Origin of the sequence: Acinetobacter sp. V110_1, from assembly GCF_031798975.1 — a bacterium.
Classification (GTDB): Bacteria; Pseudomonadota; Gammaproteobacteria; order Pseudomonadales; family Moraxellaceae; genus Acinetobacter; species Acinetobacter nosocomialis_A.
Genome location: NZ_JAVQNN010000023.1, coordinates 1 through 57,671 on the forward strand (window position 1 = coordinate 1; position 57,671 = coordinate 57,671).

At 40.9% G+C, this 57,671-nt stretch carries 46 protein-coding genes; 19 read left to right on the top strand and 27 right to left on the bottom strand.

Annotated elements, in window-relative coordinates; genetic code table 11:
* Positions 1-284: 284 nt before the first annotated feature.
* From rimP to RMA95_RS09355, 4 genes are read left to right on the top strand one after another with little or no spacing between them, the layout of a single operon-like run.
* Complete coding sequence (rimP, locus tag RMA95_RS09340) at positions 285-809, top strand: ribosome maturation factor RimP (protein ID WP_151283486.1); 525 nt, start codon at positions 285-287, stop codon at positions 807-809.
* 37 nt (positions 810-846) lie between these two features.
* Positions 847-2,331: a transcription termination factor NusA gene (gene nusA / locus RMA95_RS09345; RefSeq protein ID WP_002156952.1), complete on the top strand. Its 1,485-nt coding sequence runs from the start codon at positions 847-849 to the stop codon at positions 2,329-2,331.
* 10 nt (positions 2,332-2,341) lie between these two features.
* Positions 2,342-5,041, top strand: a complete 2,700-nt coding sequence (gene infB / locus RMA95_RS09350) for a translation initiation factor IF-2 (protein WP_311070247.1) — start codon at positions 2,342-2,344, stop codon at positions 5,039-5,041.
* A complete protein-coding gene (locus RMA95_RS09355) occupies positions 5,041-5,442 on the top strand; it encodes a ribosome-binding factor A (protein WP_002157043.1) in 402 nt (133 codons plus the stop codon). The genes infB and RMA95_RS09355 overlap by 1 nt, the downstream gene beginning before the upstream one ends.
* Before the next feature lie 56 nt (positions 5,443-5,498).
* Here RMA95_RS09355 and RMA95_RS09360 read toward each other — a convergent pair whose 3' ends face one another.
* The 15 genes from RMA95_RS09360 to RMA95_RS09430 all read right to left on the bottom strand — a co-directional run bounded on the left by RMA95_RS09360 (position 5,499) and on the right by RMA95_RS09430 (position 21,886).
* Positions 5,499-5,903 carry a Na+/H+ antiporter subunit G gene (locus tag RMA95_RS09360; RefSeq protein ID WP_311070248.1) on the bottom strand — a complete coding sequence of 135 codons (405 nt, stop codon included), beginning with the start codon at positions 5,901-5,903 and terminating at the stop codon, positions 5,499-5,501.
* Between the two features lie 12 nt (positions 5,904-5,915).
* Positions 5,916-6,191, bottom strand: a complete 276-nt coding sequence (locus tag RMA95_RS09365; protein ID WP_311070249.1) for a monovalent cation/H+ antiporter subunit F — start codon at positions 6,189-6,191, stop codon at positions 5,916-5,918.
* A complete protein-coding gene (locus tag RMA95_RS09370; RefSeq protein ID WP_311070250.1) occupies positions 6,188-6,715 on the bottom strand; it encodes a Na+/H+ antiporter subunit E in 528 nt (175 codons plus the stop codon). Before RMA95_RS09370 ends, RMA95_RS09365 begins: the two co-directional genes overlap by 4 nt.
* Positions 6,716-6,717: 2 nt before the next feature.
* Positions 6,718-8,529, bottom strand: coding sequence for a monovalent cation/H+ antiporter subunit D (locus RMA95_RS09375; RefSeq protein ID WP_311070251.1), 1,812 nt, complete (start codon positions 8,527-8,529; stop codon positions 6,718-6,720).
* Positions 8,529-8,897 carry a Na+/H+ antiporter subunit C gene (locus tag RMA95_RS09380; protein WP_000624229.1) on the bottom strand — a complete coding sequence of 123 codons (369 nt, stop codon included), beginning with the start codon at positions 8,895-8,897 and terminating at the stop codon, positions 8,529-8,531. Before RMA95_RS09380 ends, RMA95_RS09375 begins: the two co-directional genes overlap by 1 nt.
* Complete coding sequence (locus RMA95_RS09385; protein ID WP_311070252.1) at positions 8,894-11,743, bottom strand: monovalent cation/H+ antiporter subunit A; 2,850 nt, start codon at positions 11,741-11,743, stop codon at positions 8,894-8,896. The genes RMA95_RS09380 and RMA95_RS09385 overlap by 4 nt, the downstream gene beginning before the upstream one ends.
* A 314-nt stretch (positions 11,744-12,057) precedes the next feature.
* Positions 12,058-13,440 carry an AAA family ATPase gene (locus RMA95_RS09390; protein ID WP_311070253.1) on the bottom strand — a complete coding sequence of 461 codons (1,383 nt, stop codon included), beginning with the start codon at positions 13,438-13,440 and terminating at the stop codon, positions 12,058-12,060.
* A 23-nt stretch (positions 13,441-13,463) separates the two neighbouring features.
* Positions 13,464-14,966, bottom strand: coding sequence for a UvrD-helicase domain-containing protein (locus tag RMA95_RS09395; RefSeq protein WP_311070254.1), 1,503 nt, complete (start codon positions 14,964-14,966; stop codon positions 13,464-13,466).
* Positions 14,967-14,975: 9 nt separating this feature from the next.
* Complete coding sequence (gene hisIE, locus RMA95_RS09400) at positions 14,976-15,749, bottom strand: bifunctional phosphoribosyl-AMP cyclohydrolase/phosphoribosyl-ATP diphosphatase HisIE (protein ID WP_311070255.1); 774 nt, start codon at positions 15,747-15,749, stop codon at positions 14,976-14,978.
* Between the two features lie 173 nt (positions 15,750-15,922).
* Positions 15,923-16,309 (bottom strand): VOC family protein, encoded by a 387-nt coding sequence (locus RMA95_RS09405; RefSeq protein WP_311070256.1) that lies wholly within the window; start codon positions 16,307-16,309, stop codon positions 15,923-15,925.
* Between the two features lie 26 nt (positions 16,310-16,335).
* Positions 16,336-17,649 carry an NAD(P)/FAD-dependent oxidoreductase gene (locus RMA95_RS09410; RefSeq protein WP_311070257.1) on the bottom strand — a complete coding sequence of 438 codons (1,314 nt, stop codon included), beginning with the start codon at positions 17,647-17,649 and terminating at the stop codon, positions 16,336-16,338.
* A 121-nt stretch (positions 17,650-17,770) separates the two neighbouring features.
* A complete protein-coding gene (locus RMA95_RS09415; RefSeq protein ID WP_311070258.1) occupies positions 17,771-19,390 on the bottom strand; it encodes an AarF/UbiB family protein in 1,620 nt (539 codons plus the stop codon).
* Between the two features lie 12 nt (positions 19,391-19,402).
* Positions 19,403-20,071: a hypothetical protein gene (locus RMA95_RS09420; protein WP_311070259.1), complete on the bottom strand. Its 669-nt coding sequence runs from the start codon at positions 20,069-20,071 to the stop codon at positions 19,403-19,405.
* 11 nt (positions 20,072-20,082) lie between these two features.
* Positions 20,083-21,030 carry a bifunctional demethylmenaquinone methyltransferase/2-methoxy-6-polyprenyl-1,4-benzoquinol methylase UbiE gene (ubiE, locus tag RMA95_RS09425; protein ID WP_263612816.1) on the bottom strand — a complete coding sequence of 316 codons (948 nt, stop codon included), beginning with the start codon at positions 21,028-21,030 and terminating at the stop codon, positions 20,083-20,085.
* Positions 21,031-21,178: 148 nt separating this feature from the next.
* The gene (locus tag RMA95_RS09430; RefSeq protein WP_311070260.1) at positions 21,179-21,886 is read right to left on the bottom strand and encodes an FFLEELY motif protein; all 708 of its coding nucleotides are present in this window, start codon (positions 21,884-21,886) and stop codon (positions 21,179-21,181) included.
* A 209-nt stretch (positions 21,887-22,095) separates the two neighbouring features.
* On the opposite strand from RMA95_RS09430, the gene RMA95_RS09435 reads away from it, so the two are divergent.
* Complete coding sequence (locus tag RMA95_RS09435) at positions 22,096-23,514, top strand: phosphate--AMP phosphotransferase (protein ID WP_311070261.1); 1,419 nt, start codon at positions 22,096-22,098, stop codon at positions 23,512-23,514.
* Between the two features lie 22 nt (positions 23,515-23,536).
* Here RMA95_RS09435 and RMA95_RS09440 read toward each other — a convergent pair whose 3' ends face one another.
* Positions 23,537-24,043, bottom strand: coding sequence for a hypothetical protein (locus RMA95_RS09440; RefSeq protein WP_311070262.1), 507 nt, complete (start codon positions 24,041-24,043; stop codon positions 23,537-23,539).
* A 170-nt stretch (positions 24,044-24,213) separates the two neighbouring features.
* Here RMA95_RS09440 and RMA95_RS09445 point away from each other — a divergent pair, with 170 nt between their 5' ends.
* The 3 genes from RMA95_RS09445 to recD all read left to right on the top strand — a co-directional run bounded on the left by RMA95_RS09445 (position 24,214) and on the right by recD (position 33,411).
* Positions 24,214-27,849 carry an exodeoxyribonuclease V subunit gamma gene (locus tag RMA95_RS09445; RefSeq protein WP_311070263.1) on the top strand — a complete coding sequence of 1,212 codons (3,636 nt, stop codon included), beginning with the start codon at positions 24,214-24,216 and terminating at the stop codon, positions 27,847-27,849.
* Between the two features lie 3 nt (positions 27,850-27,852).
* Positions 27,853-31,551, top strand: coding sequence for a UvrD-helicase domain-containing protein (locus RMA95_RS09450; protein ID WP_311070264.1), 3,699 nt, complete (start codon positions 27,853-27,855; stop codon positions 31,549-31,551).
* 108 nt (positions 31,552-31,659) lie between these two features.
* Positions 31,660-33,411 (top strand): exodeoxyribonuclease V subunit alpha, encoded by a 1,752-nt coding sequence (recD, locus tag RMA95_RS09455; RefSeq protein ID WP_311070265.1) that lies wholly within the window; start codon positions 31,660-31,662, stop codon positions 33,409-33,411.
* Positions 33,412-34,128: 717 nt separating this feature from the next.
* Here the strand turns inward: recD and RMA95_RS09460 are convergent.
* A complete protein-coding gene (locus RMA95_RS09460; protein ID WP_311070286.1) occupies positions 34,129-35,427 on the bottom strand; it encodes a serine hydrolase domain-containing protein in 1,299 nt (432 codons plus the stop codon).
* A 212-nt stretch (positions 35,428-35,639) separates the two neighbouring features.
* Here RMA95_RS09460 and rpsO point away from each other — a divergent pair, with 212 nt between their 5' ends.
* The 3 genes from rpsO (at position 35,640) to RMA95_RS09475 (ending at position 39,550) form a co-directional block, all read left to right on the top strand.
* Positions 35,640-35,909 (top strand): 30S ribosomal protein S15, encoded by a 270-nt coding sequence (gene rpsO / locus RMA95_RS09465; protein WP_001229357.1) that lies wholly within the window; start codon positions 35,640-35,642, stop codon positions 35,907-35,909.
* 257 nt (positions 35,910-36,166) lie between these two features.
* Positions 36,167-38,254, top strand: a complete 2,088-nt coding sequence (gene pnp, locus RMA95_RS09470; RefSeq protein WP_288422346.1) for a polyribonucleotide nucleotidyltransferase — start codon at positions 36,167-36,169, stop codon at positions 38,252-38,254.
* Between the two features lie 84 nt (positions 38,255-38,338).
* Positions 38,339-39,550 (top strand): magnesium transporter CorA family protein, encoded by a 1,212-nt coding sequence (locus RMA95_RS09475; protein WP_311070266.1) that lies wholly within the window; start codon positions 38,339-38,341, stop codon positions 39,548-39,550.
* Positions 39,551-39,780: 230 nt separating this feature from the next.
* On the opposite strand, the gene RMA95_RS09480 is transcribed toward RMA95_RS09475, so the two are convergent.
* From RMA95_RS09480 to RMA95_RS09505, 6 genes are all read right to left on the bottom strand, one after another.
* Positions 39,781-40,110: a chaperone modulator CbpM gene (locus tag RMA95_RS09480; protein WP_209045781.1), complete on the bottom strand. Its 330-nt coding sequence runs from the start codon at positions 40,108-40,110 to the stop codon at positions 39,781-39,783.
* A gap of 11 nt (positions 40,111-40,121) precedes the next feature.
* Positions 40,122-41,084, bottom strand: a complete 963-nt coding sequence (locus RMA95_RS09485; protein WP_311070267.1) for a DnaJ C-terminal domain-containing protein — start codon at positions 41,082-41,084, stop codon at positions 40,122-40,124.
* Positions 41,085-41,234: 150 nt separating this feature from the next.
* Entirely contained in the window at positions 41,235-41,846 is a 612-nt protein-coding gene (locus RMA95_RS09490; RefSeq protein ID WP_311070268.1) for a LysE family translocator, read from the bottom strand.
* 136 nt (positions 41,847-41,982) lie between these two features.
* Entirely contained in the window at positions 41,983-42,858 is an 876-nt protein-coding gene (locus tag RMA95_RS09495; protein WP_004710781.1) for an Hsp33 family molecular chaperone HslO, read from the bottom strand.
* A gap of 165 nt (positions 42,859-43,023) precedes the next feature.
* Positions 43,024-44,865 carry a monovalent cation:proton antiporter-2 (CPA2) family protein gene (locus tag RMA95_RS09500; RefSeq protein WP_311070269.1) on the bottom strand — a complete coding sequence of 614 codons (1,842 nt, stop codon included), beginning with the start codon at positions 44,863-44,865 and terminating at the stop codon, positions 43,024-43,026.
* A 75-nt stretch (positions 44,866-44,940) separates the two neighbouring features.
* A complete protein-coding gene (locus RMA95_RS09505; RefSeq protein ID WP_311070270.1) occupies positions 44,941-47,169 on the bottom strand; it encodes a primosomal protein N' in 2,229 nt (742 codons plus the stop codon).
* 148 nt (positions 47,170-47,317) lie between these two features.
* Between RMA95_RS09505 and gspF the strand changes: the two genes are divergently transcribed.
* From gspF to RMA95_RS09520, 3 genes are all read left to right on the top strand, one after another.
* Complete coding sequence (gene gspF / locus RMA95_RS09510) at positions 47,318-48,523, top strand: type II secretion system inner membrane protein GspF (RefSeq protein WP_002157042.1); 1,206 nt, start codon at positions 47,318-47,320, stop codon at positions 48,521-48,523.
* A 23-nt stretch (positions 48,524-48,546) separates the two neighbouring features.
* Positions 48,547-49,128, top strand: a complete 582-nt coding sequence (gspG, locus tag RMA95_RS09515; RefSeq protein WP_311070271.1) for a type II secretion system major pseudopilin GspG — start codon at positions 48,547-48,549, stop codon at positions 49,126-49,128.
* Positions 49,129-49,395: 267 nt separating this feature from the next.
* Positions 49,396-49,740: a hypothetical protein gene (locus RMA95_RS09520; protein WP_311070272.1), complete on the top strand. Its 345-nt coding sequence runs from the start codon at positions 49,396-49,398 to the stop codon at positions 49,738-49,740.
* A 63-nt stretch (positions 49,741-49,803) separates the two neighbouring features.
* Here the strand turns inward: RMA95_RS09520 and RMA95_RS09525 are convergent, their stop codons facing one another.
* On the bottom strand, positions 49,804-50,064 hold the full coding sequence (locus RMA95_RS09525) for a DUF2798 domain-containing protein (protein WP_032047914.1): 261 nt from the start codon (positions 50,062-50,064) through the stop codon (positions 49,804-49,806).
* Positions 50,065-50,295: 231 nt separating this feature from the next.
* On the opposite strand from RMA95_RS09525, the gene RMA95_RS09530 reads away from it, so the two are divergent.
* Positions 50,296-50,634, top strand: coding sequence for a tRNA-binding protein (locus RMA95_RS09530; protein ID WP_311070273.1), 339 nt, complete (start codon positions 50,296-50,298; stop codon positions 50,632-50,634).
* A gap of 1 nt (position 50,635) precedes the next feature.
* On the opposite strand, the gene lnt is transcribed toward RMA95_RS09530, so the two are convergent.
* Positions 50,636-52,195 (bottom strand): apolipoprotein N-acyltransferase, encoded by a 1,560-nt coding sequence (gene lnt, locus RMA95_RS09535; RefSeq protein ID WP_311070274.1) that lies wholly within the window; start codon positions 52,193-52,195, stop codon positions 50,636-50,638.
* Positions 52,192-53,031, bottom strand: a complete 840-nt coding sequence (locus RMA95_RS09540; RefSeq protein ID WP_004698992.1) for an HlyC/CorC family transporter — start codon at positions 53,029-53,031, stop codon at positions 52,192-52,194. Before RMA95_RS09540 ends, lnt begins: the two co-directional genes overlap by 4 nt.
* 184 nt (positions 53,032-53,215) lie before the next feature.
* Here RMA95_RS09540 and tusA point away from each other — a divergent pair, with 184 nt between their 5' ends.
* A complete protein-coding gene (tusA, locus tag RMA95_RS09545) occupies positions 53,216-53,473 on the top strand; it encodes a sulfurtransferase TusA (protein ID WP_002053527.1) in 258 nt (85 codons plus the stop codon).
* A gap of 84 nt (positions 53,474-53,557) precedes the next feature.
* Positions 53,558-54,085, top strand: a complete 528-nt coding sequence (locus RMA95_RS09550; RefSeq protein WP_311070275.1) for a hypothetical protein — start codon at positions 53,558-53,560, stop codon at positions 54,083-54,085.
* A 42-nt stretch (positions 54,086-54,127) separates the two neighbouring features.
* Here RMA95_RS09550 and RMA95_RS09555 read toward each other — a convergent pair whose 3' ends face one another.
* Positions 54,128-55,840 (bottom strand): electron transfer flavoprotein-ubiquinone oxidoreductase, encoded by a 1,713-nt coding sequence (locus RMA95_RS09555; protein WP_004698986.1) that lies wholly within the window; start codon positions 55,838-55,840, stop codon positions 54,128-54,130.
* 184 nt (positions 55,841-56,024) lie between these two features.
* Between RMA95_RS09555 and RMA95_RS09560 the strand changes: the two genes are divergently transcribed.
* Positions 56,025-56,636, top strand: coding sequence for a DUF1285 domain-containing protein (locus tag RMA95_RS09560; RefSeq protein ID WP_004883477.1), 612 nt, complete (start codon positions 56,025-56,027; stop codon positions 56,634-56,636).
* Between the two features lie 48 nt (positions 56,637-56,684).
* On the top strand, positions 56,685-57,551 hold the full coding sequence (gene murI, locus RMA95_RS09565) for a glutamate racemase (protein ID WP_174735293.1): 867 nt from the start codon (positions 56,685-56,687) through the stop codon (positions 57,549-57,551).
* Positions 57,552-57,671 lie beyond the last annotated feature (120 nt).

Here is a 57,671-nt window from a genome sequence, read left to right on the forward strand (position 1 = left end):
GGAGCAGTCTGGTAGCTCGTCGGGCTCATAACCCGAAGGTCGTTGGTTCAAATCCAGCTCCCGCTACCAAGTTTCTTAAAAGAGGCTCACAGACAGGTGGGCCTTTTTGCACAGTGGACTATTGTTTTCTGTGCTACATAGGGGCGATTAACGCCCTTTTTTATTGGTTATCGTATCGCTATCGTGTAGTGTCGACATCAATTGGTCAAATAGTCATGCTTCACTATAGTAGGTCTGTGTCGGTTAAAACAACCGATTGAATCGCACGAGAATGACGAGAGTAAATGAAATTATCAAATAAATCCCAAGCATTGTATGACATGATTGCTCCAGCAGTGCAGGCATGTGGTGTTGACCTGTGGGGAATTGAATTCCTTCCACAAGGTAAACGTTCATTATTGCGTATTTATATCGATAGACCGGTTGATGAAAATGCTGAACCAGTGATTAATGAAGATGGTGAAGTAGAACAAGGTCGTGGTATTGGCGTACAAGATTGTGTACGAGTTACACAACAAGTCGGCGCGATGTTGGATGTTCATGATCCGATTTCAGGTGAGTATTCTTTAGAAGTTTCTTCACCAGGTTGGGATCGCCCATTTTTTCAACTCGAACAATTGCAAAGTTACATTGGACAACAAGTTGCTTTGCGTTTAATTGCAGCAGTAGAAAATCGCCGTAAATTTCAAGCAAAACTCCTTGCTGTAGACCTTGAAAATGAAGAGATTCAGGTTGAGGTTGAAGGAAAGCATGTGCTTGATATCGACAGCAACAATATCGATAAAGCAAACTTGATCTATCAAGATTAAATTTATTTAAATTATATAAGAAATCGGTAGGTGACTTATGGGCCGCGAAATTCTTACCGTTGTAGAAACGGTTAGTAATGAAAAAGGTGTTAGTCGTGAAGCGATCTTCGAGGCTTTAGAACAAGCTTTAGTTGCTGCAACGAAAAAAAGATTTTACGAAGGTACGCATGCTGAAGAAGCTCAGCTTCGTGTAGAGATTGATCGTAAAACTGGTGATTACCGTACGTTCCGTCAATGGACTGTAGTGGCAGATGAAGATCATGAAATGCCAGCTTGCCAAGATGCGATTTCTGACGTTGATCCATCTAAATGGTCAATTGGTGACGTGCGTGAACTCGAAGTAGAATCTATTGAGTTCGGTCGTATTGCTGCACAAATTGCAAAACAAGTTATCGTACAAAAAATCCGTGAAGCTGAGCGTGCTTTAGTTGCTGATGCATACGAATCTAAAGTGGGTGAGTTGATCTACGGTGAAGTGAAAAAACAAACCAAAGATGGCTTCATCATTGACTTGGGTGATAATGCAGAAGCTTACCTTGCTCGCGAAGAAATGATTCCTAAAGAAATCCTTCGTCCAAAGCAACGTGTAAACGCTATCTTATATAATGTTAACCGTGAAGGTCGTGGCGCTCAGTTGTTGTTATCACGCGCTAAGCCTGAAATGTTAATTGCTTTGATGAAAAAAGAAATTCCTGAAATTTCTGAAGAAATTATTGAAATTAAAGCAGCAGCACGCCAACCGGGTGTTCGTGCTAAAATTGCAGTGAAAACAAATGATCACCGTATTGATCCTGTAGGTGCATGTATTGGTATGCGTGGTACGCGTATTCAAGCCGTACAGCAAGAGTTAAACGGTGAACGTATTGATGTAGTGGTCTGGTCTGATGATCCAGCTCAATACATTGCTAGCGCATTAGAACCAGCTGATGTTTCAGGCATCGTGCTTGATGAAGATGCAAGAAGTGCCGATATTATTTTTGCAACCAGCGATCAATTAGCTCGTGCGATTGGCTCACAAGGTCAAAACGTTCGTTTAGCTTCTGATTTAACTGGCTACAAACTCGACATGATGCTTGAAGAAGAGTATCGTGCTCGTCAGCAAAATGAAGCTCAGCAATATCTCGACATGTTTGTATCACGTTTAGATATTGAAGAAGATTTAGCAATGGCATTGGTAGAAATGGGCTTCACTTCTTTAGAAGAGATTGCTTATGTTCCTGCTGAAACTTTTGACGAAATTGAGCTTGATGCTGAATTGGTTGAGTTATTGCAAAGTCGTGCAAAAGAAGCAGCTCTTACTGATGCTTTGAAACAGCAAGAAAATATTCAAGAACCGAGCGCAGACCTTCTCACAATGGAAGGCATGACTTCTGAGATCGCTTACTCGCTTGCCGCTCGCGGTATTATTACCGTTGATGATTTGGCAGATCAGGCTACTGACGATATCTCTGATATCGAAGGTCTTGATCATGAAAAAGCTGGTCAATTGATCATGAAAGCTCGCGAATCATGGTTTAACTAGGAGATGAAATATGACGGACAAGTCGATTAAAGAGTTAGCTCTCAGTGTAGGACGTCCTGTTGAGAAGCTCCTAGAACAGGCTCGCGAAGCAGGTTTGCCTCAACGTACAGCAGACGACATTATTACCACTGAACAACAGGATACTTTGGTCAATCATTTGAAAAAAGTACATGGTCAGGAAAGTGGTAACACAGGAAAAATTGCGTTGAAACGTAAAACAACCAGTACCGCTAAAGTTGCAAGTACTTCAGGTAAAGCAAAAACAATTAACGTAGAAGTACGTAAAAAACAGGTTTTTGCTAAACCAAATCCAGAACAAATTGCAGCAGAAGCTAAAGCGCGTGCAGAAGCAGAAGCTAAAACACGTGCAGATCAACAAGCACGTGATACTGCAGAGCAAAAAGCGCGTCTTCAAACAGAGCAAAAAGCAAAAGCAACTTTAGATGCGATGCGTGCTGCTCACCAACAAGATAGCGCTGCACAGTCAGCTCCTAAAGCTGCTGTTGTAGTGAAAAAACGTGGTGGTGGTACAGTAAAACCTGCACCAAAACCAGCAGAAACATTAGAGCAAAAGAAAGCGCGTGAAGCTCAAACAGCTCAGTTAAAAGCAACTGAAGAAGCTGCACGTCGTAAAGCGGCTGAAGAAGCTCAGCAACGTACGCTTGAACAAATGCGCAAAATGGCATCTAAATATTCAAATGACGATGCTACTACCACAATTCGTGTAATTGATGATTCTCCACTTGCTTCAGGTCTTGTTGGCCAAGCTTATGAAGATTCATTCAAGCAAGAAGACCGTGAAATTAAACGCGGTGGCGCAACTACTAACCCGCGTGCTGGTAAGAAAGGCGGCCGTCGTGGTCAAGAAGAGCAAAGCTTCGTTAACCATAACAAACGTGGTTTAAAATCAAGCCAAGCAAATAAGCATGGATTTGAAAAGCCAGTTAAAAAGCAAGTCTATGATGTAGAAATCGGTTCAAGTATTGTTGTTGCCGATCTTGCTCAAAAAATGGCGATTAAAGTACGTGAAGTTATCAAAACACTTATGAAAATGGGTGAGTTGGTTAACCAGGATCAAGCTATTGACCAAGATACAGCTGCACTTGTTGTAGAAGAAATGGGACACAATCCTGTTCTAGTTTCTGATACACAAGCGGAAGATAACTTGCTTGAAGCGGCTGAAGAAGCACGTGGTGAGCAAACAACTCGTCCACCAGTTGTTACTATCATGGGTCACGTTGACCATGGTAAAACATCATTGCTTGACCGTATCCGTCGTTCGAAAGTGGCGGCTGGTGAAGCAGGCGGTATTACACAGCATATTGGTGCGTATCACGTTGAAACAGACAAAGGAATTATTACATTCCTTGATACACCGGGACATGCTGCGTTTACTTCAATGCGTGCACGTGGTGCTAAAGCAACAGATATCGTGGTATTAGTTGTTGCGGCAGATGATGGTGTAATGCCACAAACTGCAGAAGCAATTGACCATGCTCGTGCAGCAGGTACTCCAATTATTGTTGCAATCAACAAAATGGATAAAGAATCTGCTGATCCAGACCGTGTGTTAAATGAATTAACAACGAAACAAATCGTTCCAGAAGAATGGGGTGGTGATGTTCCGATTGCTAAAGTTTCTGCACATACTGGACAAGGTATTGATGAACTCCTTGATTTAATTCTTATTCAATCAGAATTGATGGAATTAAAAGCATCTGCTGAAGGTGCTGCGCAAGGTGTTGTTATTGAAGCGCGTGTTGATAAAGGCCGTGGTGCAGTAACTTCTATTCTTGTTCAAAACGGTACATTAAATATTGGTGACCTGGTTCTTGCAGGTTCATCTTATGGTCGTGTCCGTGCAATGTCTGATGAAAACGGTAAGCCGATTAAATCAGCAGGACCATCTATTCCAGTAGAAATTCTGGGTCTTCCAGATGCTCCAATGGCAGGTGATGAAGTTCTTGTTGTAAATGACGAGAAGAAAGCACGTGAAGTTGCCGATGCTCGTGCTGACCGTGAGCGTCAAAAACGTATTGAACGTCAAAGCGCGATGCGCCTTGAAAATATCATGTCGTCAATGGGCAAAAAAGATGTTCCTACAGTGAACGTTGTTTTAAGAACAGACGTACGTGGTACTTTAGAAGCATTGAATGCTGCTTTATATGAACTCTCTACTGATGAAGTAAAAGTTCGTGTAATTAGTTCGGGTGTTGGTGCGATTACAGAGTCTGATGTGATTCTTGCTGAATCTTCAGAAGCTGTATTGTTAGGCTTCAACGTTCGTGCTGATACAGCTGCTCGTCAGAGAAGTGACCAAGACGGTATCGACATTCGTTACTACAGCATCATCTATGAATTGATTGATGATGTGAAAGATGCCATGAGCGGTAAACTTGCTCCTGAACACCGTGAAACAATCTTGGGTGTTGCTGAAGTACGTGAAGTATTCCACTCAAGTAAGTTTGGTGCAGCAGCAGGCTGTATGGTACTTGAAGGTACATTACATCGTAATAAACCGATTCGCGTATTACGTGATGACGTGGTTGTGTTCCAAGGTGAGCTTGAATCATTACGCCGCTATAAAGATGTGGTTGAAGAAGTTCGTGCCGGTATGGAATGTGGTCTTGCGGTGAAAGGTTATAAAGACATCAAAGTACAAGATAAGATCGAAGTATATGATGTTCAATTGATTAAACGGAGTCTTTAATGGCGGGTAGCCAACGCTTAAAGCGAATGGCGGATTCAGTACAGCGTGAGCTGTCTGATCTAATCCGTCAGGAGTTAAAAGATCCGCGTCTGGGTGGTCTAGTGACCATCTCAGCCGTGAAAGTCAGTGCTGATATGGGATATGCTGAAGTTTACGTTACCGTTATGGGGCGTGAGCTCGGTGACGAACAAAGTGAAGCAGCGAATAAAGAAACTTTAGATGTATTGAATAAAGCTTCTGGTTTCTTGCGTCATGAGCTCAGTCGTCGTATTAAAACCCGTATTACACCTCGCTTACGTTTCCATTACGATAAGACGAATGCATATGGTAACTATATGTTTGGTCTTATTGAAAAAGCGGTACAAGATTTACCGGAACGTAAGTCAGATGACGAAGAGTAATTCCTACTCAAAATAAAAAAGCCACCTTTGGGTGGCTTTTTTATTTGTTCAAATTTTTATTCCTTAGGAGGTTCCATTGGAGGTTTGTTTTGTGAAAAGCGCTGTCCGATTTTATAACGATCCCATGGTAATGGACGTTCAATAGCTTCAGGGACTTCACCACTCAGCGAGCGTAAACGTAAATGTAGCGCTGCTTGAGCAATTAAATTGGCTGAAACAGGAGCTGTAATAAAAGCCAAAAGCGTGATCAATAGTTCGGCAAAACCAAAGCGACCTTGGAAAGCAAAAAAGATCATAGATGCAATCAAAAAACTGCCTAATCCTAACGTACTCGATTTTGTGGGTGCATGTAAGCGCATGAATAAATCAGGCAAGCGCACCATACCAATCGAGCCGACTAACATAAAGAAAGCACCAAAAACCAGAAAGACCGAAACAATAATTTCCATTACGAACTGCATTTTGATCTCTCCTTAATCGATTACATGACCGGTTGTGAAGTAACGTGCTAAGGCTGCTGTAGATACGAAACCTAGCATTGCAACCAGTAAGGCTCCTTCAAATAAAGAGGTCATCATCCAATAAATGCCTAAAACAACAATGAGACAAGTTGCATTTAGAAAAAGAGTATCGAGAGCTAAAAGGCGATCTACAATTGATGGTCCCATCACCATCCGAAAAAGACACAGCAGCATAGAGATCGTGATGGCAATCAAGCTAATGCCAAGCGCATAAGGTAGGATGGTCATGTGTTGTCCTCCGATTTGCTTTTCACATCAAAAATTTCCATGAGTGGAGCCTCATAGCGTTGTTTGATGTCTTGCACATCACTTTCAGTATTTTCTGTACTGAGCGAGTGTACCAAAATGTCACCACGCTCTTGATCAATACCAGCAGAGACTGTACCTGGTGTTGTGGTAATAATCATTGCCAGTAAAGAATTTACTTGCTCATGTTCTGTTTCTAAAGGCACACGGTACCATTTGGGATGCAATTTTTTGGGTGACCCTAACACCAGCTTAGCAACGCGAAAATTGGAAACAATAATATCCCACAGTACAACAAAACATAGTTTTACTGCTGGTTGCCAATGAATGTGCGGTGTTCTAGTAATAAAAGGTCGAACCAATCGAGGAATCACAAGCCCCAAAATTACAGCCATAAGTAGGTCGCTCGCATCAAGACTATGCGAGAGCATTAACCAAAAGATAATAATTAAAAAAGAAACAAATGGATGTGGAAACCAGCGGTCAAGCAATTTAGATAGCTGCATTGTTATGGCTCCATAGGTTTCAGTTGACTTTCATCAGCAATGGTTGGTGTTTGCAATTTTTCTTGCTGCTGAATTTGGCGATGTTTATATTCAGAAATATGTACACCGTTGAATGTGTCTTTAGAAATAATGTCCGGAACGAGGTAGGCATTATGATCTTCAACTTCTCCACCGTATTTTGTTTCAGGTAAATAAGTTGAGTCATAAGGCTGGACACTAATGACTTCACCATTTTGATCAGTCTTAAGAATAGATTGCTGATATAAGGCATGATTTTGAATTTGCTGAGCAGTACTTGTGGTGTAGTGCAACACAGGTGAAGCAAACACGACATAAGCCACTAAACCTGCAAGCAAAATATAAATCACTGAATCATTACGTGGCGGTGCTCGTTCAGGTAAAGCACGATAAATAATATACGCAGGATTGATTGGGTCTTCCTCTGGTGGTGAAGCACGCCAGAATAAAATAAATCCGACTCGTGTTAACGCAATAATGCTTAATAGACTGACCACAAGCACAATACCAATGACCCAGCCTTGATATGCAGTTTCAACAGTCGCTTGTAAAATAAATACTTTACCAAAGAAGCCACTAAAAGGTGGTAAACCTGCGAGCATCATTGCAATTAAGAAATAAGTCAGCATCGCTGCTTTTTCTTGCTTAATTCTTGGCGCAATTTTTAAATGGTCTTTAAAGTCACCACGCTGTGACGTCATCCAGCCACAGAACAAGTAAAATGCTGCACCAATCAGTGTACTGTGAACTAAATAGAATAGTGCTCCTGACCACGCTTGTGTATTTGACATAGCAATGGCAGTCAATAATGTGCCAATCGAAGACAGCACCATAAAACCAACAAAACGTCTAAGGCGATCTGCACCGATTGCTCCAATCACACCGTATAGAGACGTAATTAAGCCAATTGGAAGTAACCAACTTTTAAAGATTTCTTGGCTAAGTACATCGTTAAATACCGTTCCATTGACACGCAAAATGGCATAGATGCCTACTTTGGTCATAATGGTAAAAATCGCTGCGACAGGTGTACTTGCAACGGCATAAGTTTTTGGTAGCCAAAAACCAACTGGTAGCATGGCCGCTTTAATACCAAACACGACAAATAAGAGTAAGGCGCCAGCGACTGCTAATTTGTGTTGATCTGCATCTAAAGTTGGTAAAAGGCGTGAAACGTCAGTCATATTTAGACTGCCTACACTGCCATAAATCATACCAAGGCCAATTAAGAATAGAGCAGAGGCTAAAAGGTTGATAATGACATAGTGTACGCCAAGCTGAAAACGCGGTTTGCCTTGTCCATGTAGCAATAAGACATACGACGCCATGAGCAAGATTTCAAAGAAAACAAATAGGTTAAATAAGTCACCTGTCAGAAATGCTCCGCATAATCCCATTAAAAGAAAATGGAATATGGCGTGGAAATAGCGACCTCTGGTATCCCAGTTTTCACTGGCATACCATAAAACTGGAACTGCTAATGCATAGGTTAAAACCAGCATAAATGCAGAAAGTCGGTCGAGTACCAGCACAATACCAAACGGTGCTGACCACTCACTTAACTGGTAAACCGTGATTTGACCAGTATTTGCAACGATTAGATAACTAATCGCAGTGACTAAACCAGCAATTGCTGAGACGAGGCTAATGCCACGACGCCAAGGTTGTCGCCAATCTTCTTTTAATGCACCAGCGCCAGGGTTACCTAAAAGCAATAAGATAAAACCAGTGAATGCCGGGATGAGGATACTGAAAATTGGTGTATTAGCTTGCCAAAAAGATAAAAAATCAAACATCACGGCTCATCCTCACGTGGGTCGTATGTTGGAGAAATATCTTCTTTAGCATCAACGTGGTCACTACCTGATTCATAACGGCTGCGTAAAGCCAGTTGTACAATAAACGCTGTGGTCGCAAAACCGATAACGATTGCAGTTAAAACAAGAGCTTGTGGAAGCGGGTCTGTAATATTAGTGGTTTCAGTCAAGATTGCTGGTGAGCTCACTTGCAAGCGGCCCATCGCAAACAAAAATAGGTTAACTGCATAACCGAGTACGGCTAATCCCAATACCACAGGGAAGGTACGTGCACGTAAAATGAGATAGATGCCTGTCGCAACAAGTAGCCCAATGGCAGAGGCCAGTAAGAATTCTAAACTGATCATGATGATTTCTCCCCATGAGGTACAGGACCAGACATACTCGAATGGCGAGAGTCCCCTAATACAGAAATGAGTAGCATAGTGGCGCCTACCACTGTGATATACACACCCAAATCAAAGCTCGCTGCTGAAGCCAGATGTAGTTTTCCTAAAACTGGTAACTCAACATAGACATGAGCACTGGTTAAGAATGGACGTGCCCAGAACCATGCAGCAATACCTGTTAAGCCTGCAATTGTTAAACCGGAACCAATCCAGACCTCATAAAGACGACCCGATTGTGCTTTTAACATTTGTTCTGCTTGGTCTTGACCTAAAGCAATGTACTGAATAATAAGTGCCATTGAGGTAATTAAACCTGCAATGAAGCCACCGCCAGGGTAGTTATGTCCGCGCATAAAGATATAGACACTTACCACTAGCGCTAAAGGCAACACCCAAGAGGCTGTAATACGGAACATGAGCGGAGATGGATTAAAGCGATAGGTGAGGCCTTGCGTCATGGTGGTGCCGTGTACACGCATGCCATCCATAAGACAGAGTGCGCCAATCGCAGCAATGCCCAGTACGGTAATTTCACCAAAGGTATCGAAACCACGGAAGTCCACTAAAATGACATTTACAATGTTGGAGCCGCCGCCAAGTGGTAAAGATTGCTGAGCAAAGAACCATGAAATCGAATTATGGTCACGCGTTAAAATGAGCCACGTAATCCAGCCAATACCTAAGCCACCAATGATTGCTAAAAATGCATCTCTTAAACGTCTAGAGCGAGTAGATTCATAAGGCGTAAGCTGTGGTAATAAAGATAAACTCATCAACAAAAGCACAGTCGTAACCACATCTACCGTAATTTGGGTGAGGGCTAAGTCAGGTGCTGACATGGTAACAAATACCATAGTAACCACGAGACCAATTGCACCACTAATAAGGACTGCCTTGATGCGCTCATGGTGGAACCAGAGCATCATCCAGCAACCCGAGAATAAGGTCAGCCAAAGAACAACCGCAATCCATGGTGCATGTGTGAGTTCGCGCGTACCTGTGGTAAGGCCTTGATTGAGTAAAGGTAAAGTGACCAGAATGATACTAAAAGCAATCATTAAGAACAGGTAACTTTGTAGTGAACCATTCTCAGTTTTTTGTTTGATTTTACGGCTGGTTAATAGCAGATGTTTTAAAAACAAATCAAACAAAACACGGCCTTGTAAACGACCAAGTCGTGGGTCGAGGTCGATTTTACGAATCATGCCATCTTTTGCTAAAGCAAAATAGAAAAGCGTGCCGCCAATCAAAGCAATAATACTCATCACAAGAGGAGCATTAAATCCATGCCAGATTGCAAGATGAGTTCCTGCAAAATCAGGTTGCATTAGACTTGCACGTGTCACGCTATTAACTAAAGGCTCAACCAGTAGGGCAGGGAAAATACCTACCAAAATACATAACGTCGCAAGTAATATGGCTGGTGCTCGCATGCCAATCGGCGGTTCATGGGCATTTTTATTTGGTACTTGTTTACCCAATGGACCATCAAAAAATACGCCGTGCACTAAACGAATTGAATAACTGACTGCAAAAATACCGGCAAGGGTCGCAATAATACTTGCAAAAATAACAGCTGAGCCTGAAAGGTTCGCCAACAGTTCAGTAAAGAACATTTCTTTAGAAATAAAGCCATTGGTCAGTGGAACACCTGCCATTGATGCCGCGGTAATCATAGTGAGCGTTGCGGTAAACGGTAACAGCTGCCAAACGCCACTTAATTTCCTAAGATCACGTGTACCTGTTTCATGGTCAATAATCCCTGCAATCATAAACAGGGCAGCTTTAAAGGTAGCATGGTTAATAATATGGAAAATTGCCGCAGCTACCGCTAAAGGTGAACCAATACCTAATAAGCAGACAATAAGACCTAAATGACTAATAGTGGAGTAAGCCAATAATCCTTTTAAATCTTCTTTAAAAATGGCAAAGCATGCAGCCATACAGAGTGTAAATAGGCCGACAAACGTGACAATGTTGTGATAAAGCGCGGCACCAATAAAGATAGGTAGAAGACGTGCTAATAAGAAAATACCGGCCTTAACCATGGTTGCAGAGTGCAAATAAGCCGACACCGGAGTGGGGGCTGCCATTGCATTGGGTAACCAAAAATGGAAAGGGAACTGAGCACTTTTAGTAAAAGCACCGAGTAAAATAAGCAAAAGCATCGGAACGAAAAGATGATGACTTTGAATAAGGTCTTTCATTCCGACAATATCATTAATTTCATAAGTACCGGTGATTTGTCCTAGTAAGACAAATCCACCTAGCATGGCGAGTCCACCCATTCCTGTAATGGTAAGTGCCATACGCGAACCGCGTTGCGCTGCTTCGTAATGACTCCAATAACCCACCAGTAGAAATGATGAAATACTGGTAAGTTCCCAAAACACTAATAAAATAATTAAATTGTTAGAAAGGGAAATACCTAGCATTGCTGCCATAAACAGCATAAGTAATAAATAGAGTTTACTTAATGAATTTTTAGGGCCTAAATAATAATAGGCATAAATATAAATGAGTGTACCGATACCGGTAATAAGAAGAGAAAATAATAAACCAAGAGCATCAAGTCTAAAGCTCAGATTAATTCCTAATTGCGGTAACCAATCCCAACTTTGTTGAATGCTTGCACCACCAAGCACAGTTTTAGCCTGAGTCAGTAATAAACCAAAACTGGTTAAACTGACTCCGATCGCCCCTAAAGCCGTTACTCCACGTGAAAACCGTTGAAGCAATGAAACAAGGGTGGTGCCTAATATTAACGGTAATAAGATAATTATCGGTAGCACACTCGTATCCATATATAATTTAGACCGAAGCCTAAAGGTGAAATTTTAATTTCAGAATAGATAGGAATTCAAAGAGATTTCCAAAGCTTATATTCTGAAAACCCGACCAAATTAGAAAAATAAAGCGAGAAACAAGTTGTATTGCGCAACTTGAATAATAAAAACGCAAAATGAAATTTATTGTACACTAAAAAATCATTAAAAATCTGATGTTATTACATGTGGTAACAACATCTAGTGATTTTTCAGCTCAAAAAACAGATTTCATCGTATATTTAGCGAATCCGGTTTTTATTATAAAAATTGAGCTATATGGATAATAACGTCTACAGAGATGAGGTTTCTTCCGAGGTATCTCCTGCATGAATCATACGTAATAATTCATTTTTTTGTTGTTCATTTAAGCTTTGGATTTGCTGATACAAATTGTCAATTTGAGTGGTTGTAGGTTCGGTATCAAGCGGTAGGGGATCTATATGTGGCGCTAAAACTTCATCTCGGTGCAAGAGGGTGTAAAGGTGTTCAAGCTGCTGCTGAGTCGTATTTAAATCAAGTTGGCTTGCTTTGCCATGTTCTAATTTAAGGCATTGATAAGCAGCTGCATGTTCAAGTAACTCTTCACGGCTTCCAGTCACTATAATTTGTAAACGCGGAAATGCCTGATGAAGTCGATTTAAAATTTCTGAGCAATGCAGAGCATCTAGTTGAGAATCGATTTGGTCAATTAACAAAATTCCTTCGCCTTCAAGGCAAGGGTCTAAGCTCAATGGGTTGAGCAAACAAAGTCTGCGAACCACATCACCTATCAATGCAATCCATGTTTTAGTGGTATTGGAAAGTTGCTGAAAGGCTAAAGCTTCACCCTTGTAATGCGCCATAAGTTGAAGACGTGGATGATATTGTAAATAGATGTCTTCAAGTTCCGGAAAAATAATCTTTAACGCCGATTTAAGTGCATATAAATTTGGCGAAGGCAGTTGTTTAGGTTGACCTGCCAATTCGATTTGAAGTTGACGTAAAAGTTCTTCCTGATTTTGTGGGTTTGATTGTAGGGAAATAATTCTTTGTACAACGTGAGCTGCTTGTGCATTTTCAATATCGCTAATTTCACGCAGCCATTCAAAAAAACGAGCAAAGGTGGTAAACGGGATTAAGCTTATTTCATAAGCAGAAATAGACTGAGTAATCCCTGGCAGGTTTTTATTCAGCAAATTTATATCGTTAACAAATCGCTCAGATGGGTAGTAGGCAAGTAAGGGAAGGCCTTGAAGTGGGTCTTTTCTTGTGACTTGATGATAAAGGGTAATGGTTTGATCGAGCTGCTGAGTTTCGACCTGACTAATGCCCACGCCAGTTGCATTTAAGGTTTTAAATAGCTTCCAGCTACAAACAGATGTGTCGATTTGCTGTGCAGAAGTGGTTTCAGGCAGTTGCCCGAACTCTGAGGGAATATAAATGCTGACTTCTATTTTAGACTGTAACCGAGAATGGGTAATGTCTTGATCAGGCATGACTACGCCCGGAGTACGAACATCTTTCAAGCGAGCAGGAAACCACGTTAAAGCATGGTAAATATGCTTGAGTAGCATACTTTTACCGGTTGCCTGCTCACCTAAAATTAAAGTAATCGGTTGTTTATCATATTGAAACTGGATCTTTAGGTCATGAAACAGAGCAACATGTTTAAATTGGATGGATTCAAGTCTCATAGGCTCACCTAATTATGAGCGCTTCAACCAACCGACTTACGAAGACTTAAAGGCGCCCTTACTTTTAATTGTTGTATCAGATCATAAAGATGATGGATGTTTAGACTTACTTTAGCACGAGTACAGGCCACGTAAAGTAATCTTAATTCCTCATCTGTAATCTTGTGTTCTAAACCATTAATTTTAAATTGATAGTCATCTTCAATATGGACACGATTCCACTCTAGTCCTTTTGCTTTATGGGCAGTTGAGATGACATAGTCAGCTTGCTCAAGGGGAGTAATTTTAGCAAGCGCTTTTTTCAGTGGGTCGGTACCGTGATCATCTACCAGTTTAACCAAAGGTTTGATATCACTTCCTTCATTGGTTTCACAGTATTCATGCACATCATGCCATGAGTTAAACCATGCTAACTCGGGAACGTCTATAACTCGTTTTCCTTGCTTCAAGAGGCTTGCGGCATCTACAAAACGGTTTAGTTTTTGATGATCTGCCTGCAAACTTACTTTATCGCCATGCACCAAGCCAGCTAATAAAAGTTCCATTGCGCGAGCATTGGTACGACACAAAATCGCATCACGCATTTTGGTATGTGGCTTATTGACTACACTCGATTTTTGGTTCGGATTACCAAGCAGAGGAACAGTCTCATTTAAACCACCTAACAACGCATTGGCGACATCGGCAATCGCCTCTCCAAAACGGAAAGAAGTCGTTAAGCGAGACTCTGGCAAAGGCAGTTGTTGCATGGCATTAACTGCACCGCGCCATGCGTAGATTTGCTGATGTGCATCGCCTACATAAATAACCTGTGTACTTTTTTGACGAAGTAAGATACCCAACATTAAAGGATCAGCATCTTGTGCTTCATCAAATAAGACATAATCGGCAGGAATATTAGGTTCAGACAATGCCCAAAGCTTCAGATAAATATCGTGACCAATTCCGGCTTGATGGTTCGGGTCGATAGACTCTAACCAGCGGCGTTCAACAGCCGGGTAAAGGTGAGTTTGAAGTGCAGTAATATCGTCTGGATGTAACCAGTTTGGCGCCTGAATATGTCGAGGAGCTGGGTATTGAGAACTTGTTGAGCAGAAATAACTCACCGCATTGGCAACAAGACTCGCTAGACGACTTGGCATTAAGACGTATTTTTCATAACGTCCACCCATCATGCGTCGTAAAGTAATCGGTTCTAGTCGATATTCTTTAGCAATAAAGCTTGGACTTAAGCGAGGTAGGCGTAATTTATCAGTCACACCACGTGGCACACTACGAAACGCGAGCGAGTGGAAAGTACGGCAGTCTACATTGCGATGAAATTTGTTTTGAGCTTCGCCTGCAATTGCTTTGTTAAAAGCCAAATACATACCGCGCCGTTCAGGCATGGCATCACTAATCATTTGTAATGTAGTAGTTTTACCTGTACCCGCATAGGCAATCACTTTAAATGATTGCCCAAGACGTCCGTTATCTATGGCAATCGCTTGCTCATAGGTGGCTTTAGGTTTTTCGATATTCGACACTGAGTGATTTTAAACCTTGTTACGGTTAGCTTTTTCAACTAAACCAGATAAACCCTGACGACGAGCTAATTCGTCAATAATAAGTTGTGGATTAAGATCGAAATAACCCAACATGACAATGCTATGGAACCACAAATCAGCAGTTTCATAAATCAAGTCATTTAAATTGCTTTCTGTATTTTGAGCAGCGTAGTCTTTCGCAGCAATAATAGTTTCTACGCCTTCTTCGCCGACTTTTTCTAAAATTTTATTGATGCCTTTTTTGTAGAGGCTTGCAACATATGAAGTATCAGCTTCTGCTTGCTTACGCTCTTGCATTAATTGCCCTAAGTGAGCAAGTACATCAACTTGTTCAGTAGTATGAGCATGATCGTGGCTTGCAGCTTTGGCTTTGTCACCATAAATTGCAGTAGGGTCTTTTAATTGTGCATCGACAATTTCCCAGCCCTGTGGGGTAAGTTTACGGTAGAAACAAGACTCTCGACCTGTATGGCATGCAATACCGCCGTGTTGCTCAACTTGTAATACGATTACATCACCATCGCAGTCTAAACGAATTTCATAAACCGTTTGGAAATGGCCTGATTCTTCGCCCTTGTGCCAAAGTTTTTGGCGAGAGCGAGAGAAGTAAACAGCCTGATTTTTTTCTGCTGTGAGTGCAAGTGACTCACGGTTCATCCACGCTACCATCAAAATACGTCCGGTTTGATGATGTTGAGCAATGGCAGGGATAAGACCTTGTTCGTTAAATTTTACTTCATCGAGCCATTGCGTGTTATTCATGAGGAATCACCAAAGAAATATGAACTATAAATTGATTTCAATCAGATGCTAAAAATAGCTTGTATAGTGTACGGCATCAACGTCGCTTTGCGGAAAAATTCTTTGTCCTTTTTGTCTTTGTCAGCGTAATGAATAGCTTGTAACGCTTACCAACTGGTATCTTATTCAAATGACTAAGGCGTGAGGATATTTGAAATCTCAATCAAATTTTGATCTGGATCTCGAATATAAACTGAAAGAATAGGGTGCATTGCGCCAGTACGTTCAACCGGGCCTTCTTCAATTTGAATATTTAACTGATTAAGGTGTGTAACCACTTCTGAAATAGGAGTGTCTGAAATAAAACATAGGTCGGCAGATCCAGGAGTCGGTTGCAATGCCTTAGGTTCGAACTCGTTACCTTGCTGGTGTAAATTTATTTTTTGATTTCCAAACTGTAGAGCCTTTCTATCATCTTTAAACGTGATGACCCTAAACCCCAACACGGTTTGATAGAAATTACAGGTGGTTTCAATGTTTGAGACGGTTAAAACAAGATGATCAAGATGGCTGATTTTCATGTGTTACTCACTATTATTTAGTTGGGTTAATAGTCAGACAAAGATTCGTTTTTTAAATGAAACGCACTGCTTTCTTTAGGTAATTGAGCTACTTGATCATAATCAAGTTGTTGGAATGGCCCTGTTTTTAAGCCTGAAATTGTGATTGCCATTTCTTTTCGAAAATACGGGATTTGATACATCCACGGGAAAACTAAATCTCTTAACCCCCCCGCCCACCAATGGTCAGATTGATAAAGTGGTGTTAGTAAGCGACTAAGAAATTGATAAAACTGGGTAGATGAACCACGAAGCTGATGATAATGCTGCCAGAGCAGGGACCAATCAATATTTTGGTTCTTTTGGGCATGTTGCAATGACTGAGAAAAGGCCCAAGCATCTAATAATGCCATATTGGCCCCTTGTCCTAACTGAGGACTCATGGCATGGGCTGCATCTCCAATTACTCCAATTCGTCCTTGACCAAATTGAGTCATGACGACATCACGGTAGTTTGCAGATAGCCATTTAGGCTGAGTTGGACTGTTATACAAAATCTCTTTTAGCCACTCTGCAACTTTAGACCAACGTTCTGAGACTTGCTTTAACCAAGTCTGTTTAGCCTGTTCATCTTGCAAAAAGCTTTGTAATTGTGGCGTAGGTAAGCTCCAAAAAACACTTGAAAGGCGCTGTTGAGGTTCTGTGGGAACTGCTCCTGTAGGAAGGATTCCCATCATAATTTTCGAGCGATCATAAAATTGATGCAGAATTTCAAGATCGAGGACTTGGCACTCAGGCACGATACTCCACGCAGCCCCCCAAGGATAAGCTTTGTCAACCTTTACCCATGCTTTAGGACGTAATTGACTACGAGCACCATTGGCAATGAGTAAGCCATCAAAGCAAGCATCAAACTTTTGATTTTGATGACTGCCGGATAGCCGAACTTCATCGTTATGTTCTACAAAACTTTCAACGGAATGATTCATATGCCAAGTAATTTGGCTTGAATATTCGCTAAGTTTTTGAGTGAGTACATGACATAAAGTGGCTCGGTGTATACCTAGTCCATAGAGGTTTGCTGATGCTTCATGATAATGACTGTTAACTAAAAGGCGCTTGTCCGGAAGTTGTCCTTCTAGGCCTGTGACTCTCGCACCTAAGGTTAAGGTTTTGTCTAGTACACCTAAATGTTCAAATACAGCTAAGCCCGCGGGTTGTAGTAATAACCCAGCACCTACCGGAGATAACTCATCAACTTGTTCAAAAATAGTAACGTTATTGCCTTCTCGAGCAAGCAAAATGGCAGTCGCTAAACCTGCGGTACCTGCACCGATAATGGCAAAATGAGGTGTTTTCATTGTTTGTTCTTTTCAAGCATTTATGAATGCTAATTTAGCAATGAACGAACAAGCGATCTATATTTTTAAAAATTAAAGTTAGCCATAAAAAAATCCCTTGCACTAGCAAGGGATTTAGAACTTATTTCAAAATACGCCAAAGTGCTAATAAACTACTCAGCACAATTAAAATAATTGAAACAAACCAAGGACTAATAATTGCAATGGTCAGTAAAATCAGCATGCTACTGCCAAACATCCAGCTACGGCGTTGCTGATGTTCCATTTGCAAACGAAGTTGCTGAATTTCGCGTAACTGGCGGTCTTGCCAAGCTGACTGATTCTTTAAACCATTTAGGCTGTCAATAATTAAGCTTGGGAAATCCTGAGCACCTAAAAGCAGGTCAGGTAGTTGCTGGCCAAGTTCTTTTACATTTTTGACTGGGTTCATGTTGGACTTAACCCATTCTGTCAAAATAGGTTTTGCCAATTTCCAGATATCGAGCTGCGGGTAAAGGTCCGTACCTAAGCCTTCTACATGCACTAAAGTTTTGAGCAGCAGCATGAGTTGTGGCGGTATTTCTAAATGGAAGCGACGCGCAATATCCATCACTTGAATTAAGATACCTGCAAAATCAAGTTGATCCATTGGTTTAGAAACCATTGGCCCAACAGTACGGCGCATCTCACGTGCTAAAGCGTCTTGGTCTGTACCCGGTGGAATCCAGCCAGCTTGGTGCACAATTTGAATAAGCTGCATAAAGTTGCTGTTCATCACAGCAAGCAACATGCGGGCAACCGTCATTTGGTCGTGCTTAGATAACTCACCCATAATCGCGCAGTCCAGTGCAATAAAGCGTGGATTGCTTGGATTAATGGTTTCTACAAAGACATTGCCGGGGTGCATGTCGGCATGGAAAAAGTTATCGCGGAATACTTGCGTAAAGAAAATGGTTAACCCTTTTTCTGCAAGTTGTGCGCGATCCATGCCTAAACGGTCAAAGGTTGCCGTGTCTGAAATAGGGACACCAGTAATACGCTCAGCCACCATGACATCTTTGGTGTCCATGTAGACTTCTGGCACATACATCATGGTTGAACCAGTGAAGTAATGGCGCATACGACGAGTGTTATCTGCCTCAATACTCAAGTCCAACTCATTTAAAATGATCTGGCGGTAGTCTTGAATAATTTCAGTGAGATGCAACGCGCGAGCAGCTTCTAGGCGACTTTCTAAGGTGTTGCCTAGCCAAGCTAAAATTTCAAAGTCTTGTAAAATCTGGCTACGAATGTCCGGACGAGTAACTTTAACAACAACTTCACGGCCATCATGCAGTGCTGCTGTATGTACTTGTGCAATTGAGGCAGCAGCAAGGGGCTGGTCATCAAAGCGAGCAAATAGTGTATTTACATCTGCCTTTAAAGAATCTTGAATACGTTGTTTGGCAACATTGCTATCAAAAGGTTTGACTTGATCTTGAAGTAAGACCAATTGCGCGAGTATTTCAGGTGGAATCAGGTCGCGTCGAGTAGACAGTAACTGCCCAAGCTTAATTGCAAGCGGGCCCATATCTTCTAAAGCTTCTTTAAGCTTTAAAGGGTTTTTGCGTTCACGACTCGACCATGCAGCTGGGTGCATCTTAATAATATTTAATGCACGTTGAGCTTTAACAGGTAATTCATCCGCAGGGAACAACGTATCGAGTCTATAGTGCGCTGCAATACGCCAAAGTTCGAGTAAACGTGAAACGTGCGGAATCATATACAGTCTTACCTAGTCTTGAGTGGGTTGTAGTTGTGCATTGAGCTGCTGTAGCTTAGCTTCTAGACGGTCAATGTCTTGATTAAGCTTACGCGTAGCTTGATTTAAATCGTCCATTTCCCAACGTGGGGCAAATAAACCACTGTCTTCTTTTAAGGCATCTTCAGCAAAAAATAGATGGCTTTGCACGGAGCGTTTTAAATGCTTTGGTGCAAGTTGAATCTTGCCAATTTCATGAGCGAGTTGAGGGCCAACCCATTTTGATAAGTGCGCAGCTAAATCAGGTTCAGCTTGCTGCATAATTCTTTGAATATCCTGTAATAGGTGATAATCACCTTGAAGCGGGATATTACCAATCTGGTCTGGATCGCTGATCAATAGTTTGATCAGTTCAACCACATCTTTGACATGCAAAGTGGCTGTGGCTTCAGAAATTTTAAATTGTGGATCAAACGGGCGTTGTTCAAAAATAGAAGGTTTTTCGCTATGCCCAGTTGCAGTAGGTTCAAGACGTACTTTTTCTTGGTCAAAGAATACATCGACAGAAAGTTGCGGGCTATCTATGACCACACGCAACATTTTGCCCTGTAACTGATTGAGCTGAATGCGGGTTAAGGCATCCAGATCGATCAGATGATGAATGATACGTTCGACTGCACCGAGTGCCAAAATCGACCACATATCGCTATCCCTTACAGTTTGAAACCGCGGTGAACAGCAACAATACCGCCAGTCAGGTTGTGATAGTCACAGTTCTGGAAGCCAGCATTTTCCATCATACCTTTTAAGGTGCGTTGGTCTGGGTGCATACGAATTGATTCAGCTAAATACTTATAACTTTCTGAGTCATTGGCAACCAATTTACCCATAATCGGTAAAGCAGTGAATGAGTAAAGGTCATAAAGTTTTGAGAATGGCTCAAATACTGGTTTAGAAAACTCAAGAATCAGTAAACGACCACCTGGCTTAAGTACACGGAACATAGAAGCAAGCGCAGCGTCTTTATCTGTCACGTTACGTAAACCAAAGCTAATGGTGACAAGGTCAAAGCTGTTGTCTGCAAATGGCTCTAATGTTTCTGCATTGGCAAGAACGAAATCGACATTGGTACAGCCTGCATCAATCAAACGATCACGACCAACATTCAGCATAGATTCGTTAATGTCTGAAAGTACCACATGACCTTGAGGACCAACTTCACGGCTAAATACTTTTGCTAAGTCGCCTGTACCGCCAGCAATATCCAACACGTGTTGACCACGGCGAACACCAGACATATTAATTGCAAAGCGTTTCCACAAACGGTGGATACCAAATGACATTAAGTCATTCATCAAGTCATATTTGCTTGCAACTGAATGGAAAACTTCAGCAACTTTTTGTGCTTTATCTTCGGTTTTAACTGTTGAGAAACCAAAGTGAGTTGTTTCACCAACGTTGCCAGTATTGCTAGCACCACGTGGTAAATTGTATTTCGGTACAGAACCGCTAACAGGTGTATCTGTTAAGGTTTGCTGTAAAGTTTGTTGTTGCCCTTGAGGAGTACCTTGCGGTAAAGGTGAGCTTAGGAATGGGCTAACTTTGTCTGAACTTTGTGCCTGCTCAGTTGGAGATGTTGGCTTTTGGTTTTCGTTAGACATATTGTCTCTCCTAGACTCAAACTCAAGTGAAACGGAATAAGTTCTGCATGATGACAGATTTTGTCTATTTTTACAGGCATCATCATGCAAATATAATGAATAAAATCTCAACTTCGCGAGGTTGAGTTTTTTCTATGTGCCGACCTTATCACACTCTAAACGGATTCGGATGTCCTGAATGTACTTTTTCAACAATCTGACGTTCTTTTTCCGTAAAAGTCTTAATAAAAGCCTCAGCCGATTTTAATGGTTTCATTGCGCTAAAACCATCCTGAATAAAATCATACATCAATTCAAAGTGATATTTTTGTGCAATACCTTTACACATTTTAAAAGCAGTGAACATCATAAATGAACGCATGTATTTATCGAGTGCTATCCCTAAGTCATCAAGAAGGGCAAGTTGCTGGTAACGGGCTTCGGCCTGATCAAGCTTGATTAAGGTTAAACGCATGATCTCATCAGTGAGTACTGTATCTGCTGGATAGTCTTCAAGAAGCTGCATGGCCACTTGTTCATCAAGTTGTGTGGCAAGTACAGCCAAACTTACCGACTTTGTCCCTGTTTTAATCGCGTTTTCAGGTAGGACTTTTTCTGCTTTATGGGCATATTTCAATAATCGTTCAATTTGTGCAGCAAGCGCATCAAACTCTGGGCCACCATATAAACGGTTTAAAAAATACTCTGACATGAGCTTGTGCTCTGGCAGATTAAAAAAGTCGTGATGCGTTTCTTTCATCCGCTCTTTTAACCATGTTTGTACATCTTGCAAACGCTGGGCAAGCACTGGATTATCGTGATAATTAAATGTTTTATATTGTTGTAAAAGATCATCAAAAGCAGCGAGTTTAGACATTTAAGGCTCTAATATTGGGCTATTTGCAAAAAATCATAAGAGGCATTGTAACCTTCTACTATGGCGAGTAGATGTAAAAAAAATGATTTATGCGTCAATTTTTAGACAGAATTTTGGCGCAATGACATAATTTGTATAGCAATTCATCATCTAAGCGCATAAGTTAAATAACGACGAAATTAAACAATAAAAGATTAGAGCAGTGGACTATGAGTGAACAACAACCAAAATTTGAAATTCGAGATGAGGAACAGCTTTCAGTCGATTTGATTGAAGCACAATATGCTTTAAAAGATAGTCGGGGCAAAAAAAATGCTAAAAGTACACTCATTTTAATGAGTGGTATTGAACTGGCTGGAAAAGGCGAGGCTGTTAAGCAGCTTCGAGAATGGTTAGATCCAAGATATTTACGGGTAAAAGCAGATGCACCGCGTGTGCTGACAGATACCGAAGCTTTTTGGCAGTCGTATTCAGAGTTCATTCCAACTGAAGGCCAAATTGTGGTGATGTTTGGCAATTGGTATAGCGACTTGTTGGTTACCGCAACGCACGTATCGGAACCTTTGGATGATGCTCGTTTTGATGCCTATGTGGAAAACATGCGGGCGTTTGAACAGGATTTAAAAAATAACTATGTCGATGTGATTAAGGTTTGGTTTGACCTTTCGTGGAAGTCACTGCAAAAACGTTTAGATAAAATAGACCCGTCTGAACAGCATTGGCATAAGCTTCACGGTTTAGATTGGCGCAATAAAAAACAATACGACACTTTGCAAAAGTTACGACGCCGTTTTACCGACGACTGGTACATTATTGATGGTGAGGATGAAAAACAGCGCGATCAATTTTTTGCCCAGTACCTTTTGCAACACATGCGTGAATTGCCTGAACATGAAAGTGAAGTCAAAGGAAAATGGCAGCAGGCAAAGATTCCTGAAAGTTTGTTAAAACCTTCTAAAGAACAGCTCGATAAAGCTGATTACAAAAAAGAGCTCGATAAACTCAGTAAAAAAATTGCCGATACCATGCGTTTTGATAAGCGTAATTTTGTGATTGCTTTTGAAGGAATGGATGCTTCGGGTAAAGGTGGTGCAATTAAGCGAATTGTCAAAAATTTAGACCCGCGTGAATATGATATTCATTGTATTGGCGCACCTGAACGTTTCGAAGCAAGGCATCCTTATTTGTGGCGTTTTTGGAACCGTATTAATGAAGCCGAAAAAATTACAATCTTTGACCGTACTTGGTATGGCCGAGTGCTGGTAGAACGAGTTGAAGGTTTTGCATCGCCTTTAGAGTGGCAAAGGGCATACGACGAAATTAATCGCTTTGAAAAAGATTTATTTGATAGTGAAACGATTGTGGTAAAAATTTGGCTTGCGATTAGTAAAGATGAGCAAGAACAACGCTTTAAAGCCAGAGAAGAGACACCGCATAAACGCTTTAAAATTACCGCGGAAGATTGGCGAAATCGTGATAAGTGGGATGACTATTTAAAAGCGGCAGCAGATATGTTTGCACGAACCAGTACTGAATATGCACCTTGGCATATTGTTGCCACTGATGATAAATATACTGCGCGTTTAGAAGTGTTAAGAGCTATTTTAAAACAGCTGAGAGCAGATTAAACTCTCAGCCGTGAATTTGATTTTAGTTTACAACCGTGCCACGACTTTTTTGTTGAACACGTTTAGCAAGGTTGTAGCTATCAGTAAGATGCGTTTGGGCTATTTTCTTCATCATAAAATAGCCTAAACCTGCTGCAACAATTTGCCCGCCTAATGGTATAAATTTAGTCACTTGTTTGGTGACAATTTTTCCAAAGAAACCATTAAACGTTTTTTTAACGGTGGTACGCGCGACCACAAAACCTGAAAATTGAAAGCCACGTTTACGCAGTTCATCCCAATGAATGGTTTTTGTTTTTGGATCATAAACGCTGACATGTTCAGGTGCTAAACCAAAGCGGGAATTAATATCGGGAATAAGCTGTGACAAAATTCCCAAATCTACTACCACGTCAAAAAAAGGAATGGGTACAATTGCTGCACCAGCAGAGACGTAAGCTCTTTTCTGAATGAGCTCGTGGCACTCATCGCGAATTTGTTCCAGATTTAGGCTAGGATCAATATAGTCAGGAATGTTATCAATTTTCATAATGTTTACCTGTAATGGGTTCCTTAAGGGTGCCTTCCAAACACAAGGCAAGTGACACCTAAAGTTAGATTATGCTGTGTTTAAACCAACGTGACATAGTCAGATTCAGTTGTATAGTAATGAATGTTTATGATTTTGTGCATAAATTATGCGAGTAGGATATGAAATAAATGGGCATCCATGTTATTCAAAGTCAACGTATTGATGTGTTGTTGCAGGGCGTACTGGCATCTACGTCCCAACCTTCAACGCATCCTTTACAGGTTTTGAAAGCCCAGCATTTTATTGTACCAAGTCCTGCGGTAGAGCAATGGTTGATACAAAAACTTGCAGAACAACAAGGAATGAGTGCCAATTACCAGTTCCACCAGCGTGTGCGCGGGTTTCAGTGGTATGCCTATCAACAGGTTCTCACGGCGCATAAGGAGCAGGTTCGTAAGGCTAATATTCCACGCTTGATTTTTAAATGGCGTGTACATCAAGCCTTACAGGAATTTATTCAGTCTGATGTTATGAGCATAGATAGCTCTCATCCACTGCATTCTATTGTTCAACGTATTTATGACAGCGCAGATCGGCTTGAACAAGGTATTGAGAAACAGCTAAAAAAACAAAAAATGTTGTATTGGGTTGCCGAACAGGTTGCCGATTTATTTAGTAACTACATGGTTTATCGGGGACAGTGTCAACGTGGGTGTGAAAATACCTGTACTTGCCCAAATAACTGGTTAGCAGCGTGGGGACAAGGCCGAGCGCTGGATATCGAAAAGTATATTGCGCAGAAAGATAAAGAAATTTCTGCTTTTACTTTGCAGCAAACACAAGAGTTAGAGCGTTGGCAGCGCTGGCTATGGCAGCAGCATTTTCATGATGATTTTATGCAGATGCAGCAAATTGACGAGCTGTTTTGGCAGGAATTAGACCATCCTGAGCGCCAGAAGAAAGCACTGTCTCGTTTGCCGGAGCAAATTGTTGTTTTTACTTTGCTGGATTTGCCGCCTAGCCAGCTTCAGTTTTTGCGTCGTTTAGGGCAATACATTGATGTTTTGATTTTGCACTATAACCCTTCACAGGAATATTGGGCCGATAGTGTCGATCCCCTGTGGAAACAACGTTATGACTTAGGTGTGAAAGAGCGTTTTATTGCGAAAAATCCTCAAGCGACTGATGCTGAAATTGCCGATTTCTTTGATAAATTTACGCTTAACTTTAATGCTGAGGCGCGTGAGTCGAGGCATCCGCTTTTAACAAGACTGGGCAAACAAGCCCGCGACCACTTCTCATTACTCTCAAACTTGTCTACAGGTGAAGAGGGTAAGTGGGTGGATGCCTTTGTCGATGATTTTCCTGAAAGTTTACTTGGCAAAGTTCAGTCAGATATTTTGCACTTGGTGGAACCCCAAGCAAAGCAGTATGAGCTTGCCCCTAATGATGACTCCATTCAAATTCATGTCTGCCACTCGACATTACGGCAACTTGAAGTATTGAAAGAGCAGTTGATTGGCTGGTTGGCTAAACCACATGAACAGCCGCGTCGTCCAAATGATATTTTGGTTTTAGTACCTAATTTGGCAGAAGTAGAGCCTTTAATACGAAGTGTTTTTCCTGCTACTGCAACTGAGCAAGGTGTCCATTTACCCGTAAAAATTGCCGGTATTGCGTCACTTGATGCACTTAATGCATGGCGTGCCGTAATTGGCCGAATTCACCTTATGCAAGGGCGATTTAGCTTTGATGATTTCGCTGACTGGCTTGGTTTACATGCGACGCAGCAGCGCTATGCACTTGAATATGCTCAAGTAGAACGAGTTTTGGCATTACTGGCCGATGCAGGGTTTAAACGTGGTCTTGATGCAGAGCACCTGAAACGTAGCTTATGTGACGGTGATGAAGATTATCGCTATAGCTTTAAATTTGCTTTAGAGCGGTTAGCACTCGGTATCGCAATTCCCGAACATGCTACATTTAATCAGGTACTCAGTTACGCTAAGGTTCAACCAGGCGATTTTGAGCTTATTGGTACGCTCATTCAGATTTATCAAGATTTAAATGAGCGCCGTGACTGGCTCATTATGCATGAGCAAAGAAAAGTTCATACGGTAGAATACTGGCTGCAAGTGTTGTCACAAGATATTGTCGAGTTTGAACAGGCCGGTGTTGTTGCTTTAAAAACTGCTCGGGAAATTGTGAAAAAACAAGAGCGTATGTTAACGCTTGCAAGTTACTATGCCGAGGCAGAAACAGGTACCTTACGTAAAATTACCTTGCCTTTGCCTTATATTCTAGATGAGATTCAGCGAACTTTAGAAAACCAGACGGCACAAGCTGAACCAACTGGACAGATTACATTTGCTCAGATTGGGCAAATTCGCCCCTTACCTTATCGCTTAATTGTGATGTTGAACCTTGATGCAGGGCAGTTTCCAAACCGTGATACGCATGTACCATTTGATTTGATGGATGCTTTACGTCAACAACTAGGTGACCGTTCCCGCCTTGAGGATGACCAAGGCGCTTTCTTGGATGCTTTACTTTTAGCTCAAGAAAATCTATGGCTATTTTATAACGGTTTTGATGTCAATGATGGTGAGGTGAGAGACCCTTCAAGTATTCTTCAAGAGTTCCGAGAACATCTTGCGCTTATTGTAAAACCAGAGCCAAATGCACCTGAACGAGAGGTCATTGAAGGCATTGAAATTCCGTCTCAATTAAAACAACTCTACCATTTACATTATTTACAGCCGTTTGACCCGAAGGGTTTTGTGGCCGAGAACAGCTACATTCGCTACCAAGATCACTGGTTTAACGTGGCGATGCAAATTCAACAAGCATCTGGTGTTCTTAAGCCTTGGGCGAATACATCTTATCCTTTGGAAATACCTGACATGCTGGTTTTAGACAGTCATCAGTGGATACAAGATGTGACTTTCCCTGCACGCCTCTATTTAAAAACTTTAGGTGTTGAAAATTTGGGAAGTGTTGGGGAGTTAGATCAAAATGAACCTTTGCTTTTAGATGGTTTAGGCCGTTATACCATTCGACATTTTTTACAGCAAAATGAACAACAGGCGCAGCCTGAGGCTCTACTTGATCAATTACCTGTAGGCAAAGTTCAATACAGCGCATGGCAACAGGGTATTTTTGAACAGGAATGTTTGCTTGAACGTCTTCATCACTATGCACCAGCTGTGACACAAACCACGCAGCGAAGCTGGCGAATTGCCAAACAGCTGCACATGAATATTACAGTGCCTAAATCTGAAACTCAGGATTGGGTCAGCATGGAAGCATCAAGTGCTCGAGCAAAAAGACGTGCAAAAGTCTGGTTAGAGTACCTGCTTTGGTTGGCCTATTTAAATGAGGGAAGTGCAGGAGCTGAAAGACGCCGTATTGTAGTTTTTAGTGACCAGACCGTGATTTGTAAAGGTATTAGTTCTGAGCAAGCTCGGCAGTATTTACAACCGTGGTTTAAGATCTGGCGTTATGCTCAACAGCAACCACTGGTGCTACCAGCAGCTTTAATGCTAAAACCTCTGGAAAAAGCCAAGGCATATCAGTGGGAAGTATCAAATCAGACAGAAAAAATAAAACTGGATGAGAAGAGCTATACCGAGCTGTTAAAATACTGGAATGAAACTGGGTCATTTACCGCTATCGATATGACTCAAAATGAAGCGTGTAAGTTACATAAGGACTGGCGTTTTATTTTGCAAGAACAAGATGCACAAGCATTGCTTCAACACGCTTGTGATGAGTTTGCATATGATTTGTATCATCCAGTTTTTCAATTTCAATATTCGGAGTAAGGCATGAACTCAAGAGTACAGGTGTCTTATCAACCTATTACTGATATTGAATTTAGCGGATTGCACTTAATTGAAGCTTCGGCGGGTACCGGGAAAACCTATACACTGTCGAGTTTGATGGTACGTATTTTCCTTGAGAAATATTTACCGCGCCAAGTCATTGCGACCACCTTTACCCGTGCTGCTGCGGCCGAGTTGAAAAGCCGAATTCATGCACGTCTGGTCGAAACCTACCGTTACTTAGATACTAAGCGGAGTCTGACTGAAAAAGAGATTCTTTTACAGGCTGAGCTTGAATCTGACTTATTACTGCAACATGTTCTCAAGCATTTTGCGACACGTATTGCCTATGCCTGTGAGCGTTTAAAGCTCGTCATCGATCAGTTGGATGAGTTGTTTGTCGGAACACTCGATAGCTTTAGCCAAAAACTATTACGTGAGTTTGCTTTTGAGAGCGGCAAAATTGAACGTGCTCAAATTACCGATGATGCTAAAACCTATAGCCGCCAACTGATTCATGATGTACTACGTGAATGGATACAGTCTCAGCCTCAAACTGTGATTGATGCGTTGTATCTGGCAGGTGAGTTAAAAAGTGTCGACAGTTTTGTCAAACTGGTCGAAGACTCACTGAACTTTAGTTCGGCTCACTTTAAACTTCCCGAAAAGCCTACCATTGAATTTGAACAACTTGCGCAGCTCAAACAGTTGGCAACAGAAATTGATATCAGCCTTTTAGAGCCGTATTACTCGCTTGATGGCGAACACTATAAACATGTAAGCGGCACAATATTTCGTAATGGGGCGTTTAACAAATTATTTAGCGAGTGTTTACCGCAGCTTTTACAAGTTCTAACGCAAAGCGACAGTATTTTAGTTTTTGATGGATCTTTGGCAGCACAACGGGAACTTATTTTTAAGTTTTTAGGCCAACTTGCCGATCAGAAAGTTTTTAAAAAATGTCCTGCCGAAATTTCTGATGGATTTTATAAGCATCCTTGTATTCAGAAGATTCAGCAGTTATTTGGTGTGCTGAAAAACTACGCTGAACAGTTCGATCAGCTTCATATTTATTTAAAAGCCTATTTGTGTGTAGAGGTTAAAAAACGCTTACCACAGGTTTTACAAAACAAGGGCGAGACGACTTTTTCTCAGCAAATTCGCACTTTGTCAGAAGCGCTAAAAGGCGAGCAGGGGCAGCGTTTCGCCGTATTTGTTCAGGCTCGATATCCCTTAATTTTAGTCGATGAATTTCAAGACACTAACCAAGACCAAGACGATATGCTCGCCAGCATTTGGCGTCATCCAGAGCGTTACCAAAAAGGTTGCATGATTATGGTGGGTGACCGTAAGCAGGCAATTTACGGTTTCCGTGGTGGGGACATGCTTACCTTTTTAAATGCCTATAAAGATATTCAGGCAAAGCATGGTCGAGAATATAAATTAATACATAATCATCGTTCAGTCGCTGACTTGGTTGAAGTGGTTGATGCCTTATTTCAAAGGCAAATCGACTTCGGTGAGCAAGTTCAATATGACCCAATTCGGGCAGGGACTCGACCTCACCCAGCTTTAGTCGATCAAAATCAGCCTAACCCAAATCCGTTGCGCTGGCTTATGCTAAAAGACAAGGAAACGGAAGCACAGCAAGTTGCGTGGAAGATTCGGGATTTACTCAACCAGTCACATACTGGGCAGTTATATCTTCAAAAAGATACTCAGACCCAAGCTTTAAATGAAGATGATATTGCGGTCTTATCACGTAATCATGATGGTCTTGATAAAGTTCAATTTCAATTAGAACGTTTAGGAATACGCGTTAACCGGCCATCAAAACGAAGTGTTTTTGATTGCACAATTGCTCAAGATGTTGGGGCCTTACTCACTGCGATTCTTCATCCTTACGATGAGGCAAAAGTGAAACGAGCTTTGATTAGTCGATTGTTTGCTATGGATCTAAAACAACTGTTGCAACTCGAACAAACGGCCGAAGGTTTAAGCCAGTTTATGACAGGCTTTGATGCTATTCGGGAATTGTGGTCGGCTCAGGGCTTTTTAGTGGCATGGCAGCAATGTTTAAACCAATTTGGCATTTGGAAAAATCTGGTTGCTGTCCAGAGTAAAGATAATGAGCGGGTCGTGGTGAACTTGCGTCATTTGACCGAAATTTTAAGTCAACATAGCGAGAAATATCAGGGTGCGCAAAATCTCTATCATTGGTATCTCAAGCAATTACAGTCACCGCTTGACCGTGAGTGGGAGCTAGAGCGTAGATTGTCGAGTGAAGCTGGCGTACAGCTCATGACTATTCATCAGTCGAAAGGCCTTGAGTTTAAAATTGTCTTTTTGCTTGGGGCTGATAAGCCATTTCGGGAAAATAACAAAACGCTTAACTTCTCGACCCAAGATATAACGGTTCCAGAGTCGGCTCAAACTCTAACACAACGAGTTGTTGCGATTGCTGATAAAACGTATTTAAACGAAACCGAACTGAAGCAGCATGAAGAACGGGCTTTGGCAGAACAAAACCGCCTTTGGTACGTGGCTTTAACCCGTGCAAGTCATCGTGTTTATGCACTTTTACAAGATACAGATGGCAAGTCTGTTTCAGGTTTAGCTTTTTGGAAAAATAGAGCTGAGCCTTTTCAGCACCGTTGTTGTACCGATGAAATGATTTTGGAGCAACCACCTGCTGCAAGACATTTAAATCAACACATCAATATTATTGAAATACAGGCACAGCATTTTCCTGACCAGCGCTTCTATTCGAGAGGCAAAACCAGTTTTAGTTATCTGGCACAGCATTTAAGACATAAAGTAGGTACAGATTTACTCGCGAGCCAGAGCCATGAAGCTGTTTTAGCCGAAGATGAACTCGATCAAGTTATTTCTGTTGAGGCGACCGTAGCACAGCCAATTAGCTGGATCAAAAGCAATTTTCCGAGAGGGACGCTTGCAGGGAATTTCTTACATGAGATTTTTGAACATATTGATTTTCAATGTTCAGATGAGTGGGTAAGTGAAATACGCCGTCGTTTTAAAAATGATTACAGTAGTTTGTGGCAAGATTTATTAATCAAATATCAAGAAAGCTTCCCCGAAGAACAAGAAGCGGAATATTCGCTTTATCACACTGTGGCTGAATGGTTGCAAGAGATTCTAAACACGCCGTTATATCAAGGTTTTCGTTTAAATCAGTTACAGCCAGAACACTATTTATCAGAGTGTCCTTTTTATTTGGCCTTGTCAGATCGTGTACTAGCCATGAAACGTATTCAGCAGTTGTTTGCTGAATATGGTATGGAAATGCCAGAGTTATTAGAGGCTCGTTCTGCACGCTATTTAAATGGTTCGATAGACTTGGTTTATTTTGATGGGCAGCGTTATCACATTGCTGACTATAAGAGTAACTACTTGGGTGAAAACCTTGCCGATTACAGTGTAGAAAGCATTGCACAAAGTATGTCTTTAGCCAGCTATTGGCTACAAGCAGGCCTGTATTTGGTTGCGTTACATCGTTATTTAAAAGTCAAAATGCAGAATTATGATATTGAACAACACTTAGGTGGGGCGACTTATCTTTACTTGCGCGGTATGAATGGCGAAGCTGAGCAAGGTTATTATTATTGGCAGCCAAGTACAGAATTTGTTCTACGACTCGATGCTATTTTAGGGTACTTTGCTGAGGATAAAATTGCATAAAAAATGCTGATAAAAGATCTAATTTTAGAATTAACAAATACTTGGGGTGTGGATAAGCCTGTCTATAACCATGTGGACAAGCGTGTGGAAAACTAGGTGGATAAGTGTGTGGACAATCTAAATAGCCCTGAACAAAGCGATTTAAGCTGGTTAATGACTTGGAGTACCTTTCTAAATCAAGCTCCGTTTACTGCACAGACACAAGCTCCAGAAGCAGCTTGTTTTTTGCAGCAGCTGATTGAAGCGAGCTTGCAAGGTGACAGTTGTATTGAGATTAGCCCAGAGCAAATAGAAACACTTGGCCAACTGGTGATCTCTGCTGAACAAGCAAAGTCTCAAGTTGCCCCTTGTGTCCACGACGGGCAGGGGTTGGCATTATACCGATATTGGAACCTAGAGCAACGTCTAGCTGAGCAAATTCGCCGATTAAAGCAGCAACCAATTCAACCAGTTTCGTGTGAAGAGCATTTAGACTTACTCACTGATCCTCATCAGCGAGCTACCTTGCAAATGGTGACTCGGCAGAGCTTGAGTATTATTACAGGTGGGCCGGGTACAGGTAAGACCTATACGCTCGCTCGTATTATTGCTGTGCTGAGTCAAGCAATTCCTCATATTCGTGTAGCAATGGCAGCTCCGACGGGTAAAGCTGCACAGCGTATGCAAGAAGCCTTACAAAACTCGTTTAATGACCCAAAACTGCTTGAGTCGGGGTTGGTTAGTGATGAGCTAAGAAACCAAAGTACCCAAACCATTCATCGATTATTAGGTATGGGGCATAGCCAAACCCCACGGTTTAATCAAAAGCAACCTTTGCCTTATGACGTTATTGTGGTGGATGAAGCCTCTATGCTGGATTTAAATCTGGCAACGTTATTATTTGAAGCGGTTCCTGAGTCTTGTCGAATTATTTTATTGGGCGATGCCAACCAGCTTGCTTCTGTAGATGTTGGAGCGGTACTTGCAGATTTACAGCAAATCGAGGCGTTGTCTGAAAACCGTGTTCACCTTCAGACCAGCCGTCGTTTTGCAGAAGGTGCTTTGATTGGTCAGGTGGCACGATTTATTCAAATGCAAACCAGTCAGATCAATCATGAGCAGGTTTTGCAACAGTTTGAAATTGATATTGTTCAGGTTTCAGAGCTACGTTCAATTCCTTTAGAAGCTGATATGCCCGATGTGGTTCAGCTTGAATATTTACCTGAAGAGTCACCTATAGAGCTAGAAGCTTACTACCAAAAATTGATGGTGGGCTTTCAAGGCTATGTGCAAAGCCTAAAAGCTTATTTACAAGATGATCGCTCAATTGAGCATATTGGAAATATTGTTAAGTCATTCGATGACTACCGTATTTTAACTGCTGTACGTCATGGACCATTTGGCTTGCAGCAACTTAATCAATATGCCGAACGCTGGTTACAACAACAGCTAGGTATTGTGACTTTAGGGGGATGGTATGTAGGTCGTCCTGTCATGATGACTTATAACGATTACCAGCTCGGCATTTCAAATGGTGACATTGGTTTATGTTTTGAACATAGAACCCAACCTCAGCAGTTTGAAGTGTATTTCCCAAGTTTAAATAAGTGGGTTGCCGCAAACCGATTACCTAAAAGTATTCAAAGTGCATTTGCTTTAACCATTCACAAATCGCAAGGGTCTGAATTTACACACACTGCTGTTGTTCTCGATCAGGCCGCCAAGAATTTGTTAAGCCAAGAGCTGATCTACACTGCGATTACACGAGCCAAAAAAGTAGTGAGTTTATTGGTTCATCCAGAGGCTTTATTACAATCTTTTACAGTTCGTACGACCAGGAAAAGCGGTTTAGTTGAAAAAGTTAATCGGTTAGTTCGTTAAGTCAAACTTAATATTTTTGCCCGTGTAAGAAAAAGCTTACATGGATTCGAGATATTTGCTGCTAGAGAACACACCCTGTTTTTGAGATTATAAACGCACAACGAGCTTGGCAAGGAATGTCGGGCAAAATCGCACAATAATAATAACTTAAGTCGAGAGACTGCGAACTTACAATGACGTAGGTGAATAAAGAGGAAACTTACAGCCGCTAAGCCTTGTAGTTTTGGGAGAGACTACAGGGCTTTTTTATATTTTGAGTTTTTATCATGTCAAATATATTAAATAAATCTTTGTTTGTGTCACGCTATTTCTTCTTCTGATTATCAATCATTTAACTCGAACATATTAATATATTTATTTGTAATATGAATTTTAAATAGTCATTTTTCGCGTGAATTGTTAAGTTAAATGTTATACAGAACCGTACGTTATTTAGCTGTTGCAGATAAACGCTAAATATTAGACAGACCTGTACGTTTTCGCTTACATGATGATAAGAAAAATACTACTTTTCTTCATAATTGGATATGACAAAATACATCACATAAGGAAATAGAAATAAAAACAACGGAAGTGAATAAAACAAGAAGAAAGATGCAGAAAGCATCTCACATATAACAAGAAAAACAGAGATAAACACGATAAACAAGAACTACAGCGCCAAAAACCCAAGCAGAAATGCTTGGGTTTTTTATTTTATCGCTAAGTTATAACTATTTAGACTAGATCTGTTTCATGTGAATCGCTACCAAACAATGAACGGCGCTGATCTCTAGGAATTCGTGGGCATTGGCTAGAAATTTGATAGAGCAAGTTAGCTAGAGCAGGGAGATGAGTGCCCACGACCGATTTTCCAGTGGTTAATAATGAAACGCTAATATCACGCTCTGGATCAGCCCAACATAAAATATTAGAGAAACCGAGATGACCAAAAGCTTGTCCCGTCATTGGGCCAAATAAGCCTACTGGATTGCTACCAAGCATTGGACCCAATGCATAACGCATCGGTATTAATAAGGTTCGGTCAATATTAACTCCTGTGGTGGGGAGTGTTGCTCTAAAAATTGTTTTTTCACTTAAAATTTGCTTGCCTTGGTAGCTTCCCCCACTTAAAAGCATTTCAAAGAAGCGGCCAGCTTGTTCAGCACTGGTATAAATGTTACCGGCAGGGCAGATGGTATCCATAAAACGGCTATCATTGGTCACATCTACAGCGAGTTGTAAGCCACCACCTAGTACATGATTGAGATAATGATCTGTTCCTAAGCGAGGATGTAAACCTGTTGCACAATTGAGTGCGACTTTGGAGCGATATTCTGGTTTCAAACCATAGTTGAAATAAGGCATATCCATCGGTCTCTCGATGGTCTCATGCACAAATTGGCGAAGGTCTTGTCCTGTGACTCGTTCAATAATTTCACCTAAAATATAACCTGCGGTTACAGCATGATAAGCAAGGTGATTGCCTGCTGGAGAAACGGGTCTTGCTGCATATAAGCGCTTTAAAATTTCATCTTTATCGAAAAGCAGTTCAGGAGTGACTTCTCCATCAACGTAAGGAATGCCTCCCCGATGTGCTAATAAATGAAAGATCGTCGCACGGCGCTTCCCATTTACACCATATTCAGGAATGTAATAACTGACGGGGTCAAGTAAGTTGATTTCACCTTTTTCATCTAAAAGATGTATCAACATGGCAGTAATCATTTTGGATGCTGAAAATAAGCAAACCGGAGTATCCGGCGTTGCGATGATTGCATTATTTTGCAAACCTTCTGGAGAGTTGCCTTGAGCATAGCCAATGCTTCGATTTAATAAAATTTTCCCCTGTCTACGTAAACAAAAAGTAATGAGTGGATAGTTCCCAGTTTTATAGAGTGACTCAATACTTTTCCAGATCTTTTGAACCTGACGTTCATTCATTCCACCTTGTTCAGCAGGTACCTCATCTTTGTGATGAATGACCGATCCAATCTCGTCTGGTACTGGACAGGTGTTGGTCGAAAATATTTTCACACGTCCCTCGCGTTTCTTTCTTTTTATTGAAGGCCAAGTGTGCAGGGTTAAGAGACTGATGTCAGTGTCTAAAATGACAGGTAACTGAAAACAATTTTGCAATCCATATATAGATACCTTAAAATAGGCAACTTGCTGTAGTGATGCACGGCAGTCAGTTGCGCTCAACTGATTCATATCATTTTATTTTTTAAGCATCTCGGAGAAATCGAATGGCTTTAACTAATGCAGACCGCGCAGAGATCATTGCTAAATTTGCTCGCGCTGAAAACGACACTGGTTCACCAGAAGTACAAGTAGCTTTATTGACTGCTCAAATCAATGATTTACAAGGTCACTTTAAAGCTCACAAACACGACCACCATAGCCGTCGCGGTTTGATCCGTATGGTTAACCAACGTCGTAAATTACTTGACTATTTAAATGGTAAAGACCACGAGCGTTACACTGCTTTGATCGGTGCTTTAGGTCTACGTCGTTAATTCGATTTTGCTTTGTTTTCGGTTTATCGCATGTTGCTATGCTTTGTTTCTGGAAAGAAAGTTTCGCCTAATCAACCGTTAGGCGATTTATAGAAGGGGCGCTTGTGCGCTCCTTCTTTGCGTTTAATATTATTTAAAATTTTTGGTCTAGTGTGATGGCTTCTAAGCTTTGTCATTTATCTACCAATAGTTGTAGTCTGAATGCCAAACCTTAGGGGTCTCACTAGAATAAAATTAGGAAAATACAATACATGTCAATGTTTAACATCGTTCGTAAAGAATTCCAATTCGGTCAACATCAAGTCGTTTTAGAAACGGGTCGCGTTGCACGTCAAGCAAATACAGTTTTAATTACAATGGGCGGCGTAACTGTTTTAGTTGCAGTTGTTGCTCAATCTAAAGCAAAAGCGGGTCAAGACTTTTTCCCGTTAACAGTTAACTATCAAGAAAAACAATATGCAGCTGGTCGTATCCCTGGTGGTTACGGTAAGCGTGAAGGTCGTGCTTCTGAAGCTGAAACTTTAATTTCACGTCTTATTGACCGTCCAATCCGTCCATTGTTCCCAGAAGGTTACTTCAACGAAATTCAAGTAACAGCAACAGTTGTTTCTTCTGACAAAACTATGGAAGCTGATATTGCTGCAATGTTAGGTACTTCTGCTGCATTAGCAATTGCAGGTACACCATTCCGTGGTCCAATTGGTGCAGCTCGTGTTGGTTTAATTAACGGCGAATATGTTTTAAACCCGAATTTTGAACAAATGGCTCAGTCTGACCTTGACCTTGTGGTTGCTGGTACAGAAGCGGCTGTATTAATGGTTGAATCTGAAGCAAAAGAACTTTCAGAAGACCAAATGCTTGGTGCAGTGCTTTTCGGTCATGACGAAATGCAAATCGCGATTCAAGCAATTAAAGAATTTGCTGCTGCTGCTGGTGCAGTGGAATCAACTTGGGTTGCTCCAGCTAAAAATGAAACACTTCGTGAGCAATTAAAAGCAGCTTTCGAAGCTAAAATTTCTGAAGCGTATACGATTGCGGTTAAACAAGATCGTTATGCAGCATTAGATGCACTTTATGCAGAAGCTTTAGCTCAGTTCGTTCCTGAAAATGACGAAACTGGTCTTGCTGACGAAGTAAACGAATTATTTGAAGACCTTAAATACCGTACAGTACGTGACAACATCTTGTCTGGTAAGCCACGTATTGATGGTCGTGATACTAAAACTGTTCGTGCGATCGACGTTCAAGTTGGCGTATTAGACCGTGCACACGGTTCTGCATTATTTACACGTGGTGAAACTCAGGCGTTGGTAACAACAACTTTGGGTAACACACGTGATGCGTTAATGGTTGATACGCTTTCTGGTACTAAGACTGACAACTTCATGTTGCACTACAACTTCCCTGCATACTCTGTAGGTGAAACAGGTCGTGAGTCTGGTCCTAAGCGTCGTGAAATTGGTCATGGTCGTTTAGCACGTCGTGGTGTTCAAGCAGTTCTTCCTGCCGCTGACCGCTTCCCGTACGTGATCCGTATTGTATCTGACATTACTGAATCTAACGGTTCATCTTCAATGGCTTCTGTATGTGGCGCATCATTATCTCTTATGGATGCAGGTGTCCCACTTAAAGCACCAGTTGCTGGTATCGCAATGGGCTTAGTGAAAGAAGGCGAGCGTTTCGCTGTACTTTCTGACATCTTAGGTGATGAAGACCACCTTGGTGACATGGACTTTAAAGTAGCAGGTTCTGCAAACGGTATTACTGCACTTCAAATGGACATCAAGATCGAAGGTATTACTGAAGAAATTATGGAAGTTGCGTTAAACCAAGCATTTGCTGGTCGTATGCACATCCTTAATGAAATGAACAAAGTAATTTCACGCGCTCGTCCTGAAATTTCAATGCATGCTCCAACATTTGAAGTAATTACAATTAATCCGGACAAAATCCGTGACGTAATTGGTAAAGGTGGTGCAACAATCCGTCAAATTACTGAAGAAACTAAAGCTGCAATCGATATTGAAGATAACGGTACAGTTCGCGTATTTGGTGAAACTAAAGCTGCTGCTAAAGCTGCGATTGCAAAAATCCAAGCGATTACTGCTGAAGTTGAACCAGGTAAAATCTATGACGGTAAAGTTATCCGTATCGTAGAATTTGGTGCGTTCGTAAACATTATGCCAGGTACTGATGGTCTTCTTCATATTTCGCAAATCTCGAATGAGCGTATTGCGAACGTAACTGACGTTCTTAAAGAAGGTCAGGAAGTGAAAGTACAAGTTGCTGATGTTGACAACCGTGGTCGTATCAAATTGACTATGAAAGATATTGAGCAAGCATAATTGCTTAACTCACTAAAAAAGTCCGCTTGATGCGGGCTTTTTTTATGGCATGATGCAAGTAACACACAAATAGATCGACGTGGTATGCAGATTTATTATTTTTATCGTCATCAAAAGGATGGCTATGTTTTTTTGAGCCGAGAAAAGCACACTGAACATGTTCTGGAGTTTTTCTGGATTGATAGCGTGAGATCTGATGTTGTTAACCATAATGAAGAATGGCAACACGAAATTCAGCAGCTTGCAGATGTCGCAATTAATGAATTTCATATGCGAGATATTGCGAATATTGAGCACCCTTGCGCCTTTGATACGCTTGAAGAATATGACCTGCTTATTTTTAGAAAGCTTGTTACACCTGATGATGAAATTAAAAATGGCGAATCACATGAGAGTGTATTTGGCTTAGCTACCACGCCAATTAGTTTTATTTTTACCCCTAAAGTACTCATTAGCGTACGTGAGCAGGGCAACAAGTCGATTGAAAACTATATTCAACGTCTTGAAAATATTTTATGTAAAACTCTAGAAGAACAAAATAAAACCCGTAAGCTGCCTAATTCACCTGTAGATTTATGTTTACGTCTGCTGAATAGCATGGTGGATGGTTATCTTGATATTCGTTCACCTTTAACCAGAAGGGTCGAGCACTGGCAACAACAACTATTACAGGGGAATCGCCGTTTTAAACAATGGCATCAACTGTTTCATGAAAACATGGCCTTTCAACAGGTCGAAAACCTTTGTGAAGAGCAAATCGAAACCCTACAAGAGTTTCGGGATGAAATTGTAGAAAACTATCATCATGTGATTGGTGAGCGGACGCATAGTTCTCAAGATCTTCTGTTAGTTCGTTTGAATGATTTAATGAGTCATGTCGAACGTATTCAAAAACATACTTTACGTTTACGTAGCGCTATTCAGTCAGCGATTGACTTGCATTTCTCAGCGATTGCAAACCAGACCAATGAAAATATGCGTATTCTTGCCATTATTACCGCTGTGTTTGCACCACTTACGCTTTTAACTGGTATTTACGGAATGAACTTTGAGTTTATTCCGGGGCTTAAATCGCCAGTGGGTTTTTGGATTATGCTCGGTGTCATGTTGCTCAGTACGGTTTTATTGCTGTACTACTTCTATCGACAGCATTTGGTGGGGCGTGGTGAGAAAAGTGTTATTGATTTATTGGCGCAGCAGCATCGTGAAGAACGGATGAATTTATTTTGGTTTTTGGAGTATGAACCGATTAAGCAGACTTTGAAGGAAGTGGAGAAGATTACTCGATTAAAATAAATTTTTATTTTTACACGACGGAGTCTTCTCATTAATATATCAAATAGTTATAGCTAATTCGTTACTTTGGTTTCGCCCAAAGTAACCAAAGGCATTTGTCATCCTTAGAACCTGTTCACTACCAGCATTTAACTAATTTTATTGCAAAAACAATACTATTTAGATAATGGGCAGGCCAAGGATGACTTTTAGCTCAAGCTATACCTCGGAAAATATGATTTCAAAAAAACTTAATGAAAATGCTTCAACTGTTTTCTAAGTTGTTGCACCTCATCAATCAAATCTAACATCACCGCAACTGCTGCCAAACTTGCATCAAAGTCTCGTTGTAAACGATACGCTTTACGAGCGCGGACGACATCTTCACCCATGAACTGATGTTTTTCAGGGGTATTTTCAATCGCTAAAATATCGTACTCAATGAGCTCTAGAATCCAGTCTGGGCTTTGACCACAGGCTTGAGCAAATTGTTGCAAGTCAAATGTACATTGTTCATCAACGACTTCAGCACTAAAGGTGTGGCCGTCACATACAATTTCTCGATAATGGATGGTTGTCATGATCTTGCTCCCTAATGAGATGAACGAGGTTCGAATGAAGCAAAGGCTTCTGCCAATTGCTGATACGCTTCTTTTTCTTTTTCAGAATGCGCAGGTGGGAATACAATATTTAAAATTAAATAAAGATGGCCTGGCGTTTTATTTGGTATCCCTTTGTCTTTTAAACGTAGCTGTTGTCCTTGTTTTGCATTTTTAGGTAAATTGACATGTAATGACCCAGCAGGTGTTTTTACTTCAATACCTTGACCTAATGCTGCTTCCCACGGTGCTACATCTATAGTTAAATATACATCACTGCCTTCGACATGAACACGATCTGTATCTTTATATTGAATCTCGATATACAGATCGCCGTTGGCACCCCCATTGATGCCACTTTGTCCTTGGCCACTTAGGCGAATTTGTTGGCCTTCCTTCATGCCTTTAGGTATTTTCACCTGTAGGGTTTTACGTTGTACCTCAGGCTCACCATAAACATTCACAGTCGGAATTTGTAAAGTAATCTGTTGTGTTGATCCATGGTAGGCAATATCAAGATCGACCTCTATACTGGCATGTTGATCTTCACCCCGATAACTACGTTGCTGTCTTTGGTATTGTTGCTGTCCACCACCAAAGCCTGCACCAAAACGACCAAATAAGTCTTCAAAACCGCTAAAGTCAGCTTGTTCACCACCGCCGCCTGTAAAGCCTTGACGATAAAAGCGTGCGCCATCAAATCCACCTTGAGCTGCACCTTGACCAAAGCCATTGAAGCCTTGTGGGTGGTCTAACATTTGGTCATATTCAGCTTTTTTTTCGGAATTGCTTAAGGTGTCGTAGGCAACATTAATGGCCTGCATCTTTTCTTCCGCATCTTTTTCTTTGCTGATGTCGGGGTGATATTTACGAGCTAGTTTCCGATATGCTTTTTTAATTTCATCAGCAGAGGCTTCTCGTGTAACCCCTAATTCTTCATAATAATTTTTGGCCATAATGTTTTATCACGATGGTGTTGTTTATTTCATTATGAAACAATTTTTAAGGCTTTCAACGAGCTAGATTGTATAAGAGTTGTTCTCTTACAAAAATGGGGAAGCAAGGTGGAAGAGACATAAGTCGGTTAGGGTTATGCCTCTCATTGCTTAAATGAACGTCTGATATAAACCGTATAGGGCAATTAGTAAAAGTAATAGACCGCATAGGCCGAGTATTTTAGGGTATAAGTGGCTGTTAGATAGGCGACGGAAAAATACATAAACCAAAGATAGGGTTAAAAAATCTAAAATAATCCATGTCAGGGTAAGAACAGTTAGACTGAAATTTAAGTTAGGTGAAATAGAGACAAATTGAGGAAAGAAAGCTGAAAAGAAAATAATATCTTTAGGGTTTGAAATACCGACCAAAAAGCCTTTTTTAAAACCACCGTTTTGTGCAGAAACGGTTTGTATTGCTTCAGGATGCGGAGCTTGAATCACTTCTTTAAGAATACTAAATCCTAAATAGCCAATATAGAGGCAGCCTAAAACACGAATAATATTTAAATAGCTTTCATTAATACCGAGTACACCTTTAAGCACGAGTACTGAAATAAAAATTAAAACTAGTGAGGCGAGGTTTGTACCAAAAATGGTTTCCAGTGCTTTTTTATAACCGCCTTTAAGTCCGGCGCTTGCCACCAAAATCATGACTGGGCCAGGAGTCGCAATCATAATAATGATACTGAAAATAAAGAGAAAATAATCAAAATAATTCATGAAATATAAGCATCTTATTTATTAGGCTATAAAGTAAGCTCATATTAACTGATTTAAAATAAGATGCTGAAAATTATCATCAAAAACTATAGATAAATAAAAAGGCGGTTTGCCCGCCTTTTTATGAAGTGAGTAATTAACTCAAATGTTCACCGAATAAACCCAGTGCTTCTTCAGCAGTGAACTCGTAACGTGTATTACAGAACTGGCAATCCATTTGAATTGGGTTCTGAGCTTCCAATGTTTCATGAACAGCATCAACACCAATTTGAATGAGTGCTTTAGCACAACGTTCTTTAGAACATGTACAGCCAAACTTTAAGTGTTCAACTTCTGGCAAGCGTACTTCTTCTTCGTTATAGAGACGATACAAAATCTCATTTGCTGAAAGTTCTGTTAATTCTTCAGGCTTAAGCGTTTCAGTCAGCATGGTCAAACGTGGCCATAGGTCTTCATCAACCAGTTTTTGCTCTTCCTCATCATGACGAGGTAATAACTGAATGAGTAAACCACCAGAACGTTTAGCTGTACTTGCCAATACAATACGAGTTGGAATTTGAGCAGATAAATCATAATACTGCATCAAACAACCCGCTAGATTTGTTTGGTCAAGAGGTACGATCCCTTGATAACGCTCACCATGCTCAGGTTCGATGTTAATAAATAAAATTGGATTAACTAAAGCACCAAGGACTGTACTGCTGTCAGTTGCTTCAACAAAACGTGGATCTGTTTCGTAGTCTGCTAAAGCGCGAACTTCGCCTAAATGGTTACATTCAGCCATAGCCCATTTAAAAGAGCCGCTAGCCTGGATTTGCAAGCTGATACGGCCTTTGATTTTTAAAGTACTTGCAAGTAATGCAGTCGCGCTCAACATCTCGCCTAGTAGAATTTTAACCGCAGGCATGTAGTCGCGTTGAGCTAAAATAGTTTGTAATGCTTCTTCTAGATGAACTACTTCACCGCGAACAGGAAAGTCCTCTATATAAAAGCGTTGGCGTAAATCAGACATAATATTCTCCAGGGCCCTAAGCAGATTATAACAACTTCGGTTTAATCAAGCTTAGGGAATGCAGCGAAGCTGCAAGCAGGACAACGGCAACTTTTGTACCGATTGTCGCAATCATTTAGGCAATGTGAATAAGTCCTTAATATAGCCATTTTGCGAAATCTCAAGTTATTCTTCGTGATCTCGTGTAATGTCGATACGATTTGGTTGTAAATGACGCTTTAAGTTAACGTCATGTCTTGAAGTGGCTTGCTGTGCATCACTTTCGAAGAGGTGCTCAAGTTCAGCCAGCGCATTACGATGAGTTTCAAAAACTTTTTGTTCATCGGTATAAATGCTTTGCTGCTGTATGAGTAATTTCTCATCATAATCTCGAAAGATTTCGATATTGTTATAAGCTTGTTCATCGGAAATACCGAGTTCACGTAAAGCGCGATAAGCCATACCTAATGATGATAAATAGGTTTCACGCCAAATATGTTCAACACCTAAATCTCTTAACAGGTGTACATGATGGCGGTCACGAGCGCGTGCTAATAGCTTTATGTGTGGATAGTTCAATCTTAGATGCCGTGCAACATTCATAGAGTCTTCGACATCATCAATTGCCAAAATAAATACTTGGGCTTTTTCAATGCCTGCCGAGCGAAGTAAATCAGGCTGAGTGACATCGCCATAATAGAGTTTACCGCCGTATCGACGCACAAAGTCCACTTGGTGAAGATTGTTGTCGATAGCAGTAAAGCCTAAGTGCTGCAAGCGGGCAATACGCGCAATAATCTGTCCAAATCGACCAAACCCAGCAATGATAATTGGATTATCTTGCTGAGGAATTTCATCATACTCAGGTGGACGTTCTTTATTAAACAAAGGAATGATTTTAGTTGCCATAATCCAGTAAATAACTGGTGTCAGGACCATCGATAACGTCACAATCAGCGTAACAGGCTCTAATAAGGCATCGGTTAAAATCTTTTCACTTTTAGCAAGGCTTAAAATGACAAAAGCAAATTCACCACCTTGAGCCAAGCAAGTTCCAAGCAGCAGACTATTATTCCAACTGTATTTTTTATAGCGGGCAATGGCGGTCAACACGAGGGTTTTGATGAGGAGTAAGCCAATCGCTCCACCAATAATGAGCCAAGGCATTTCAATCAGTAACGACAGTTGCGTGGTCATGCCCACAGTCATAAAGAACAAACCAAGTAATAGTCCTTTAAATGGAGCAATACTTGCTTCAAGTTCATGACGGAATTCTGAGTCAGCTAAAAGTACGCCAGTGAGGAAAGCGCCTAGAGTTGTGCTAATCCCTAAAGTATCCATGAGTAGCACAACAGCAAGAATAATAAATAACCCTACTGCGGTAATCAGTTCGGTTGCACCACTTTTTGCAACGAAGCGGAAAAATGGACGCATGACATAGCGACTAAATAAGAACAGACCACTGAATGTCGCGATGATGGCAGCAAAGTAAGCAATACCATGATGGGTAGATTCGGTTCCTGCCAACAGTGGAATCATTGCCAGTAAAGGAATCGCTGCGATATCTTGGAACAGTAAAATTGAAAACGATTGCTGACCATAGGTGGTGTTGAGCTGTTGTTTTTCGGTCAGTAGTTGTAATACAAAGGCTGTAGAAGACAGCGCAAGCGCAAAACCAATGACAAAGCTGGCAGCAAGTTGTTGCTGAAATAGTAGCAATATGGTGAGCATCAGAATTACGCCCGTAATCACCACTTGCAAACTGCCCATCACGAAAATGGAGTCGCGCATTTCCCATAAACGTTGAGGACGTAACTCTAGTCCAATCAGGAACATAAGTAAGATGACCCCAAACTCAGCCAGTTCCATAATGGCTTCAGGGTCATGGGCAATGTTTAAAACACTCGGGCCAAGAAGGATGCCCGTAAATAAATAACCTAAAACTGTTGCAATCCCTAAGCGTTTACCCAAAGGGACTAAAATCAGAGAAGCTCCAAGAAAAATTGTTGCTTGCAGTAGGAATGACATTCATTACCCCGAATGTATTGATCTTTTTAAGTGTAAAGCCAAAAGGGCTTCTTCACACCATCATATTCAAATCATCTAACTAAATTCTTGCGGGTCAACATCAATAGAGAGTCTAAGTTGATGCTGTCTTGGTGCATGAACCAACTGAGCCCACCATTGTCTTAAGTAAAAATGCAGACGAGCACGGTCGGCAGACAAAATCACCATATGTGCGCGGTAACGTCCCGCTTTACGTTCCATTGGTGCTGGAATTGGCCCCCAGATATCAACAATATCACCTGCAATTTGACGAAGTTGCTCGGCAGCTTCATTTAAAAAATGCAAGGTATAGTCACGATCTTTCGATTCAGCACGAATTAAGACCGCATAACGATAAGGCGGCAGTAATGCAACTTTACGCTCAGCCAGAGTTTGTTTTGCGACTGCCCGATAATCTTTTTCGATGAGTGTGGTGAGTAAAGGATGATCTGGCCTTAAAGTCTGTAAATAAACATGACCTTTGTGTTCTCCACGACCAGCACGACCAGCGACTTGTACAATCAGCTGAGCCGTACGTTCTGGCGCCCGAATATCGACACTCAGTAAACCCGCATCAATATCTAAAATAGCAACCAAGGTCACATGTGGAAAATGGTGACCCTTTGCCAACATTTGAGTACCAAGCAAAATTGTTGGTTTGTTTTGATGAATACGATCATAAATTTTTTGCCAACTACCGACACGACTGGTGCTGTCACGATCGACCCGAATCACATCATAGTCTGGAAATAATTCTTGTAAGTGCTCTTCAACTTTGGCTGTTCCTGCACCTAAAGTTTTTAAACTCTTCTGCTGACATTCAGGGCAGTGGTCTGGCAAGCGATGAACCGTGCCGCAGTGGTGACAATGTAAATAAGAATAAGGCTGAGTGTGTAACGTAAAATGCGCATCGCAATGTGGACAATTCGCTTGCCATCCACAGCTTTCACACACAAGTACAGGCGCATAGCCACGACGATTTAAAAAAATTAAAACCTGTTCTTTTCTTGCTAGCGTATTTTTAATCTGTTCGATTAAAGGCTGACTAATACCATGCTGCTTTTTGACAATTTTAAGATCTATCAAATGCATTTTAGGTAAAAGCGCGTGGCCTGCACGCTGGTTCAGTTGCAGTGAAGTTAACTTGCCAGTTTCTACTAAGTAATAACTGTCAATGCTTGGAGTCGCTGAACCTAAAATAACAGGGCAGCCTTGTAAGTGGCCCCGATAAAGCGCGACATCGCGGGCATGGTAACGGAAACCTTCTTGCTGTTTATAAGACAGGTCGTGTTCTTCATCTAAAATAATGAGACCCAAACGTGGCAGCGGCGTATAAATGGCGGAACGAGTCCCTAAAATAATAGAGGCCTTTCCAGTTTGTGCCTGTTGCCATGCTTGTAAACGTTTAGAGTCATTTAAGCCTGAATGTAATAAAGCAATGTCACAGTTAAAACGAGACTTAAAGCGAGAAATAGTTTGAGGGGTTAAACCAATTTCAGGAACTAATACTAGGACTTGCTTACCTTGCTTTAGCACCTCATGCATGATGTGCAAATAAACTTCGGTTTTACCACTTCCAGTTAAGCCATCTAGTAAAAATGCTTGGTATTGATGCTGTGCATTAATGACGTGCTGAGTTGCTTTCTTTTGGTCATCATTTAACGTGAGTGGCATTTGAGCCAATTGCACAGGTGCTGGGCTAAAATCATGAGGCTCAAGTGTACAGTCTATGAGTCCTTTCTTTTGTAGCGCTTTAAGCGTAGCCGTTTCTACACCACTTAAATTAAGAATATTTTCTGTAGTTCCGGCAGGATGTAATTTTAAAATCTGATACGCATCTTGTTGCTTAATGGAACGCTTTAACAAGGCTTCTACATTGTCACAAGGAATGATTTTCCATAGATGAAACAATACATCCATTGGTTTACCCTGACGCAATAACGCGGGTAGGGCCGTTTGCATCACTTCACCAATCGGAAATTGGTAATACTGGGCAGACCATGTCAATAAACTTAAAACTTGTTCATCTAAAATAGGTTCATCATCTAAAAGTTCAGAAATGGCTTTAAGCTGAAAGTTACCTGTAAATGATTCTTGTGGGTCAACTTTTTCAGTAATGATACCAATTAGGTTTTGCTGTCCAAATGAAATCGCGACGCGTGAACCTACCTGAGCCCGTTCATATTGTGCTTTGGTGAGTGTATAGTCAAAAGTGTCGTACAGATGCACAGGTACGGCAACACGCACACGATAAACAACTGAATCAGGTTTTGGCGTTATGGTCATAGAGGCTCATTTCGTCAATTTTAAAAAACGGCATAGCGTCGTGAAGAGGACTTGGGTATTCTACACAGGCTATAGAATGAATATGAATGATTGCGTAGCATAGATGCAACAGCAGCGACTATTATTTTTGGAAAATTAGAACATTACCATGCCTGCATATCAATTTACTGCTATTGATGCTTCAGGGAAGCAGCAAAAGGGGGTGCTTGAGGGAGACTCAGCACGTCAGATTCGCCAACAATTACGTGATAAAGCATGGACTCCGATTAGCGTTGACCCGGTTGAGCAAAAAGATAAGCATCAAAGCCACGGGTTATTCCAGAAAAAGTTTAGTGCTTATGATTTGGCACTGATGACCAGACAACTCTCCGTTTTGGTTGCTGCTGCAATTCCTCTAGAAGAAGCCTTACGCGCCGTGAGCAGACAAAGTGAAAAAGCCCATGTGCAAAATCTTTTACTTTCGGTTCGTTCAAGAGTATTGGAAGGGCATTCACTTGCGCAAGGCATGCAACAGTCAGGGCGTTTTCCTGACCTTTATATTGCAACGGTTGCCGCAGGTGAACGATCAGGACATTTAGATCTGATTTTAGATCAGTTGTCTGACTACACCGAGAACCGTTTTGCCATGCAAAAGAAAGTTCAAGGTGCCATGATTTACCCGATCATTTTAATGCTGATGTCATTTGGTATTGTGATGGGATTAATGACTTATGTTGTGCCAGAGATTGTAAAAACCTTCGATCAAAGCAAAGATGCCTTACCATGGATTACAGTCGCTTTAATGAAAGCGAGTGATTTTATTCGCCATGCGTGGGTGTTTATTATTCTTTTTGCAGTTGTGGGTGTAGTTGCCTTTGTACGGTTTTTAAAAACAACGGCTGGTCATTATGCTTTTGATCGCTTAACACTCAAATTGCCATTATTCGGTAAACTGTCCCGTGGTATTAATGCTGCACGCTTTGCCAGTACTTTGTCTATTTTGACTCGTTCGGGTGTGCCATTGGTGGACGCCTTAAAAATTGGTGCGGCTGTGACCAATAACTGGGTGATCCGTGACTCAATTGCTCATGCTGCTGAACGTGTCACAGAAGGTGGTAACTTGGGTACGCAATTGGAGCGCAGTGGTTATTTCCCACCAATGATGGTACAAATGATCCGAAGTGGTGAGGCATCAGGCGAACTGGATCGCATGCTAGAACGTGCGTCGACTATGCAAGACCGTGAGGTGACGACATTTATTTCAACCTTATTGGCATTACTTGAACCGCTTATGCTAGTTCTAATGGCAAGTATTGTACTGGTCATTGTAATTGCGGTTATGCTGCCAATCGTAAATATGAACAATATGATTTAATAACTTTGATATTAGAGATAATGATGAAAGTAAAAAATATTCAAAGCGAAACAGTGATGAAGCAACATAGTGAATCTGTGGTTTCAAATCAGCTTGAGCCAACGAGCCATTCCGAGCATAGCTCTGTATCAGATGTTTATTCCTCAAGCGCTTTCGGACTTGCGGCACGTTCGAATGGTGCTCGAATGAAACGTGTCTCAGGCTTTACCCTTATTGAAGTTATGGTTGTGATTGTGATTTTAGGGGTATTGGCTGCTTTAATCGTACCGAACGTCATGGGCCGTAGTGAAAAAGCTAAAATCGATACGACTCAAATTACCTTAAAGGGCGTAGCGGGTGCTTTAGATCAGTACAAGCTCGATAACGGACATTTCCCGACCATGCAAGAAGGTGGTTTAGATGCCCTCATTAACCAGCCTGCTACCGCAAAAAACTGGATGCCGGGTGGTTATGTGAAAGGTGGTTACCCTAAAGACAGTTGGAAAAATGATATTCAATATGTCATTCCTGGAAAAGATGGCCATCCTTTTGACCTATATTCATTTGGTGCAGATGGTAAAGAAGGTGGTGAAGGCAACGATGCCGATATTTACTACCAACCTTAATTAAAATGTAAGAGAGATTATCGATTTGTTTAAAAAGATAAAATGATAATGCGAATTGATAATCTTTCTTAATCACAAAAAATATAATAACTATTTGAAAATAAAATAATAAAGTTAATAGTTAGATTTGAGATTTAAAATAAGAATTATTCCCATATTTAATAGTTACAAGAAAGTTAAAATATAAGAGAAAATAAGCTATATATTTAAATAAAAGCTTTGCATAATAAATAAAAAAGCACTTTATAAACTTATAGGAGAGATTAAATGAAAGCATTTCTCGTACTTGATGAACTAAACCAGTTTCATTGGGTAATGCTTAAGTCTGTCCTATTGATTTTAGCGTTATTACCGATTGCCGAAGTTTCATTAAAGCTATGGTTGAGTACAGAAGGCAGTAGTCAAATCATGATTGGCTTCTTTGCATTAAGTATTGTCAGTGCGTGGTTAATGGTGAGCTTTTTCACTGCATTAAAAGCGAGTGTATGGCAAGCTAAACAGATCTCTTCTAAATATGAGCAATTAGTTTTTAAAGCTTATCGCTATGTGCCTATGGTTTTTTTATCAAGCTTAGTTGCTTATTTATCTTTGGAATTATCAATCGCTTTTTAGTGATATTTAAAATCAAATTTTTAAATAAAACGTAGAGGCAGTATCTACGTTTTATTTTTTTGTTTAAGCAGGCTCAACCAATCGTGCTGTGATTTTACGGACGACGGGTAAGACTAAAAGCAGCGTTGGAAAAGCAATTAACCAAGAAATGACCCATGCAGACATCCAGACATTTATAGAAAAGTCTTCTAGTCCTAAACTTCGTAAAGTGCTGACCATGGACACTACAAAAGTCATAATGATGGATAGAAGAAAAGGTAAAACAATAGCTGTATAACGACTTGGAAGTTTCTTAAAATTATAGAAAGTTTTTTGGTTTTCCATTTTGACTCCGTAAACCAACAAACGCCCGCGCCATTCAAAATATAAAAATATTTTGAACAAATAGCTCCAAGCCTTGTTGGAGATATGTTGGAACGTTGATTGACGTAAACGTTTACGGCTTTTGAATCAGCGGACTTAATTTAACATGGAATTTTCAAATTAAACATAAATAATTTATTTTTTTATATTGTGTGTTTTTGATTTGAAGATTTAAGAATATGAGAAATACAAGTGGAACAGATTGAGTGGAATGATTTTTTAAAAGTAGAACTTCGCGTTGGCAAAATTATTCAAGCTGAGGTTTTTGAAAAAGCGCGTAAACCTGCCTATATTTTGCATGTAGATTTTGGTGAAGAGTTAGGGGTACGTAAATCCAGTGCTCAGATTACTAAACTTTATCGACCACAAGATTTGATTGGTAAATTAGTGGTTGCTGTCGTGAATTTCCCTAAAAAACAAATTGGTCCTATTCAGTCAGAATGCTTAGTGACAGGGTTTCATAACGCAGATGGGGATGTTGCACTTTGTATCCCAGAGTTTGAAGTTCCTCTGGGTACAAAGCTATTATAATTTAGCGACGTGATTTAAAAGACACATCAACTTTACGTGGACGATAAATCCAACCTAAAACCAGCAGTAATACCGCAAATCCTAAAATTGGATAATCACCTAAACGGTTATAGAGAGTTTGACCTTGCATGGCTGGTAAATCGCCTCTCAAGACAAACTCTTTATCAATCGGTGCTTGTTCAGTGATATGACCATTTTGATCAATAAACGCTGTTACACCTGTGTTGGTTGCACGAATAAACCAGCGACCGTTTTCTTTCGCACGCATTTGCACCATTTGTAAATGTTGCCATGGGCCAGCTGTTCCAGTGAACCAAGCATCATTAGATACTGTCACCAAGAAGTCGCTGTCTTCTGCATTACGGCGTGTCAGGTTTGGATATGCCACTTCATAGCAAATTGCAGCCGCAAGAGCATGACCTTTAATTAAAAGTGGTTTCTGGTTGCTCTCGCCACGTGTAAAACCACTCATGCTAATGTCATTTTGCATGGCAGGTAAAACCCATGACAGTAAACCTGACAATGGAATATATTCGCCAAACGGCACAAGACGCTGTTTTTTATAGAGACCGCTTGAGTCGCTACCAGAAGCCATAATACTGTTGTAATACTGAGGACTACCAACTTGATGTGATTTCGCGACATCCCAATAAGGAATGCCGGTTACCCAAGCTGTATGGTTCTTTTTCGCCTGCGCATCCATTGCATCCAAAAACGGTTCAATGTCGGTTTGGAAGAGTGGAATTGAAGACTCAGGCCATACAATTAAGTCACGGCCCCATTCAGATTGAGTCAAACCAGCATAAATTTCTAATGTTCTAACTTGATATTCGGTTAGCCATTTTAAATCTTGTGGAATGTTACCTTGAATGAGCGAAACGTTCAGTGGTTTAGCCGCTTTAGGTTGTACAAACTGAATATATGATGCTCCCCATGCACCTAAAACTAATAGGGCAGAAGGAATAACCCAGAAAATACGCTTACGTAGAACTTCGACTAAAGCACACGCTAGTACAATTGCCACGAAGGAAATTGCATAAATACCAAATAGCGGCGCATAACCATCGAGTAGGCGTTCGGTAAAAGCGTAACCTACAAATAGCCACGGGAAACCCGTAAATACCCAAGTTTTAGCCCACTCAAAAACAATCCAGAGAGGTGCGAAAGTCAGGGGTGTTTCTGGGAAGAAACATCGATAAACCCAAGTTTGAAATGCTGTAAATAAGCCCATCACAAGAGCCATAACAGCAATCATACATACGCTTAGAAACGCATTGGTATCGCCGTATACATGGATAGACGTGTAGAGCCAAAAAGCTCCTACAAACCATAAACCAAAACCATAGCTCCAGCCAATCGCAAAAGCCTGTTTGGCTGAGCGTTTATGCAATGTTGCATAGAGTAGGGCAGGAGACAAAATTGCCAACCACCACCAATAATAAGGTGCCAGTGCAAAACTAAACACGGCACCCGAAAATAAAGCAATGAGCAAAGGAAAAATTAAAGGAAGCTGTTTTTGTTGTTGCGAAGAATCTAACAGCTTTTCAAAGTATGCTCTCATTGACGTACAGCTCGAATCAGATGAATAGTGCGGGCATCTGCTTCAACAATCGTAAATAACCACTTTCCAAGTTCAACAGTCTGACCTTGTAAATCACTGACTAAACCAATTTCTTGAAGCAATAAACCGCCGACAGTTTCTACTTCATCGTCAGAAAAATCAGCATCTAAAACAGTGTTGAAGTGTTCAATTGGTGTAAGTGCTTGCACCATCCATGCATTCGCTACACTGTGGTCACTATCTGGAACAATGTACTGTGCATCTTCATCAGCAGTATCATGTTCGTCTTCAATTTCACCCACGATCTCTTCAAGAATATCTTCAAGCGTAACAAGCCCAGCCGTTGAACCATATTCATCAATGACAATCGCGATATGGGTTTGGGTATGTTTTAGCATACGAAGAACTTGATCTGAACGAGCGCTTTCAGGCACAAATAATGGCTGGCGCATAAGCGAGCCAATATCTAATTTGGTATTTGGTTCAGTCAAAAATGGCAGTAAATCTTTTGCCAGTAATATACCGACAACATTATCGGGTTGGTCAGCCGAGAAAACTGGAAAACGTGAGTGAGCAGACTCAACCAATACATGAAGAATATCAAGTAACTGATCATCTTCTTGCATACTGATCATTGCTGTTCGCGGCGTCATGACTTCACGAATTTTTGTAGCAGGAAGGTCAAGAACACCTTCTAGCATGGCAACAGTATCAGGTTCTAAAAAACGACGTGAATTTTGGACTAGTTTTAATAATTCATCTCGGGTTTCGGGCGCTGTACCTAACCACTTTCGTAAGCCTCGCATTCCCCACGACGGACTCGGTTCCTCTTGCATGATCTTTCCTAAAGACTCAATGTATCAAATGAATACAATGATCATACCGAAGAAAAGGCCCTTATGCATCTATAAAACAAAGTAAAAGACAAAACACATATTGTTATGTAAACACCAGTTACAGTTCATAAGTCAGTGATCGGTTTATGCTAAAATGTGAAAATTCTATTTGTTCGAGTTAGTTATGTCAGAACAACCTATTTCACCTACTGTACAACTCAATACACGTGGTTTACGTTGTCCGGAACCTGTCATGATGTTGCATCAAGCCATTCGTAAATCTAAATCTGGAGACGTGGTTGAGGTCTTCGCAACAGACAATTCGACTTCGTGGGATATTCCTAAATTTTGTATGCACTTGGGTCACGAATTGCTTTTGCAAGAAGAACGCTTAGATGAAAATGGTCATAAAGAATTTCATTACTTGGTGAAAAAGGGCTAAAGCAAATATTTAAAGCTTTAGCTCCATGTTCTTGAATCTAATAAAAATTAAAACAGTGAATACACTTCATTTCAGGACGTAAAGATGAAAAGTTCTCATCTATGCTTAGGGTTTGCTGCTTGCGCCTTATTTAGTTCAATCACATATGCAAAAACCTGTGAAACTCCTATACAAACTATGAATGTCGCAGGTTTAGAGGTTGGGCAAAATATTCGTGAGTTTCAAAAGCTTCACCCTACAGTAAAACAAGTGGTGTTAGGAGGAGATAGTTACCATTTAGAGTTTGCCGATGGGGTTGATCCCCAGATCAAAAAAACAGGCGTCACTGGAATTGGTCATATTGCTTATGATCTAGATACCGGAATGATCACTTCCTTTAGTTTGAGTTTTCTTGATGGCCCTATGGCAAGTTATGAGACGGACTTAGATCTTTTTAAAAGTAGAATTCTTAACAAATTTAAGGTTCCCCAAAAAGGTTGGGTGCAAAAGGATAATAAATATATCTATCAATGTGATGATTATCGAATTGAGATTCATCAGGACTATGGTGCTGCACATACAGCCATTGGGCCAACCGTTATGGTATTTGGTAAAAAATCGAAGATATTCTAATAAAAAAAACTCCCCTCACTTGAGGGGAGTTTTTTTAAGGAATTACATATTTGGATAGTTTGGACCACCGCCGCCTTCAGGCGTTACCCATGTGATGTTTTGAGATGGGTCTTTAATATCACAAGTCTTACAGTGAACACAGTTTGCTGCGTTAATCTGGAAGCGCTTAGAACCATCATCATTTTCCATGATTTCATAAACACCAGCAGGGCAGTAGCGCTGAGCAGGCTCATCCCATTTTGGTAAGTTTACGTTCACTGGAATTGAAGGATCAGTAAGCTTCAAGTGAGCTGGCTGGTTTTCTTCATGTACAGTGTTTGAGATAAACACAGAAGACAAACGGTCAAATGTAAGTTTGCCATCTGGTTTTGGATAGTTTGGCTTAAAGCTTGTTGCATCAACAGTTTTCAATGCAGCAAAGTCTTGCTTCAAGTCATGTAAAGTGAATGGAACTTTAAAGACGTTTTGGTCGATAAAGTTAAATGCACCACCAATCCATTGACCAAATTTATGCATTGCTGGACCAAAGTTACGAGAGTTATAAAGCTCTTCTTTTAACCAGCTGTTGTTAAATTTGTCAGTGTATGAAGTCAATTCTTTAACGAATAAATCTTCGCCTTCAGTAACACGTGCAATCGCAAGGTCACCACCTTTTTCTACACCAGCAGCAATCGCTTCAAATACAGCCTCACCACATAACATGCCTGATTTCATGGCAGTGTGTGAGCCTTTGATTTTTGCAAAGTTTAAGAAACCTGCGTCATCACCAATCAAGCAACCGCCCGGGAAAGTCAATTTAGGCAATGAGTTGAAGCCGCCTTTCACTACAGCACGTGCGCCATAAGAAATACGCTTACCACCTTCTAAATATTGTTTAATGAGTGGGTGAGTTTTCCAGCGCTGCATTTCCATGAATGGATACATGTGTGGATTTTCATAAGACAAGTCCACAATCATACCCAAAGTCACTTGGTTGTTTTCAGCGTGGTATAACCACCAACCACCAGAAGAACCAGTTTCAGCCAATGGCCAACCAGCGCCATGCATCACTAAGCCCGGCTTATGTTTTGCTGGGTCAATTTCCCAAAGTTCTTTAATCCCGATACCGTAGTGCTGAGGGTCAGCATCTTTATCAAGGTTATATTTTGCAATAAGGCGTTTACCTAAGTGACCACGGCAACCTTCAGCAAAGAGAGTGTATTTAGCGTGAAGCTCATAACCCGGAGTAAAGTTATGCGTTGGTTCGCCATCTTTACCAATACCCATGTCACCAGTTTGAATACCTTTTACAGTACCGTCTTCATGGTAAAGCACTTCAGATGCAGCAAAGCCAGGGAAGATAGAAACTTCTAATTCTTCAGCTTTTTGGCCTAACCAACGAACCACGTTACCTAATGAAATAACATAGTTACCGTCATTGTGCATGGTTTTAGGAACCATCCAGTGAGGTGCTTCTTTAGACGTAGTTTCTGAAAGCAAGAAGAATGTTTTGTCTTCAGTTACAGGTACGTTAAGAGGCGCGCCTTCTTCTTTCCAGTTCGGGAAAAGTTCATTAATAGCACGTGGTTCAAGTACAGCACCAGATAAGATATGCGCACCTACTTCAGAGCCTTTTTCAACTACACAAACTGAAAGATCGGGTAAGTTATTCTCAATCGCTAATTGACGGATCTTAATCGCAGCAGATAGACCTGCAGGTCCTGCACCTACGATGACAACGTCAAACTCCATCGATTCGCGTTCGATGTGTTCCATGTAGGACTCCTCAATACTTAAAGGTGGCAACCGTAATGTCAGATCATCCGGTGCTGCCGTGAGTTTTAATCCATAGGCGCAAATATGCTATTGTGCCTTTTATCGTTTTGGCTAGTATAGTTTTAAACCATGATCTAGCCAATTGGCTGAGTCGTCATATTTTCTCGTCAGCAAGGCATAAACTATGGTAAATCAAAATAATTCCCCATCGGATATGGGAAAAATACCGTTATCTGATGATAAAAACTTAATGAACATTGCACAATACTTAAAAGATGTACAGCAAAGTCACAAAAGGTCAATTCCACCTTTAGAGCAATGGCATCCAAAGCATTGCGGTAAAATGGATTTAACGGTTAAAGCCAATGGAGAATGGTGGCACGAAGGTCAATTAATCAAGCGCCAAGCCCTATTGGATTTGTTTACCAAAGTCCTATGGAAAGAAGAGGGTAAATTCTACCTGAAAACCCCTGTAGAACAAATTGAAATCGAAGTTGAAGATGAACCTTTATTGGTCAATCAGGTGGATCAGGTCGAAATTTCAGGTGATCAGTTTTTACAACTGACGACGACCAATCAAGATGTGATTTTGGTTGATGCAGAACACCCGATTTTTATGCGCGAATATGCAGGCGAATTACGCCCTTATGTGCATGTCCGATTTGGTATTAATGCACTTATTCAACGCCAAGCTTTCTATCACCTCGTGAACTACGGAACACTGGTCGAAAATGATAAAGGTGAAACCATTTTGCAGTTAAAAAGTGGTAATTTGCACTTGCAATTAGGCACTTGAGGTTTAAGCTTTATAGAGTGAAATTTTCCGACACTCTCTAGTACTGCCATGACAGCCATACAGCCTTTATTTACTGAATTAGAATCTATGCCTAAAGCATCAGCAGATGCCCCAATTGGTATTTTTGATTCGGGAATTGGAGGAATGTCGGTTGCAGCAGAAATTGCCAGATATTTGCCAAACGAACGTATTGTCTATTATGCCGATACAGCCTATGTACCTTACGGCCCTCGTTCTGATGACGAAATTAGAGAGCTTACCGCTCGCGCTGTCGATTGGTTATACCGCCAAGGTTGTAAAATTGCAGTCGTAGCATGTAATACTGCCTCAGCATTTAGTCTTGACCATTTACGTGAACATTATGGCGAGCACTTCCCAATTGTTGGTTTAGTACCGGCATTAAAACCTGCCGTATTACAAACACGTTCTAAAGTAGTGGCAGTATTGGCAACGCCTGCTACTTTTCGTGGGCAACTTATTAAAGATGTTGTTGAAAAGTTTGCTGTTCCAGCGGGTGTTAAAGTCATGACTTTAACTAATCTGGAACTTGTTCCTTGTGTTGAAGCAGGGCAGCAAATGAGTCCTGTTTGTTTGAATGCATTAAAAGAGGTTTTACAGCCTGCAGCCGATCAAGGGGCTGACTATTTAGTGCTCGGTTGTACGCATTATCCGTTCTTAAATGAAGCAATTCAGCATCTTTTTGATAACCAATTCACACTGGTTGATTCGGGATTAGCAGTTGCCCGACAAACAGCCCGTATTTTAATAAAAAATGAGTTATTATGTGACCAAATACGTCAGAATGTTGCACGTATTGAATGTTATGTAAGTGGTAATAATGCCGATGCATTGCAACCTGTTTTACAGAATATGATTCCACAAGAATTGTCATGGACGCTGCACAATCTGAGTTGAGCTCTGTTGTAGGCATTCAGAAGAAAGCGTTTTTTATATTTATTTTTTCTTATTTGGGGCGGTTCATAGTCTTGGCTTATTTAGGCCATATTAAGATTATGGGGCGATAAGGGTATTGTT

Excerpts from the sequence above, each read along its gene's own strand:
- RMA95_RS09435 (WP_311070261.1), top strand. The coding sequence starts at position 22,096 with ATGAGTGAACAACAACCAAAATTTGAAATTCGAGATGAGGAACAGCTT.
- RMA95_RS09480 (WP_209045781.1), bottom strand. The coding sequence starts at position 40,110 with ATGACAACCATCCATTATCGAGAAATTGTATGTGACGGCCACACCTTT.
- RMA95_RS09490 (WP_311070268.1), bottom strand. The coding sequence starts at position 41,846 with ATGAATTATTTTGATTATTTTCTCTTTATTTTCAGTATCATTATTATG.
- tusA (WP_002053527.1), top strand. The coding sequence starts at position 53,216 with ATGTCAGAACAACCTATTTCACCTACTGTACAACTCAATACACGTGGT.
- lnt (WP_311070274.1), bottom strand. The coding sequence starts at position 52,195 with ATGAGAGCATACTTTGAAAAGCTGTTAGATTCTTCGCAACAACAAAAA.
- RMA95_RS09370 (WP_311070250.1), bottom strand. The coding sequence starts at position 6,715 with ATGCAGCTATCTAAATTGCTTGACCGCTGGTTTCCACATCCATTTGTT.
- nusA (WP_002156952.1), top strand. The coding sequence starts at position 847 with ATGGGCCGCGAAATTCTTACCGTTGTAGAAACGGTTAGTAATGAAAAA.
- RMA95_RS09440 (WP_311070262.1), bottom strand. The coding sequence starts at position 24,043 with ATGAAAATTGATAACATTCCTGACTATATTGATCCTAGCCTAAATCTG.
- RMA95_RS09475 (WP_311070266.1), top strand. The coding sequence starts at position 38,339 with ATGCAGATTTATTATTTTTATCGTCATCAAAAGGATGGCTATGTTTTT.
- gspG (WP_311070271.1), top strand. The coding sequence starts at position 48,547 with ATGAAAGTAAAAAATATTCAAAGCGAAACAGTGATGAAGCAACATAGT.
- RMA95_RS09485 (WP_311070267.1), bottom strand. The coding sequence starts at position 41,084 with ATGGCCAAAAATTATTATGAAGAATTAGGGGTTACACGAGAAGCCTCT.
- RMA95_RS09365 (WP_311070249.1), bottom strand. The coding sequence starts at position 6,191 with ATGACCATCCTACCTTATGCGCTTGGCATTAGCTTGATTGCCATCACG.
- RMA95_RS09525 (WP_032047914.1), bottom strand. The coding sequence starts at position 50,064 with ATGGAAAACCAAAAAACTTTCTATAATTTTAAGAAACTTCCAAGTCGT.
- RMA95_RS09505 (WP_311070270.1), bottom strand. The coding sequence starts at position 47,169 with ATGACCATAACGCCAAAACCTGATTCAGTTGTTTATCGTGTGCGTGTT.
- ubiE (WP_263612816.1), bottom strand. The coding sequence starts at position 21,030 with ATGTCTAACGAAAACCAAAAGCCAACATCTCCAACTGAGCAGGCACAA.
- RMA95_RS09360 (WP_311070248.1), bottom strand. The coding sequence starts at position 5,903 with ATGCAGTTCGTAATGGAAATTATTGTTTCGGTCTTTCTGGTTTTTGGT.
- RMA95_RS09405 (WP_311070256.1), bottom strand. The coding sequence starts at position 16,309 with ATGAAAATCAGCCATCTTGATCATCTTGTTTTAACCGTCTCAAACATT.
- RMA95_RS09450 (WP_311070264.1), top strand. The coding sequence starts at position 27,853 with ATGAACTCAAGAGTACAGGTGTCTTATCAACCTATTACTGATATTGAA.
- RMA95_RS09410 (WP_311070257.1), bottom strand. The coding sequence starts at position 17,649 with ATGAAAACACCTCATTTTGCCATTATCGGTGCAGGTACCGCAGGTTTA.
- hisIE (WP_311070255.1), bottom strand. The coding sequence starts at position 15,749 with ATGAATAACACGCAATGGCTCGATGAAGTAAAATTTAACGAACAAGGT.
- infB (WP_311070247.1), top strand. The coding sequence starts at position 2,342 with ATGACGGACAAGTCGATTAAAGAGTTAGCTCTCAGTGTAGGACGTCCT.
- rpsO (WP_001229357.1), top strand. The coding sequence starts at position 35,640 with ATGGCTTTAACTAATGCAGACCGCGCAGAGATCATTGCTAAATTTGCT.
- RMA95_RS09540 (WP_004698992.1), bottom strand. The coding sequence starts at position 53,031 with ATGCAAGAGGAACCGAGTCCGTCGTGGGGAATGCGAGGCTTACGAAAG.
- RMA95_RS09355 (WP_002157043.1), top strand. The coding sequence starts at position 5,041 with ATGGCGGGTAGCCAACGCTTAAAGCGAATGGCGGATTCAGTACAGCGT.
- RMA95_RS09390 (WP_311070253.1), bottom strand. The coding sequence starts at position 13,440 with ATGAGACTTGAATCCATCCAATTTAAACATGTTGCTCTGTTTCATGAC.
- RMA95_RS09555 (WP_004698986.1), bottom strand. The coding sequence starts at position 55,840 with ATGGAACACATCGAACGCGAATCGATGGAGTTTGACGTTGTCATCGTA.
- rimP (WP_151283486.1), top strand. The coding sequence starts at position 285 with ATGAAATTATCAAATAAATCCCAAGCATTGTATGACATGATTGCTCCA.
- RMA95_RS09560 (WP_004883477.1), top strand. The coding sequence starts at position 56,025 with ATGGTAAATCAAAATAATTCCCCATCGGATATGGGAAAAATACCGTTA.
- RMA95_RS09520 (WP_311070272.1), top strand. The coding sequence starts at position 49,396 with ATGAAAGCATTTCTCGTACTTGATGAACTAAACCAGTTTCATTGGGTA.
- RMA95_RS09550 (WP_311070275.1), top strand. The coding sequence starts at position 53,558 with ATGAAAAGTTCTCATCTATGCTTAGGGTTTGCTGCTTGCGCCTTATTT.
- RMA95_RS09500 (WP_311070269.1), bottom strand. The coding sequence starts at position 44,865 with ATGTCATTCCTACTGCAAGCAACAATTTTTCTTGGAGCTTCTCTGATT.
- RMA95_RS09445 (WP_311070263.1), top strand. The coding sequence starts at position 24,214 with ATGGGCATCCATGTTATTCAAAGTCAACGTATTGATGTGTTGTTGCAG.
- gspF (WP_002157042.1), top strand. The coding sequence starts at position 47,318 with ATGCCTGCATATCAATTTACTGCTATTGATGCTTCAGGGAAGCAGCAA.
- RMA95_RS09375 (WP_311070251.1), bottom strand. The coding sequence starts at position 8,529 with ATGTTTGATTTTTTATCTTTTTGGCAAGCTAATACACCAATTTTCAGT.
- RMA95_RS09385 (WP_311070252.1), bottom strand. The coding sequence starts at position 11,743 with ATGGATACGAGTGTGCTACCGATAATTATCTTATTACCGTTAATATTA.
- murI (WP_174735293.1), top strand. The coding sequence starts at position 56,685 with ATGACAGCCATACAGCCTTTATTTACTGAATTAGAATCTATGCCTAAA.
- RMA95_RS09430 (WP_311070260.1), bottom strand. The coding sequence starts at position 21,886 with ATGTCTAAACTCGCTGCTTTTGATGATCTTTTACAACAATATAAAACA.
- pnp (WP_288422346.1), top strand. The coding sequence starts at position 36,167 with ATGTTTAACATCGTTCGTAAAGAATTCCAATTCGGTCAACATCAAGTC.
- RMA95_RS09420 (WP_311070259.1), bottom strand. The coding sequence starts at position 20,071 with ATGTGGTCGATTTTGGCACTCGGTGCAGTCGAACGTATCATTCATCAT.
- RMA95_RS09415 (WP_311070258.1), bottom strand. The coding sequence starts at position 19,390 with ATGATTCCGCACGTTTCACGTTTACTCGAACTTTGGCGTATTGCAGCG.
- RMA95_RS09380 (WP_000624229.1), bottom strand. The coding sequence starts at position 8,897 with ATGATCAGTTTAGAATTCTTACTGGCCTCTGCCATTGGGCTACTTGTT.
- RMA95_RS09495 (WP_004710781.1), bottom strand. The coding sequence starts at position 42,858 with ATGTCTGATTTACGCCAACGCTTTTATATAGAGGACTTTCCTGTTCGC.